This window comes from Pseudomonas sp. S4_EA_1b (assembly GCF_016307435.1).
Classification (GTDB): Bacteria; Pseudomonadota; Gammaproteobacteria; order Pseudomonadales; family Pseudomonadaceae; genus Aquipseudomonas; species Aquipseudomonas rhodesiae.
The window spans coordinates 1-42,775 of the sequence record NZ_JAEILC010000114.1; the positions used below are offsets into that span (position 1 = coordinate 1).

Here is a 42,775-nt window from a genome sequence, read left to right on the forward strand (position 1 = left end):
GACACCATGCCGCGCGGTGTTCTCGGCATGAACGCAGCGATGATGGAGGATTACCTCAAGTTCATCGCTAACCGTCGGCTCTCGCAGATTGGCTTGAAAGAAGAGTATCCGGGGACCACCAACCCGTTCCCATGGATGAGCGAGATCATGGACTTGAAGAAAGAGAAAAACTTCTTCGAAACCCGCGTGATCGAGTACCAGACCGGCGGTGCGCTGAGCTGGGATTGATTTACAAGTAAAAAAAAGAGCTGCTAATCGCAGCTCTTTTTTTTGACAAAAATTCAGGATCGGACCTACAGCATGCTAAGGGTTCGGATCGCATCACCAATGCTGTAGCCTTGTGCCCCAATTGCCATCAGCGTTGTCACCGATCAAGCGACCCGGATGCTTTCACCGAAGCGCTTTACGCCAAGATCGGAAGATTGGCACGGGAGTAGACTCCTGCTGTCACACCTGATGCACGCTTAAAAATACTAAATAGGACCGAGGCCAACCCGTGAACCCAGACATGCTCGAAGCCGGCCCCGTTGATGCCAAAGTACTCTCCGTCTTTGACTTCGACGGCACCCTCACCCACCACGACAGTTTCGTGCCCTTCCTCAAGTTTGCCTTCGGCAGCGGCGAGTTCTATGGCCGGATGGTCAAGCTGGCCGTGCCGGGGCTGCGCTTTTTGGTGCGGCAGATCAGCCGGGATGAGTTGAAAGCACAGTTGATCCGCACCTTTATGACCGGGGTGGAGAAGACGTGGGTGCAGCAGAAAGCCGAAGAGTACTGCCAGCGCAATTGGGCGCGGCTGATGCGCCCGGCGGGGGTGCTGTCGGTGGAGCAGGAGTTGGGCTCAGGGGCGGAGGTGACGCTGTGCTCGGCATCGCCGGCGTTGGTGCTGCAGCCATTTGCCGATCGGCTTGGGATCAAGTTGATTGGCACGGAGCTGGAGGTGGTCGACGGGGTGTTGACCGGCAAGCTCACCGGCAATAACTGCCGCTGTGAGAATAAAGTGCTGCGGCTTGAGGCAGTGTACGGGGATCTGGGGGAGTATCGACTGCGAGCCTGGGGCGATACGCGTGGGGATCGGGAGTTGTTGGCGGCGGCGCAGGATGCGCATTTTCGGCATTTTCATGCGAAGAAGAAAAAGCGCGCTCGGTTGCAGCGGTGATGCGGGTGGAGAAGTTCGACAGGGAAACCGAGTCGGTCCCATCGCAGCCTCGCTAAACCTCGGCACCTCCCACATTTGACGTTTTTCGAACCCGTCGATCTGTGTTCGGCGAAGGGTTTATGGGGTGGCTTTGAGATTTACGCCCAGGGCGGTGGCAAAGGCTTTTACCAGCGGACTTCTCGGCGCGTTGTGGCGCAGGATCAGGTTAAACGCCGTGCTCAGGTGAACCTGCTCCGGACACAGTGCGCGCAGGCGCCCTTCCCTTACCAACGGTGTGGCGTAGTGTTCGGGCAGGAAACCGATAAAGCGGCCGGTAAGGATCAGGATGGCGACGGCTTCGACCTGGGAGGCTGAGGCCGATTGGCTGTCGTAGTTGACGAAATGGCTCTTATCGCGATGGATCGCATACCGATGGTTGACCACTTCATATTGGCGCAGCACCTCAGGCGTGATGTCGTTCGCAGTGAACAGCGGATGTCCTACGGCGCAGTAGGCGTGGGCCCTTTCTTCGTAGAGCGGGAAGTAGTCGAATTCTTCGCGGCGCTGGTATACGGGAACAATACCGACGATCAAACGCCCTTCCACTACGCCGCGCTCAACCTCATCCAATTGCGAGGCATGTAGGCGCAATCTTATTTTTGGCGACTGGCTATGTAAGGCGCCCAGGGCTTTAATCAATGGTGAATTAACATCGGAGACGGTGTTATCAATAACTCCGACACTAAGGTCACCAATAAGCTCGTTTTGCGCCGAACTAAGCTTGTCTCTGAAACTGTCCACCGATGCAAATAACTCAATGCTGGCCTGATATACCAACTTGCCTTCTTCGGTCAGCCCGAAGCCTTCGCGGCCCCGCGTACACAGGCGCATGCCGATGCGGATTTCCAGGTCGGAAATCTGTTTGCTGATGGCCGCCAGGCCCACGTTCAGCTCGTTTTGAGCGGCGCTGAAGCCTCCCGCCTCGACCACGGCCATAAATACCCGGAGCAATTTGAAGTCCAGGCCGCTCAGTTGCAAAGGCGGTCGAGTGCCGGGTTTCGGCGCTATGTTTCCAGAATTGGAAAGTGGGGTTTCCATAATACGCGTTGACCTCTAGTGCCATATTCAAACAGGCTTTGACCCAATCCTTGAATACAGCCAGGCGGCGATAATGAACATAAACAACCGCCCTTGGCAACCTTGAATACGGTGCGTCAGACGCCGGTTCAACCCGATTGAAAACTTACTTTTACTGCCTCCGACTCTTCTAAAAACAAGCGTGAGGAACACCTATGTCTCAGCCTACCGACCGCCTCTGGGGCGCGCGTTTCAAGAGTGGCCCGTCCGCGGCATTGGCGGCGCTGTCCCGTTGCCCTGAGCGTTATTTCCGCCTGACGCCCTACGACCTGGCTGGCTCCCGCGCCCATGCCCGTGAGTTGCAGCGCGCCGGGCTGCTGGACGAATCGGAGACCCAGCGCACGCTGCAGGCACTGGACACTATCGGCGAGGACTTCGCCGCCGGCCGCCTGCATCCGACCCTGGATGACGAAGACGTCCACACCTTTATCGAACGCGTCCTGACCGAGCGCCTCGGCGCCCTGGGCGGCAAGCTGCGCGCCGGGCGTTCGCGCAACGATCAGACGGCCAATGATCTTCGCCTTTTCCTACGAGACCATGCGCGCACCATCGCCACCGAGGTGCTGGGGTTGCAGCAGGCATTGGTGACCCAAGCCGAACAGCATATCGAGAGTATCTGCCCGGGCTTTACCCACTTGCAGCAGGCCCAGCCGATTGTGTTCGCCCACCACTTGCTGGCTCACGCACAGTCGATGCTGCGTGACGTACAACGCCTGGTGGATTGGGATGCGCGCACGGCATTGTCGCCGTTGGGCGCGGCGGCGATGGCAGGTTCCGCGATTGCGCGTCAACCGCAGCAGTCGGCTGAGGAAATGGGCTACAGCGCACCCTGCGAAAACTCTATCGATGCCGTGGCCAGCCGCGATCATGTAGCGGAATTTTTGTTTGTGGCGGGCATGCTCGGGGTGAATATTTCGCGGCTGTCCGAAGAGTTTTGCCTGTGGTCGTCACGCCAGTTTCGCTGGGTCGTGTTGGACGATGCCTACGCCACCGGTAGCTCGATCATGCCGCAGAAAAAAAACCCGGACATTGCCGAATTGGCACGGGGCAAGGCCGGGCGCTTGATCGGCAACCTGACCGGGTTGATGTCGACGCTCAAGTCGTTGCCACTCTCCTACAACCGCGATTTGAGTGAAGACAAGCACAGCGTGCTGGACAGCGTCGACACTCTGCTGCTGGTGCTGCCGGCCATGGCCGGGATGGTCGCGACCATGAAGGTGCAGGTGGAAGAGCTGCGGCGCCAGGCCCCCATGGGTTTTACCTTGGCGACCGAAGTGGCCGATTGGTTGGCCACCCGTGGCGTGCCGTTCAAGGAGGCCCACGAGATTACCGGCGCTTTGGTGCAGGCATGTGAGAAGCATGAGATCGAATTGTGGGAAGCCTCGCCGGCGATGCTGGCCGAGGTGGATGCGCGGTTGACCCCTGAAGTGCGCGATTGCCTGACCCTGGAAGCGGCGATTGCTGCGCGCAGTGGCTGGGGTGGGACGGCGCCGGAGCGAGTGCGCGAGCAGATTGGGCGGTTGAAGGTGGCGTTGGCTGAGCAGCAGAAATGGGCTGAGAGTTACCTGGGGTTTCGGCTTTGAGCCACTGGAATAGGTGGTGCCAGCACGGACGTTTTCGCAGCCAAGCCAGTTCCGACATTTTGACCGCATTTCAACAGTTACACCGAGTACAGCGGTAATCGCTTTTTTGGAGAATCACCATGAACCCAACCCCTGCCGAGCGCTTGCAAGCCGAGCGCAAGCAGTCCGAGAACCAGTTCGATATCACCCAGTACGAACATGTGCCGCGGCGCTATTACGGGCGCATGTTCTTCGCCACGTTGATTGTGATCGTCCTGGCCGCACTATTGCGCGCATTCGCCAATGGCCAGATCGAATGGTCCTACATCGGTCAGTTCCTCACGTCTGAGGCCATTCTGTGGGGCCTGGTGAACACCATCGTCATGTCGATTCTGGCCATGGCGCTGGGCGTGGTGATCGGCGTGATCACCGCGATCATGCGCATGTCGGCCAACCCGATCCTGCGCTACGTGGCCATCACTTACACCTGGCTGTTCCGTGGTACGCCACTGATTCTGCAACTGCTGCTGTGGTTCAACCTGGCGTTGATCTTCCCGGTGATCGCGATTCCCGGCCTGTTCAGCATCGACACCGTCGACCTGATGACGCCATTCGTGGCCGCCCTGCTCGGCCTGAGCATCAACCAGGGTGCCTACACCGCGGAGGTGGTGCGCGCCGGTTTGCTCTCGGTGGATACCGGCCAGTACGAAGCGGCCAAATCCATCGGCATGCCGAGTCTGCAAGCGCTGCGTAGGATCATTCTGCCGCAGGCCATGCGCGTGATTATTCCGCCCGTAGGCAACGAGTTCATCAGCATGGTGAAAATGACCAGCCTGGCCAGTGTGATCCAGTACTCGGAGCTGCTGCACAACGCGCAAAACATCTACTACGCCAACGCGCGGGTCATGGAGCTGCTGATCGTCGCGGGCATCTGGTACCTGGCGGTGGTGACCGTTCTTTCATTTGGCCAAAGCCGCCTGGAGCGTCGCTTTGCCCGCGGCGCCGGCAAGCGTTCGTAAGTCTGGGTTGAGGAGATTTGCCCCATGAGAAGCATCGTCAAGGCCGTCAACCTGAACAAGTATTACGACCAGTATCACGCGCTGCGCGACATCAATATCGAGGTCGAACAAGGCGAGGTGATGTGCATCATCGGCCCGTCCGGCTCGGGTAAAAGCACCCTGCTGCGCTGCGTCAATCAACTGGAAAAAATCGACAAGGGCGGCCTATGGGTCGACGGCGAGCTGGTGGGTTACCGGGTGGTCGGCAACAAGCTGCACGAGATGAACGAAGTGCAGATCGCCCGCCAGCGCCTGGCCACTGGCATGGTGTTCCAGCGCTTCAATTTGTTCCCGCATATGACCGTGCTGCAGAACATCATCGAAGGCCCGTGCCAGGTGCTCAAACGCTCGCCCAAAGAGGCCATCGAAGATGCCATGGAGCTGCTGGCCCGCGTCGGCCTGGCGGACAAGCGCAATGCCTATCCGGTGGAATTGTCCGGCGGTCAGCAGCAGCGTGTGGCGATTGCCCGCGCCCTGGCGATGCGTCCCAAGTTGATGCTGTTTGACGAACCCACGTCGGCCCTCGACCCGGAGCTGGTAGGAGAAGTGCTGTCGGTGATGCGCGATTTAGCCACCACCGGCATGACCATGATCGTGGTCACCCATGAGTTGGGCTTCGCCCGTGAAGTGTCCAACCGCATGGTGTTTATGGACGCCGGCCAGATTGTGGAAGCCGGCAGCCCCGAAGAAATTCTAATAAGCCCACAAAACCCGCGTACCCAAAGCTTTATTTCTGCCGTTCGCACTTAACTAAATAACTAACGAGAACGTCCCCATGAAAAACCTGTTTATCCCTACCCTGCTCGCCGGCCTGATGGCCTCCACTGCTGTGTTCGCCTTGCCGGCGGCCATCAAGGACAAAGGCGAAATCAGCGCGGCCATCGTGCCGAACTACCCGCCGATGGATTTCAAAGACCCGGCCACCAACAAACTCACCGGTTTTGACTTTGACCTGGGCAATGCGTTGGCCGAGCGCCTGGGTGTAAAGATCAAATGGCAGGAAACCGGCTTCGAGCAGATGCTCAGCGGCCTGACCACCAAGCGCGTGGACATCGTGCTGTCAGGCATGACCGACACCGCCGAAAGGCAGAAATCGGTGACCTTTATCGACTACTTCACCAGCGGCCCACAGCTGTACACCCTGGCCAAGCGTGAAGAGATCAAGGAATTGACTGACTTGTGCGGTAAAAAAGTCGGCACCAGCCGCCGCACCACTTGGCCGTCGGAGATTACCGCATGGAGCAAGGAACACTGCGAAGCGGCGGGTAAGCCAGGCATCGTAGTGATCGGTACCGAAGGTTCGGCGGACGCGCGAGCGCAGTTGCAGCAGAACCGCCTGGATGCAGCGATGCAGGGCAGCGAAACCATTCCGTATCTGATGTCGTTGGACAAGGGCAAGTACAAGCCGGTGGGCTTGGCGATTTCCAAACAATTCACCGGGCTGGGCATCGAGAAGAGCAACACCGAGCTGGTCACGGCGATCAGTGAGACGTTGCAGGCCATGATCGATGACGGCACCTACGGCAAGATTCTGAAGAAGTGGGACCTGGAGCAAGGGGCGGTCGAGAAAATCACCATCAATGCCGGCCAGTAACAACACGGTCTGAAAATGTGCGAGGGGCTTGCCCCCGATAGCAGTGGTTCAGTTAACTGATGCTTGTCTGATACACCGCTATCGGGGGCAAGCCCCCTCCCACCTTTGATCTATGTTGTCGTTAAGTACTCTTTAGGACGCTCGCCTTCACCGTGGCCACCTACTCCCTGGTAATCCGCCGCTTGATGATCTGCTCGGTCACCATCGTGGTCAGCCGCGCCATGACCAGCCCGTTGCTGGCGCTGCTATTGAGCACCCGCCTGGGCCTCAACCAGCAGGACATCGGCCTGTTGATGGGCGTCGCGGTGTTTATCGCCACGCTGCTGGGCTTGTATGGCGGCTACATCATCGATCGTTTGGAAAAACGCAAGCTGTTGATCCTGGCGATGCTCTCCAGCTCCATCGGTTTTCTGTTGCTGACCTTTGCCAGCAACCTCTACCTCACCACCTTGACCCTGGTGATCACCGAAGCCGCCTCGGCACTGTTTTTGATCGGCTCCAAGGCAATCATCAGCGAAAACCTGCCGGTGGGGGAACGGGCCAAGGTGTTTTCCCTGCGTTACACCCTGACCAACGTCGGCTACGCCACCGCCCCCATGGTGGGCGTAGTGATCGCCGGGCATATGCCGTTGGCGCCGTTTTTGATCGCCAGCGCGATTGCCTTGGGCAGTGTGTTCCTGATGATCGGCATCCCGCCCACTCAACGCGACGAAAGCGTCAAGCCACTGAGTTTTCTCAGCACGCTGCGTACCTTGCGCAATGATCGCACGTTGATCCTGTTCACCAGCGGCAGCTTGTTCAGCACCATTGTCCACGGGCGCTATACGCTTTATCTGTCACAGTTTCTGCTGGTGGCCTACAAGCCGGAGCAGGCGCTGAAAATTCTGTCAGCGGTGCTGGCATGCAATGCCGTTACCGTGATCGCCATGCAATACCAGATCGGCCGCTTCCTCAAGCGTGAGCAATTACGCTACTGGATCGTGCTGGGCACCACGCTGTTCATCGCCGGGTTGGTTGGCTTCAGCCTCGCGGACGGTCTGCTGAGCTGGTGCGTGGCAATGTTCGTGTTCACCTTGGGCGAGATGATCATCTACCCATCGGAGTTCCTGTTTATCGACACCATCGCCCCGCAAGCGCTGCGTGGCAGTTACTACGGCGCACAGAACCTGGCGGCGTTCGGCGGCGCGATGAGCCCGGTGATCTGCGGCTATCTGTTGATCAACGCAGCGCCCACCAGCATGTTCTACGCCCTGGGTGCGTTGACCGCGCTGGGCGGCACCTTGTGTTTTCTGAGTGGACGGCGGGTTGCAGGTTCTTGCTGATATTTACCTAGGATCCGGCTATTAATAGCGAACTTTCTCACGGACCCGAGCCCCATGAAATTCGACACGGCCTACTGCCTGAGTCTCGACGAAAAGCTATCGATCTATGATGTGCGCGAGCTGAATTTCGACGAAACCGTCGCCTTCGATTCTGACAAGGACAGCTTTCTGTGCCCCAACGACGTGTGCCGCGCTGCGTTCCAAGCGAGCAACGTGCTGACCACCTTCAACGCGAAAAACGTCAACTACCTGCGCACGCCACATTTCAAAAACACCCCGGCCACCCAGCATATCGACGGTTGCCGTTACGCCAGCACGCACAAGGGCGCTGCCGGCGAAAGCGACGACGAGCGAGAGGACAATTTCCCATCGGAATTTGTACTGACGCGACGTACTTACCCACGCAACCCCGCACTGCCCGGTCACGAAGAGAAGATCCCACAAGATCCGACGAAGACGCCTTCAACACGCGTAGGCTCCCCCGCCAGCTCCCACGAAAGCGCACCGGACAAAACCAGCGTGTTCGCCCATCCGGTGGAGTGCTATGTATCGAACATCGACAATAAGGACAAGCTGAAAAGCATGCCGTTGAAGATCGGCGATCACACCGCGACCTACTGGACGTTTTTCAAGAAAATCGAATACTTGCAAGACAACAAGGGCCTGATTTACTGGGGCAAGATCAAAGAGATCAAGGACTACACCAACAGCTTTCGCATCGACTTCGAAAAGAAGGTATGGCTGGACAAGAAACCCTATTCGGTGAATGTCTATCTGAGCAAAAAACTCATCGAGAACTATCGCAAACGCAAGGCATTCCTGGAGCAGATCAAAGCGGCTGTCGACAGTGAACGCACGCTATATTGCTTCTTTTACGGCGTGACCCCGGAGTTGAAACAGGTGCCGAGCAAGAAAAACCCGGAACAGACGTTCGGGGTATTCAGCGCGGATATCGAGAACCTGGACCATCTGATCATTCGCGAGGCGCCAGGGGTGCAATAGCAGGTGGCTCAACGCCAAGAGACGGCACAAGTTGATGAGCGGTCAAAACAACTGTACAAAAACACAGTATAGTTTGCCTTCACTCGTCGAACCCTGGAGAAATTCCATGTCCTCTCTGGCAATCAGTTCTTTCGTAGACCAACAGATCCTGCTGCACCAATTCACCGCCAAGCACTGCGTGCAGGCCCGCGCCATGTTGGGCTGGAGCCGGGAAGAGCTGGCACGCCAGGCAGGTGTGACGGTCGACGCCGTGCAACGCTTTGAGCAGCACGTCGAGGCCGATGACGAAACCCGCCTGGCGTTGGCGTTTCGGCTGGAGGCTGAAGGGTTGGTATTCTTCCCGGGCTTCGCACCGGGATGGGGTATGACCGCTCGCAAGTGGGCCGCCAGCCCCACCGAACCTGCCCCCCAGAGCATGATTGCACGGCTGATGGGCACCACCGCAGCAGCCATGGACTCGACCACGCCTCACGCCAATGGAGCTTAGCCACTCAGCCTATTCCGTGCCTACGGCGGTTATGAAGATTTCAGCCGAGCGGCGTTGCGATAGGCCTGTGCCAGCGCCGCCAGAGAGTCCCTGGACCATCGCGCGCCGTAAAACCATAACGTGGCGCCATCTTCGAGGGGTTCGCCCACCTTGGGGTAACCAGCCCAGCAAGCCGCATGGAATGCCCCGCTGCGGCTGTCCGACACCAGGGCATCCAGACGGTATTGGTTTATCAGATCATCGATTTCATTGCGGGTATGCAGGTCGAATTGCAGGCTGGCGTCCAACCGCTGTGCCGACACTGGAAACAGCAACGCCCCTCCCCGGCGCAGCCTCTCCAGTGCGCGCATGAAGGATGCGGAGTGCTCGATGGAGGCGTGGGCATCGCCCTGCTGGTAGCGGTCGGCAAACCCTACACGCTTGCCAGCCAAAAATGAGGTAACCGTGCGGGTGGTGTCGTTTTGCACCAATGGCACTTCCACCATCACCGGCTCGGTAGGGTCCACGCCGCTTAACGCTATGAGTGACAGCGACGGATCCCGCATGGGTTTTGCAGGCAGGCTGGGCGCGCTGAAACCGGGAATCGGAATATGACTTTCCAGGTGAATACGAGCTTGGGGGGCTGTATCGAAAGCAATACCCTTTTTTGCGCCTCCAGCGTCAGTGGAGACCTGAGGCGGACCGCAGGCGGGTTTTGTCGATTCGCCCTGCACCAGCCCCAGTGACGACACTGGGCAAACGACTGTTTTTGAACACGGTTTCCTGTAATCCTTTTCCATCGGATGGCCCCCTGCGATAATTTTCCGGGGGATGATCGCACCCTTGACTGGCACCTGTCGCAGCCTTGAAACAGCTTGAAAACTCCTTTTTCGACGGCGCTTTCGTCAGCTCGCCAGATGTTCCCGAGCACCATGGGTTTCCACGTCCAGCCACCAGGCATGCCCACGCTCTGGCTGATTCAAACTGAATGCCCGTCCCATTGGTGGCGTTGCAATCGACACATTTCGCTCCCACGCTAATGCCATGATGCGATCAAAGGGTTCGTGCCAGGCATGGAACGCCAGATCGAAGGTGCCGTTGTGGATCGGCAGCAGCCAACGGCCTTTAAGGTCGATGTGGGCCTGCAGGGTTTGCTCGGGCTGCATGTGAACATGGGGCCAGTCGACGTTGTACGCACCGGTTTCCATCAGTGTCAGATCGAAGGGGCCGTAGTGTTCACCGATACGTTTGAAGCCGTCGAAGTAGCCTGTGTCGCCGCTGAAAAAAATTCGCCGTGAGCCGTCGATCATGACCCATGAACACCACAGGGTGTGGTTGGCATCGAACAGGCCGCGCCCGGAAAAATGTTGGGCGGGGGTGGCGACAAAACGAATGCCATCCACCTCGGTGCCCTGCCACCAGTCCAATTGACGCACTTTGCTGGCATCTACCCCCCACTTGACCAAAATGTCGCCCACGCCCAGCGGCGCGAGGAAATGCCGGGTTTTGTCGGCCAGTTGGATGACAGCATTGCGGTCCAGATGGTCGTAGTGGTTGTGGGAAAGAATCACCGCTTCAAGGTCAGGCAGTTCATCCAGACTAATCGGCGGTTGGTGGAAACGCTGGGGGCCGGCCCAACTGAATGGGGAAGCGCGTTCGGCGAAGACCGGGTCGGTCACCCAGAACTTGCCGCGCATTTTCAACAGCACGGTGGAATGTCCCAGGCGAAACACACTGTGGTCCGGCGCATTCCATAACTGGTCGCGGGTCAGCGGTTCGACGGGTATAGCCCCTACCGGCCGCGTTGTGCGGGGTTTGTTAAACAGCATGTTCCAGAAAATACGCAACGTTTTGCCGAAACCGCCATGCTGCACGGGGGCTTCGTTGCTGAAAGCGCCTTTACCCTGCTCGGCGGGTTTGGCTGAAGGGACGACACGGGATGAAATCATGGCCATGACAGAGTGACTCCTACAGTCCGCTCATAAACTACACTGCACAGTGTAGTTTCAAGATTGCAACAAAACCCGTAGCAAGTAAACTACCGAGTGTAATTTCCCTCCTGAGAGCCGACCGCCAACCATGACTGCCCCTCAACGTCTTACCGACCGCAAACGCGAAGCCATCGTGAGCGCGGCGATCAGCGAATTTCGCGAAAACGGTTTCGAGGTCACCAGCATGGACAAGATCGCCGCCACTGCCGGGGTCTCTAAACGCACGGTCTACAACCATTTCCCGAGCAAAGAAGAATTGTTCGCCGAGATACTTCATCAACTCTGGGCCAGCACGGTCGCGCAGTTAGACGTCTGCTACAGCAGCGACCGCCCGTTGCGCGAACAGTTGCGCGGGTTGTTGGAGGCGAAGATGAAGATGATGTCGGATAACAACTTTCTCGACCTGGCCCGAGTTGCCATTGCCGCCACGATCCATTCGCCAGAACGCGCGCAGAATATGGTCACGCGTTTGAGCCAACGGGAAGAAGGCTTTACCCAATGGGTCCGCGCGGCTCAAGAAGACGGGCGGCTATCCGGCAACGACCCGGCCTTTGCCGCTCACCAGATCCAGAGCCTGCTCAAGGCGTTTGCATTCTGGCCGCAGATTACGCTGGGCCAACCCACCCTCGACGCGGCCACCCAGGCCCGCGTGATTGAGTCCGCCATCGACCTGTTTCTGGCCGGCTACGAAATCAAGCCCAGCACACAGCCATAACGACTGTTGCAACAGCGACATTCCTGGTCGCTTTTGACGCATCTGCCATCCTTTTTGCGCAAATGGCCTGGAAGGACACTGATTATTCCTACCTGAATAATTGACAATATTCACGGGAGTTATCCGATCAACGGTAATTCCCCAGAATGCGTGCCTTTATATCTACAAAAAAATCAGCTAACCCAGGTATCTATGGAAAACCGACAAGGCAAAGGGATCTCGTTTGCCAGGCGTATTTACAAGCCAAGAATCATCGGCGCGGCCATGTGCTGCCTCAGTGTGACCGCCGCGCTCTACCCGCTGGGGATGCCTGCGTGGGTCTGGGCGGCGCTGCTGGTCAATGGTTTTGTCTGGCCTCATGTGGCGTATCAACTGGCTATCCGGGCCAAGTTTCCCTACAACGCTGAACGGCGCAACCTGCTGTTTGATGCCCTGTTCAGCGGGTTTTGGACCGCAACGCTGCAATTTACGCCGTTGACCAGCGTCACCCTGCTGTCGATGGTAGCCATGAACAACGTGGCCGCCGGCGGCCAGCGTTTGTTGCTAGGCGGGCTGCTGGCCCAATTGTTCGGAGCAGGATTGGCCTGGGTGTTGTTTGGCGTGCAACTGAACCTCAATGTCAGGCTGATAGAGGTGTATGCCTGCCTGCCGATGCTGACGCTCTACCCCATGGCTATCGGCATGGTCTGCTATCAGTTGGCGATAAAACTGTCGGACCACAAACGCACGCTCAGCGCCCTGAGCCGTATCGACAGCCTCACGGAGCTGCTCAATCACGGTTCCTGGAAAGACTTGCTGAACCTCAAGTTCCACAAGTGCCAGCATCAGAAAAGCCACGCCACCATCGCGCTGATCGATATCGATCACTTCAAGCAAATCAACGACACCCACGGCCATATCGTCGGCGACACGGTGCTGCGGCAATTGAGCCTGGAGCTACGGCGCAACCTGCGGGATAACGACCTGGCCGGGCGTTATGGAGGCGATGAGTTCTGTGTGATCCTTCCGCAAATGTCACTGGAAAAGGCAGCGCAGCGCATGGAACGCCTGCGGGAAACCTTCTGCAACTATCGCATCCCTCACCTTCCGGAGCTTAAGGTCAGCCTGAGCATCGGCCTGGCGGATTTCCAGCCGGTCTACGACGATGCAGCCAGTTGGCTGAATGCGGCAGACCGTGCCCTGTATGCCGCCAAACACACCGGCCGCAACCGGGTCTGCACCAACACCGACAGGCTAGCGCGCTCGGCCTGATAGTGGCGCAATGACATCTCGTCCGAAATATCCGCGCTTTCCCGCAGAGATACCATAATGCCATTACTGGTCGGCCGCCTAACAAAGGTCCTGTCCTTGGAACGAACTTCTGGTCGGGCTGATCACTCTGAACCGGTTGTTCCACCCACACTGCCAGCACACGGAGGCTGGCAATGAGCACGTCAGCCGTAGGGCCTATGCCTTACGGGGGCAGGCGCATAACCACGGATAACCTCAGACGCTTGCTTGCTCGAGCACACCATCATGTTTTTCAATACTCATAAGAAAACGATCGACACCCTGCAATACACCCTCAATCAACAGAACAGCCTGCTGAACGCCATGGAACGCTCCATGGCAGTGATCGAGTTCGACCCGCAAGGCCAAGTGCTGCGGGCCAACGACAACTTTCTCAAAACCTTGCGCTACCGAGCCGACCAAGTGCTGGGCCAACCCCATCGAATGTTTTGCACCACCGCATTCGCCCGCAGCGCCGAATACGCCCAGTTGTGGACGAACCTACGCAGCGGCCAGTTCCAGTCCGGCACGTTCGAACGGGTGGCTGGCGACGGCCAGTCGGTGTGGCTGGAGGCCAGCTACAACCCAGTATGCGATGACACCGGCCGCCTGATCAAAGTGGTCAAGTACGCCATGGACGTCACCCCGCGCCTGCAAAGCGAAAGCGAATCCAACGGCAAACTCGAAGCCATCGGTCGGGCCATGGCAGTGATCGAGTTCAACCTGGACGGCACGGTAATCACAGCCAATACAAACTTCCTGCAACGCATGGGTTATAGCCTGGCGCAGATCCAGGGCCAGCATCACCGTATTTTCTGCGCCCCGAACACCGCCGGCACCCAGGCTTACAGCGATTTCTGGCGGCGCCTGAACCAGGGCGAACTGTTCAGCGGGCAGTTCGAACGCGTGGATAAACACGGCAACACCGTATGGCTCGAAGCCAGTTACAACCCGGTCTACGACGCAGGCGGGCGCCTGTGCAAAATCGTCAAATTCGCCTCGGACGTAACGGCCAGAGTGCAGCAGCACGCCGCCGATGCCGCCAGCGCGGCCCAGGCCTATCACATCTCCATGACCACACGGGACATTGCCGAAAAAGGCGCCGAGGTGATTCAGCAAAGTGCCAGCGGGATGCGCGACATTGCCGTCGATATCGACGGTTCTTCGCACTTGATCGCCAAATTGGGCGAGCGCTCCGAACAGATCACCGCCATCGTCAACACCATTCGCGCGATCGCCGACCAGACCAACTTGCTCGCGCTCAATGCCGCCATCGAGGCGGCCCGGGCCGGTGAGCAAGGACGCGGGTTCGCTGTGGTCGCCGATGAAGTTCGGCAATTGGCGGCGCGCACCAGTGGCTCGACATCCGAGATATCCAGCATGATCGCGATGATCCAGAACGAAACCCGCCAGGCCATCACCAGCATGGACGGCACCCGTGACCGTGCGGCGCTGGGGGTAGACCTGGCCAACCGCGCCGGCGCGGTGATCGTGCAGATCCGTGAGGGCACCAGCGAGGCGGTGCAGGCAGTGAGTGCGTTTGCCAACGTGCGGGGGGCTCACTGAGCCGGGGCTCGGATCATTCATGCAGTAGACAGTCGGCCAGAGCTATAGTGAACCACTGTCTCACCGTTGATGATCCGAGCCTGCCATGACCCCAGATGCCCCTCAAAAAAAACCTGTCGACCACCTGCGTTTCCACCGAGGCCACGCCCACCTGGCGCCGACGTTCGGTAACGACGCCTTCGCACTCAAAGCCGAAGCGTTTGCGCGGTTCTTCGGCACCCCCGCGTTTCTCGGTGCACAAACCCTGATCGTGATCCTGTGGGTGGCCCTCAACGTAAGTGGTATCACCCACTTCGACGTCTACCCATTTATCCTGCTCAACCTGGCTTTCAGCCTGCAGTCAGCTTATGCCGCACCGTTGATCCTGCTGGCCCAGACGCGCCAGGCCGCACGGGACAAGGCCCAGTCCGATGCCGACGCCCAACACCGCGAAGCCTTGGCCATTGCCAACAGCGAGCGCCAGGCCCAAGCCGAGCAAACCACCAAGCAGCTACTGGAATTGCTGGAGCAGAACACCCGGCTGACGGAAATCACCAAGCAGCTCTCGGAGCACATCGACAGCCTGACGTGCGAAATGCATGAGCACTTTGTGCGCAAGACTTAGGCTTGCGGCAAGCGCACCTGTTTTCCCAACTCATCGAACAGCGTCACCACTGAGCGCAAGGCCCTGCAATCGGGGCGCGTGAGCAGCCACAGAGCGGTGTCATGCCCGGTCAGCACCGGGCCAAGCGCTTGCAGGCCGCTACCCAGCAGAAAGTCCGGCAGTGCCGCCACCCCAAGCCCCGCCCGCACCAGTTCGGTGACCGACAACATGCTGTTGCAACGATAGCTGGGGCGTACACCCGGCAAGTGCTGGCGGCGCCAGACGACGGTGGGGTGATCGGGCAGAAAATCATCCGGTGCGACCCAGGCCAGTTCCGCCAACTCACAGCCTGCGTGGCGGGCTGCATAGTCGGTGCTGGCGCAGACTTGGTAGGACACACGCCCCAGACAACGGCCGACAAGATGCTCCGGCGGCGTGCGCGTCAGGCGCAGGGCAATGTCGGCATCGCGGCGGCTGAGGTTGGCGAAGTCATTGGAGGTAGTCAGTTCCAGGCTCAGCGCCGGGTAGTCCGGCATGAACTGCGCCAGCGCCGGTAGCAGCAAACCTTGCAGCACGGAGTCGGTGCACGTCAGGCGCACCGTGCCGCTGATCACTTCACCGCCCTGCTCCACGCCGATTCGCGCCGCTTCCAACGCTTGCTCCGCCCGTTCGGCCTGTTGCGCCAAGTTGCTGGCCAGGCCGGTGGGCAGGTAGCCGGCGCGGCTCTTTTCAAACAGCGTCTGGCCCAGCGCCGCCTCCAGTCGCCGCACGGCGCGGAATACCGTGGACACATCCACCCGCAGCAGCGCCGCCGCCCGCGCCAGGGTGCCGCCGCGCACCAGCGCGAGGATCAGAGAGAGATCGGCATAGTCGAGCTGATAGTGCATAGCTGCATTGAGCATGTGTTCAAACGCCAATATTGATTGCGTGGGCGCCAATCTATAGTGCACGCCAGGACACCACAAGCCATGGGACGCCCACGATGAAAGCCAAGCACTTGCACCTCGCCTTGATCGGCGACTACAACCCCGATGTGATTGCGCACCAGGCGATTCCCGTCGCGCTGCAACAGGCTGCCGACCGCCTCGGCGTGCAGGTCCATCCGCAGTGGCTCGACACCGACACCCTCACAGCCGGTTCGCAGTTGCACCGCTTCGACGGTTTCTGGTGCGTGCCCGCCAGCCCCTACCGTGATACCGAAGGCGCCTTGCATGCCATCCGCTTTGCCCGCGAACAGCGGCGTCCTTTCCTCGGCACCTGCGGCGGCTTTCAACATGCCGTGCTCGAATATGCCCGCAATGTACTGGGCTGGGTCGATGCCGAACACGGCGAGCTGGCGCCCCACGCCGCCCGCGTGGTGATCACTCCGTTAAGTTGCTCGTTGGTGGAGGCCACCGATACCGTACGGTTAGCGTCCTACACCCGTATCGCCGACGCCTACGGCCAATTGGAGATCGAAGAAGGCTATCGCTGCCGCTACGGCGTGAACCCGGACTTCGCCCAGGCCCTATTCGAAGGCGACCTGATCCCTACCGGGCACGATTCGGCCGGCGACCTGCGCGCGGTGGAGCTACTGGATCATCCGTTCTTTGTCGCAACCCTGTTCCAGCCCGAACGTGCAGCGCTCAAAGGCACCCCACCGCCGCTGGCGCTAGCACTGCTCAAGGCCTGCCAGGCGGTGTCGGCATGATCGCTGACACACCGGCGGCGCCCTACTACGCGGTGATTTTCACCTCGCTGCGCACCGAAGGCGATCAAGGCTACAGCCAGGCCGCCATGCGCATGCTCGAACTGGCTCGTGAACAACCGGGGTTTCTCGGGGTGGAGTCAGCGCGAGAGGACGGCCTGGGGATCACCGTGTCGTATTGGGCCAGCGAAGCGGCGATCCTGGCCTGGAAACATCACGCCGAACACCGGGCGGTGCGTGAGCAAGGGCGTAGCACCTGGTACTCGGCGTTTCACACGCGGGTGTGCAAGGTAGAACGGGACTACACCTTTTAGGCGCGAGCCTGGGCCTGCACCAGACTGCGCATGGCGCTGATCTGCGGAATTTCCACCCGGCGCATATACACCCGCAGCGGTTCGGTGATGTTGATGCGATCGTCGATGTTCTGATCGAGCAGCAACTGAATGCGCTCGCGGGACAGGGTCATGGTTTGCCCCGGAGCCGGCAGCCAGACAAATTCGGCGCAGGGGATAATGCCGTCATCGGCCACGTCCATGCCGAACGAGTCTTCGCTGAAACGCACGATGTACTGGCCGGTTTTGCGGTTAAGGCCGACGAAACCGTTGAGTTGGTCGGCGGCCTGGCAGATAAGCTCGGAAGTGATGCGCATGCTAAACCTCACTGAAAAGTCCCACAGGGACTGGAAAGATGGTTTACACGCGTGGCAGAAGTTGCTGTCCTCTGACGGGGCAGCTGCGGGCAAGAGTACTGCAATGCAGGGTAAAAATGCGCAGAAAATTGGCGCGAGCGCACGTTAATGTCGGTTTGGTGATAGCGCCGTTCGCAATCAATTGTTAAAAAGGAGCCCTTCTCAAAGCTACCTCCAAGAAAGGACTTCGCCTATGCCTGCCACGTTCACCAAGAGCGCCTTGCTGCTCGCCCTGATGCTCGGCCTGGGCCACGCACAGGCCGCCGAACCGATCAGCCCGGCTGAATTGGCAACCAACGAAGGCATTCCATACCCCGCCGTGATCGCGCACCGTGGCGCGTCCTACGATGCTCCCGAATCCACTGCCGCCGCTTACAAAGTCGCACGCGACCTGGGCGCCGATTACCTGGAACTGGACCTGCAACGCAGCAAGGACGGCGTACTGTTCGCCCTGCACGACAACAACCTGCAACGCACCACCGATGTGGCCACCAAGTTCCCCGAGCGCAAAGACGCGCCGGCCAATGAATTCACTTGGAAAGAACTGCAAACCCTCGATGCCGGCAGTTGGTTCAACGCTGCCTACCCGGACCGCGCGCGGCCGGGGTTCGTCGGCCTGAAAATCCTCAGCCTGGACGACATCATCAAGATCGCCGAGGGCAACCCGCAGCACAAACCCGGGCTGTACATCGAAACCAAAGAGCCCCAGCAATTCCCTGGCATCGAAGCCGACCTGAAAAACAAGCTGCTGGATAAAGGCTGGTTGAGTTCCGCCGGTTCCAAGCTGGGCAAGAGCAACACCGGCGTGGGTCAGGGCAAGGGCCGCGTAGTGCTGCAAACCTTTGAAACCGCCAGCCTCAAAGAACTGCAAAAGGAAATGCCGAACACGCCGAAGATCCTGCTGCTGTGGGTAGGCGAAGGCAGCATCGAGCCGAAGTCCAAGCAGACCTTTGCCGAATCCGGCGAGCCAACCAAGGCCGCGTATTACGCCAAGCAAGAACCCAAGGACGCCGCCGAATTTGAAAAATGGGTGGACCAGGCCAAGAGCCTTGGCGCCATCGGCACCGGCCCATCGGCTCAGCTGACCAACCTGGGCGACCAGAGCTACACCGACCTGGTCAAGCCGGAAATGAACAAGCTGACCCACGATAAGGGCCTGCTGGTCCACGTCTACACGGTGGATGAGCCCGTGGACTTCGACAAAGTGATGAAGGCCGGCGTCGACGGTATCTTCACCAACCGCGCCGCCGAACTGCTGAAGTTCTACAAGCGCTGGCCGTCGTCGAGCGTGCAGGATCTGCTCAACGACTATAAGTACTGAGTGCGCCTTTAAGGATGAGTTAAGTTGCGCCGGTTAATCTGGCGCCACTTAAACAGCTCAACCGAGAAGGAAGCCCACCATGAAAACCCTGACTGCCCTGTTCGCTGCCACTGCCCTGACGTTGACCGCCGGCCTGGCCCAGGCGGACGTTCGCCCGGACCAGATTGAAGGCCTGCTCAAGTCCGGCGAAGTGATGCCATTCGAAAAACTCAACGCCGCCGCCGTGGCCAAACATGCCGGCGCCAGCATCACCGATACCGAGCTGGACCACAAAAACGGCGTACTGGTCTACGAGGTCGAAATGACCGACACCGCCGGTAAAAAGTGGGACGTGACCCTCAACGCCAAAACCGGCGCGGTGCTGGAAGACAAGCAAGACAATTGATCTACCCCTTTAAAAACGCGCTACCTTCGGGTGGCGCTTCTTTATGGGCGCCTTCAAACCGTAATGTCCGCGTCATACAGCCTTGCAATGATTCGCCCACGCGAACCTGTGAAACGTCCTACAGGTGCTTTCTCTGCGAGCCCCCATGAACCACAGCATCGACCACAGCCACCAGGATTCCGATCTGTTTGGCTTGCTCTACGGTTTTCGTTTTCGCCCAGGTGAAAAAGGCGAACAGATCGATTCAGCCACGGCCTTGCAAGCGTTGCAGCAACCGGCCGATCCGGATGAGTTCCTATGGCTGCACCTGAACCTGGCGCACGCCGCCTGCGAGCGCTGGATGAAAGCGCATCTGCAATTGCCCGAGGAGTTTTTTGAGGCGTTGCACGAAGGCTCCCGTTCCACACGGATCGAACATGTCGACTCGGCGTTGCTGGCCGTGGTCAACGACGTGGTGTTCAACTTCAGCAGCATGGTGTCGTCGGATATTTCCACGCTGTGGGTATGCGCGCGCAGCCGCCTGTTGATCAGTGCGCGCCTGCAACCGCTGCACTCGGTGGACAAGTTGCGTTCGTCGGTCAAAGGCGGCGAGCGCTTTCGTTCGCCCCTGGAATTGCTGGTGCATCTGCTGCGCGATCAAGGCGAGGTGCTGACGCAGATCGTGCGCAAAACCAGCATCAGCGTCGACCATATCGAAGACCAGTTGCTCTCCTCGCGCCTGTCTACCAACCGCGCCGAACTGGGCGCCATGCGCCGGGTGCTGGTGCGCCTGCAACGCCTGCTGGCGCTGGAGCCGGGCTCGCTGCTGCGCCTGCTTAATCGCCCGCCGCAGTGGTTGCAGAAGGAAGACGTGAAAGAGCTGCGTAAATCCACCGAGGAGTTCGCGCTGATCATCAACGACCTGACGGCCCTGGGTGAGCGCATCAAGTTGCTACAGGAAGAAATCGCCGCCAACCTCAACGAGCAGAGCAACCGCACGTTGTTCACCCTCACCGTGGTGACGGTGCTGGCGCTGCCGATCAATATCATCGCCGGCTTCTTCGGCATGAACGTGGGCGGCGTGCCGCTTTCCCAAGACCCGGAGGGCTTCTGGATCCTGGTGGCGCTGGTGGCGACGTTCACCCTGATTGCCGGGCGCTGGGCATTCCGCAAGCGTAAAGACTACTGAGACGAGTAATCCCGCCGTAGGAACAGACCGACGGTGGCCTCAATTGCTTAAACCATGACTTGACGCAGCATCTCTGTAACATTCTGCAATGATCATGGGCGACATCCTCCTTAATCTGGATGCTCCGGCATGGCCACCCCTTCCCTGACTGCCTCGCTGTCCACCGCAACGGCAGACCCCAAACCTCGGCTGGACAAGAAACCCAGCCTGTTGACCGTGATCATCTTTTTCGCCGTGCTCGCCATGGGCTTGCTGTTCACCGCCTATAGCCTGATGCACGACATGCATGAAATGGGCGCACAGCTCACCACCTGGACGCCTTTCCTCCTGCTGGGCGTGGCACTGCTGATTGCCCTGGGTTTCGAATTCGTCAACGGTTTCCACGACACCGCCAACGCCGTGGCCACGGTGATCTACACCAATTCGCTGCCGCCGCATTTCGCGGTGGTGTGGTCAGGCTTTTTCAACTTTCTCGGCGTGTTGCTTTCCAGCGGCGCGGTGGCGTTCGGCATCATCGCCCTGCTGCCGGTGGAGCTGATCCTGCAGGTGGGCTCCAAGGCCGGTTTCGCCATGATCTTCGCCCTGCTGATCGCGGCGATCCTGTGGAACCTGGGCACCTGGTGGCTGGGTTTACCGGCGTCGTCGTCCCATACCCTGATCGGTTCGATCATCGGCGTGGGCGTGGCAAACGCCTTGATGCACGGGCGTGACGGCACCAGCGGGGTGGACTGGAGCCAGGCGATCAAGATCGGTTACGCCTTGCTGCTCTCGCCGCTGATCGGCTTTGTGTTTGCCGCGTTGCTGTTGCTGGCCCTGCGCGCCTTCGTGAAGAACCGCGCGCTGTACAAGGCGCCCAAAGGCGACACTCCGCCGCCGTGGTGGATCCGCGGCATGCTGATCGCCACCTGCACCGGGGTGTCGTTCGCCCACGGCTCCAACGATGGCCAGAAAGGTATGGGCCTGATCATGCTGATCCTGGTCGGCACCCTGCCGATGGCCTATGCCCTGAACCGCGCCATGCCCGCCGAGCAATCGTTGCAGTTTGCGGCGGTGGCCGAAGTGACCCAGGCCGCACTGGTCAAATCCGCCCCACAGCCGCTGACCGGCGACCCGCGTGGAGTGCTCTCGGTGTACGTGCGCACCAAGGAAGCCACCCCGGAACTGGTGCCCGCCCTCGCCGCCCTGACCGGTCATATCGGCGATGAAGTCAAAGGTTACGGCTCCCTGGCCAAAGTCCCCGCCGAAGCGGTCGGCAACGTACGCAATGACATGTATTTGGCGAGCGAAACCATCCGCTTGATGGAAAAGGGCAAAGTCGGTCACTTCGATGCCGACACCCAAGACAAGCTGCAACTGTTCAAACAGCAGATCGACAACTCCACGCGTTTTATTCCGCTGTGGGTGAAGATCGCCGTGGCCATCGCCCTGGGCCTCGGCACCATGGTCGGCTGGAAGCGCATCGTGGTGACGGTGGGTGAAAAGATCGGCAAGACCCATATGACCTACGCCCAGGGCGCCGCGGCGGAAACCGTGGCAATGCTGACCATCGGCGCGGCAGACATGTATGGCTTGCCGGTGTCGACCACCCATGTGTTGTCCTCCGGCGTGGCGGGCACCATGGTCGCCAATGGCGGCGGCTTGCAGATGAAGACCATCCGCAATTTGCTGATGGCCTGGGTACTGACACTGCCGGCGGCGATTGTGTTGTCCGGCAGCCTGTACTGGCTGTTTACCAACCTGTTCTGACGTACCTTGAGCAAACCTGTGGGTGGTACTGCTGTGGGAAGCAGGCTCGCTGTGGTGAGCGGGCTCGCTGTGGTGGTGGGCTTGCTGTGGTGAGCGGGCTTGCCCCGCGCTGGGCTGCGAAGCAGCCCCAAATCCAGGCACCTCGGTGTCTCAGCTAAACCATATCGTCTGGAATGGGGCCGCTTCGCAGCCCAGCGCGGGGCAAGCCTGCTCACCACAAAGCCCCCCTCACCCAAACAGGCTTGCTCACCACAGCAACCCCCTTCCCACCAGGATGGAGCCGGGATTAAACGTGGGTCTGCACCATGGCGGCCAACCAGTCCATAAACACCCGAACACGCAACGGCAAATGCCGTTGCCCGGCGTACAGCAGGGCCACCTCCAACGGCGGTGGCGAGTAGTCCGGCAAGATCGCTACCAGTTCACCGCGCGCCAATTCGTCGAGCATGCCCAGGGTCGGCACTTGAATAATCCCGAAACCACCCAGGCAGGCCGACTTGTACGCATCGGTGCTGTTGACCGTCACCCGCCCCGCCATGGGAATCCGTTGCACCTTGTTGCCTTGCAGATACTCGAAACCCGCCGAACGTGACCCCAGCGGGCGTACGTAATGCACCAGGTGATGGTCGGCCAAATCGGCCAAGGTCTGCGGCACGCCGAAGCGTTGCAGGTAGGTGGCGCTGGCGCAGTTGATCATCGGCAGGCTGCACAGCGCGCGGGCCACCACGGTTTGATCCGGCTGCGCGCCGATGCGCAATACGCAATCGAACCCTTCGGCGAGCAGGTCGACCTGACGGTCGGTAGCGCTGATTTCCAACTCGATCAGCGGGTGGGCGTCCATGAACGAGGGCAGCCGCGGCAGGATCACTTCCCGTGCCAGGGCGTTGGGCATGTCCACGCGGATACGCCCGGCCAGTTGGGCTTCGTCCTGGCGAAACAAGCCTTCGAGTTCCTCCATATGCGCCAGTAAATCCTTGCTGCGTTCGTAGAGCACGCGACCGTCCTGGGTCGCTTGGACCTTGCGCGTGGTGCGTTGCAACAAGCGCGCGCCGAGCAGCTCCTCCAGCGCCTGCACATGCTCGGACACCGTGGAACGCGGCAGGCCCAGGCTCTCGCCGGCGCCGGTGAAACTCGACAGTTCGGTGACGCGCACAAAGGTGCGCAGCAGCTCAAGTTTGTTCATGGGATTGTTCGCCTTATCCGGCCAGTGTTTCCGATATAGCGCTGTTTATCACGTTATTACCGGACAAATACACTTCTTCCCACGATCACATCAGAGGACTGCACCATGACCCGTAAAATCGCATTGATCACCGGCGCCAGCCGAGGTCTGGGTAAAAACGCAGCATTGCACCTGGCCGCCCAGGGCGTCGACATCATCGGCACTTACCACAGCAAGGCCGACGAAGCCCAGGCACTGGTGGCGCAGATCGAACAATTGGGCGGGCGCGCGGCGATGCTGAAGCTGGATGTGAGCCAGAGTGCCACGTTCGGTGATTTTGTCGGCGATGTGGCTGGCGTGCTGAAAGAGGTTTTCGCACAGGATCGCTTTGATTTTCTGATCAATAACGCCGGCATCGGCATCCACGCCAGCTTCGCCGAAACCACCGAAGCACAGTTCGACCAACTGCTGGCGATCCAATTCAAGGGCCCGTTTTTCCTGACTCAGAAGCTACTGCCATTGATCCGCGACGGCGGCCGCATCCTCAACGTGTCCAGCGGCCTGGCGCGCTTCAGCCTGCCCGGTTATGCGGCTTACGCGGCCATGAAAGGCGCCATGGAAGTGCTGACCCGTTATCAGGCCAAGGAGCTGGGCAGCCGTGGCATCAGCGTCAACATCCTCGCCCCTGGCGCCATTGAAACCGACTTCGGCGGCGGTGCCGTGCGCGATAACGCTGACCTCAACGCAATGGTCGCCAGCAACACCGCCCTGGGCCGCGCGGGCTTACCGGACGATATCGGCGGGGCCATTGCCAGCCTGCTTGCCGACGGTAGTCATTGGATCACCGGTCAGCGGATCGAGGCGTCGGGCGGCATGTTTCTGTAAGAAACGCTCGCGCAGCACGTCATAGCCCCAGTGATACACATAGGTGTACGGCAAAAAAAACAGCAGTACACCTATGTCCAGCATCAACGCCTGCATCAGGCTGATATTCAGCCACGCCGCAATCAACGGCACCGCGACGACAATCAGCCCGCCTTCGAACAGCAGCGCATGCAGCACCCGCGTCCAAGCGCCGCCCGACAGTTGCAGGCGCGCTTTGAGGCGGTCGAACAGGCTGTTGAACACAATGTTCCAGCTCAGCGCCAGCAGGCTGAGGCCCAAGGTCACCGTGCCCATTTCCAAGGCCGGTCGCCCAGTGATCCAGACCAGCAGCGGCGTGCAGATCAACAAGGCCAACCCTTCAAAGCCCAAGGCTTGGCCAACACGTTCAGTCATCGATTTGGTGGGGTGCATAACCCGGCTCCGTGCGTAACGAGAGTTGCCATGGTTACTCAGCGGATCGATACTTCATAACCAATAACCATCGATCAAGGCGATAGTCATGGCTTCACATGAAGTGCTGCAGGCATTTGTCCAGGCGGCGACCCAAGGCTCGTTTTCGGCAGCGGCGCGCAAGCTCGGCAAGAGCCAGTCCACCGTCAGCGCAGCGGTGGCGAGCTTGGAGATCGACCTGGATGTGGAGCTGTTCGACCGCAGCAGTCGCAAACCCACACTGACCCCGGCGGGCCATGTGTTGCTGCAACGCGCCGAGCAGGTGTTGGAAGCCAATAGCCGGCTGGCCCTGACGGCGAGTCAGTTGGCCCAGGGGTTGGAGCCGAAGCTGAGTATCGCCATGTCGGACACCTACCAGTCCGACCGTTTCGAGGCCGCCCTCAGCGCGTTCGAACGACGCTACCCCGACCTTGAGCTGGAATGCCTGATCGCCGAATGCGAAGACCTGATCGCCTTGGTGCAGAGCGGCCGTGCGCAGATCGCATTTATTGAACACCAGGACCTGTACCCGCCGGACCTGACCTGCGCGCCCGTGGAGGAACGCACGGAAATCGCCCTGTTCGTATCCCCCAAGCATCCGTTGGCCAGCCTCGACACCCTCACCGCGCACGCCCTGCAACAGCATCGCGAACTGCGCCTGGCAAGCATCATCAATCCGAATGAAACCCGCGCCAGCGGACGTGTCTGGTCGGCCCCCAGCTACCTGATGCTGCTGGAAATGGCTCAGTTGGGTTTCGGCTGGGCACCGATTCCGCGCTGGTTGGTGGAGCGGTTTGGCGGCGGGCAATTGGTGGAACTGAAGGCACGCGGCTGGCCGCGCTCAGTGGCGGTGGATGCGTTGTGGTCGCGGCACCATCCGCCAGGGCCGGCGGGGAGTTGGTTGTTGGGCAAGATGCTCGAATGATATTTCTAGGGCATTGAAGCGCTGACAAGTTGAGCCAGGCGTTGTTCGAGGAAAGCCTTTTCGGGGGCCTGTTGGGTCAGTGACAGGGCTTTTTCATACGCAGACCGCGCTTCTTTCAACCTTCCCAGTTGCCGGCAGAACTCGCCCCGGGTCGCGTGCGCCAAGTGATAATCCTGCAACTCCCCGCGCGCCAGGATCCCATCGACCTGCTGTAACCCCGCCAGCGGCCCGTCGCGCATGGCCACCGCCACCGCCCGATTCAGCGCAATCACCGGCGACGGCAGCAGGCCCAGCAACACGTCGTACAGCCCGACGACCTGCGGCCAATCCGTCTGAGCCGCGTGAGGCGCTTCGGCATGTACGGCAGCGATCGCCGCTTGCAGGCAATACGGGCCAAACCCTCGGGTGCTCAGCGCTCGCTGCACCAGCGCGCAGCCTTCGGTGATTAACGACGCGTCCCAAAGCGTGCGGTCCTGCTCATCCAGCAACACCAGCTCCCCACTCGCCGAGGTGCGCGCAGCACGGCGGGACTCGTGCAGCAGCATCAACGCCAGCAAGCCCATCACTTCCGGCTCCGGCAGCAACGCCAGTAATAGCCGCCCGAGGCGAATGGCTTCGCCGCTCAATTCGTCGCGGGTGAGGTTTGCGCCGATGGACGCCGAATAGCCCTCGTTGAACACCAGGTAAACCACGCGCAGCACGCTGTCGAGGCGCTCCGGCAGTTCCGCCAGGGATGGCACCTGATAAGGAATGTTCGCCTCGCGGATCTTGGCCTTGGCCCGCACGATGCGCTGGGCGATGGTGGTGGGCGTGCTCAGGAAGGCCCGGGCAATTTCTTCGGTGGTGAGGTCGCAGATCTCGCGCAAGGTCAATGCAGCCTGGGCATCCGGCGCCAGCGCCGGGTGGCAGCAGGTGAAGATCAGGCGCAGGCGGTCGTCTTCCACGTCTTCGACACTCCACTCAGCCGCTTCCAGCGCGTCGGCCTGCGCCTGCGATAACGGCGTAAAACGCGCCTGGCGGCGTAAGCGATCGATTGCTTTGAAACGGCCGGTGGAGATCAGCCAGGCCCGTGGGTTGTCGGGCAGACCGTCCTGGGGCCAACGTTCGAGCGCGACGGAAAACGCCTCGTGCAGGGCTTCTTCGGCAAGGTCGAAATCCCCCAGCAGGCGAATCAACGTCGCCAGGACGCGTCGCGATTCGCTGCGATAGAGGGCCTCGATAGAGTGGCTGTTCAGAGCGCCAACTCGCGTACGGGCCGCACCTCGACGCTACCGACCCGTGCCGCCGGAATGCCACCGGCCACCTGCAGCGCTTCGTTCAAATCCCGCGCTTCGATCAGGTAGAAACCGGCGAGCTGCTCCTTGGTTTCGGCGAATGGCCCGTCGGTGATCGATAAGTGGCCATTGCGCTTACGCACGGTGGTGGCGCTGGCCACAGGTTGCAGCGGCTCGGCGGCCAGCATGCGACCACTGGCCTGAATGGCCTGGGCGTAGGCAAGGCACTCCGGATCTTTTGGGCTGTCGGGTGAGCTATGCAGCAACGTTTCGTCGCTGTAGATCAGGCAGAGGTATTTCATGGATATCTCCGTTGTCGGAATGCTGACTATAGTTCGCGCAGCTCAAGGTTTCAGGTCGAACAGTGCGGTGCCTTTCTCCATATCGAAGGGGGCCGACCAATGCTCATGCACCACTTTCCACTGGCCCGCGATGCGCTGATAACCGGCGGTGACGCGCATCCAGCAGGCCTTCAACTCACCGTCCGGGCCGGTCCCGCCGCAGTGGGCCAGCCAGTGGGCAAAGGCGCTGTCGGCCGCCTCGACGATGCGCAATTGATGAAACTCGAAAATCCCCGGGCCTGGGCAGTGCTTCATGCATTCTTCCCAATGGGCGCGGTAGGCGGCTTTACCCTTGAATTGCAGAGCATTAACGGCGTCGAATGAGACGATATCGTCGGCGTAATAGCTGACAATTTTGTCGATATCGCGGCTTAGGACGGCATTTTTCCATTCTTCGATCAGGCTGTTGATTGCGGTGCTCATGGCGATAACTCCTTGGGGTGGAAAATCCGAAAGTCACCCTTAGTCGAACGCGTATTAGGCAAATCGACAGCCTGCTGAAAAATAATTTCGCCCCCATCAAACCCGATAGACTGCGGCCCTACTTGCAGCCCTTCGGATACCCTCGATGCATACCCGCCTGGTCGCCTATGGGGCACTGACTGACCTGCAACAACAGCAGCTCAATGCCATCGAAGTTCATCCTGAGCAACTGCCGTTTTGCGGCGATATGTATTGCGCACTCAATAACCTGTTGGCTAAACCCAGCCCCGGCGTGAAAGGCTTTGCACTGTTGGCCGACGACGTCCCGGTGGCCTTCCTGTTGCTTAAACGCCCTCCCTGTCTGCCCCACTGGGCCGACGCACACAGCGCCACCCTGCATGCCTTGCAGGTGGACCGTCGGCAACAGGGCCGTGGGTTCGGCAAGGCGTGCCTGCTGGCACTGCCGGCGGCGGCGCTTGAAGCATGGCCGCAGATCAAGGGGTTGGAGTTGTCGGTGGACACGGACAACGTGGCGGCGATGGGCTTGTATTTGGGGCTCGGCTGGGTAGACAGCGGTGAGGCGTACAAGGGGCGGGTTGGCTATGAGCGCAGATTGAGCCTTGCACTTTAATCCGCAGTAATGGATGTCACGTAAACATGCCGTTCAGACGCGTGTGTCATGTTTACGCGACAGGGGCGCTCAACTCAGCCGCGCTTTTCGACCGGCACCCAGACCTCCACCGTGCCCGTACCTTTTTTCACATCGAAATCGGCGCTGTAGCGCTCGAAATCCGCGCCGGCCAATTTGAACCCGGAATGTGGCAGCCATTCGAACATGATGCGTTCGTAGGTTTGCGCCAGCGCCTGAACCGCGCCGTAATGCGGGAACACCGCGTAGCGGCGGGCCGGAATTTCGACGTACTTGAAGTTGCTCGGCACGTCATCCTTGCTCGGCACTTGCACCCCGGCCAGGTAATCGAACTCATCGTGGTGGGGGTTGTGACACACCCCATAAGTCACGCCACCGGTACGTCGCTTGATCTCTTTGATGCAGCTGTCGAATAACTCCCACAAGCGTGGAATATCGCCCACGGTTGCCTTGGAATACCGCCCTTGCACCCCTGCGATCACCATGGCATTGCCTTCTTCCATGCGCGGTTCCAACGGTTGTTTTGTCTGCTGATCCATACGAACAGTCTCCTTCTTATGAGGGAACAAACCCGCATCGAGTATAGGGGCATACCCGGACTGTACTCCATGCAGAAAATTTTCCTACGGATCTGGACAACTTGCCATCACCGACCGTATTGTCTGCCCCGCAGGCCACCGCAGTGGCCAACGTCGCTCGGACGGTTCCGGGCGCTTACGTACTCTCGAGGCAACAATGGCCGAACAAGGTTCGCCGCGCCGCTTTGCGCGCATCGATCGACTCCCCCCTTACGTGTTCAATATCACTGCCGAGCTGAAGATGGCTGCGCGTCGGCGCGGCGAAGACATCATCGACTTGAGCATGGGTAACCCCGACGGCGCCACGCCGCCGCACATCGTTGAAAAACTCGTGCAAGTGGCCCAGCGTGAAGACACCCATGGTTACTCCACCTCCAAAGGCATTCCGCGCCTGCGTCGAGCGATTTCGCACTGGTACAAAGACCGTTATGAAGTGGACATCGACCCCGAGTCCGAAGCCATCGTCACCATTGGTTCCAAGGAAGGCCTGGCGCACTTGATGCTGGCCACCCTGGATCAAGGCGACACCGTGCTGGTGCCCAACCCCAGCTACCCGATTCATATCTACGGTGCCGTGATTGCCGGCGCCCAGGTGCGCTCGGTGCCGCTGGTGCCTGGCGTGGATTTCTTCGCCGAGCTGGAACGGGCGATCCGCGGTTCGATCCCCAAGCCGAAAATGATGATCCTCGGTTTCCCGTCCAACCCCACCGCGCAGTGCGTGGAGCTGGATTTTTTCGAGCGGGTCATCGCCCTGGCCAAGCAGTATGACGTGCTGGTGATCCATGACCTGGCCTACGCCGATATCGTCTATGACGGCTGGAAAGCTCCGTCGATCATGCAGGTACCGGGCGCCAAGGACATTGCGGTGGAGTTTTTCACCCTGTCCAAGAGCTACAACATGGCCGGCTGGCGCATCGGCTTTATGGTGGGCAACCCGGAACTGGTCAACGCCCTGGCGCGGATCAAGAGTTACCACGACTACGGCACCTTCACCCCGCTGCAAGTGGCGGCGATTGCGGCATTGGAAGGCGACCAACAGTGTGTGAAAGACATCGCCGAGCAATACCGTCAGCGCCGCAACGTACTGGTCAAGGGCCTGCATGAGCTGGGCTGGATGGTAGAGAATCCGAAGGCGTCGATGTACGTGTGGGCCAAGATTCCCGAGCAGTATGCCGCCATGGGCTCGTTGGAATTTGCCAAGAAGCTGCTGCTGGAAGCCAAGGTGTGCGTGTCACCGGGGATCGGCTTTGGCGAGTATGGGGATGATCATGTGCGCTTCGCGCTGATCGAGAACCAGGACCGCATTCGCCAAGCGGTGCGTGGGATTCGCGGGATGTTCCGGGCGGATGGGTTGATCCAGAAAGCCTGAGCCATTCTGTTGCAGAAATGAGTTAAACATGTGGGAGGGGGCTTGCTCCCGATAGCTGAGTGTCAGTCACTGCATCAAGTGACCGATCCACCGCTATCGGGGGCAAGCCCCCTCCCACATTTGATTGGGTTTTCACCCTTGCCTTGTGGTGTGCCTGTTAGACCACCAACGACAGCAACATAATGAAGATCAACGCCACTACGGACAGGATGGTTTCCATCGCGGTCCAGGTCTTGAACGTCTCGGCCACGGTCATGTTGAAGTACTGCTTGACCAGCCAGAACCCCGCATCGTTGACGTGAGACAGGATCAACGAACCCGCCCCCGTCGCCAGCACCAGCAACTCGCGGTTAACCCCCGGAATCATGCCCACCACCGGCACCACAATGCCGGCGCCAGTAATGGTGGCCACGGTGGCCGAACCGGTTGCCACGCGAATCACCGCCGCCACCAGCCACGCCAGCAGGATCGGGTTGATCTGCGCGGTGACGGCCATATGCCCGATAACATCGCCCACGCCGCTGGTCACCAGCATCTGCTTGAAGCCCCCACCGGCACCGATGATCAGGATGATCGCGGCGGTCGGCGCAAGGCTGGCGTCGAGCAGTTTGAGGATCTGCTTGGAGTGGATGCCCTGACGCGCACCGAAGGTATACAACGACAGCAACAGTGCCAGCAGCAACGCGGTGATCGGGTGACCGATCATGTCCATCCAGTTACGCACGACGTGGCCTTCGGCGAAGGCGATGTCGGCAAAAGTTTTGAGCAGCATCAGGAACACCGGCAGCAGCACGGTAACCAGCGTGATGCCAAAGCTCGGCAGGTCTTTGCTTTCCGGCTCGCGGGCCAGTTGATCCACCAGTTCCTGGGACGGGTTGCCCGGGATGTACTTGGCGATAAACGTACCGAAGATCGGGCCGGCGATGATGGCGGTCGGCAGTGCGACGATCAGGCCGTACAGGATGGTCTTGCCGATGTCCGCGCCAAACACGCCGATGGCCAGCAGCGGGCCCGGGTGCGGCGGCACCAGGCCGTGCACCGCCGATAGGCCGGCGAGCAGCGGGATGCCGATTTTAATCAGCGACACACCGGTGCGGCGCGCGACGATAAACACCAGCGGGATCAGCAGTACAAAGCCGATCTCGAAGAACAACGGAATGCCCACCAGGAACGCGGCGAACATCATGGCCCACTGGACTTTTTCCTTACCGAAGGCGCGGATCAAGGTCTGGGCGATCTGATCGGCACCGCCGGACTCGGCCATCATTTTGCCGAGCATCGTGCCCAAGGCGAGGATGATGCCGACAAAGCCGAGCACCCCGCCGAAACCGTCCTGGAACGCCTTGATGATCTTGTCCACGGGCATGCCCGAGGTCAGGCCAAGAAAGCCCGCCGCGATGATCAACGCAATAAAGGGGTGAACCTTGAACCGGGTGATCAATACGATCAACCCGATAATAGTGACTACTGCATCAAGCAGTAGGTAGGACTCGTGGGACATGCCAAACATGGGGGTCTCTCCTGTTTGTTGTTGTTATTAAAGCGGGTGTTGAATTCGCTGCCGGGGATAGCGCTATCTTGTCCGGCAAAAAATTATTTGGATGGTTCAAAACCGTGCTCACGCCACCAGGCATCGGTCTGCTCGGCCAGTTGCTCGACGCTGTCTTCGCTGGCGTTGAGGGCCAGGGTCAGTGGCTCGCCTATGGGCGATTCGAGGGTGGCGAACTGGCTGTCGATCAGACTGGCGGGCATGAAATGGCCGGGGCGGTGGGACACGCGGTCGGCGGCCACTTCACGGGTCAGTTCCAGAAACACGAAACCCAGGCCCGGCGCGGCTTCGCGCAGGTGGTCGCGGTATTTTTTCTTAAGGGCCGAGCAGGTCAGTACCGGGTGTTGACCGGCCTTGAGCGAGCGGCGCAGCTCATCGCAGAGGATATCGAGCCAGCCGGCGCGGTCGTCGTCGTTGAGGGGGTGGCCGGCACTCATCTTTTCGATGTTCGCGGCAGGGTGAAAGCTGTCGCCTTCAATGGCGGTGGCGCCGTTGAGGCGGCACACGGCCTCGCTGACACTGGTCTTGCCGCAGCCGGCAACACCCATGATGACCAGGGCGGTAACAGGTTGACTCATGAAACACCTCAGGACGCAGATAGCGCTACCTTTGCACGCTGTAAGGCTAGTGCAAAAACAGGCTTTTCCCGCGCCGTCTTGTCTTTTTTTATGGAGTGACGCGTGCATCCGCTCCAACGGTTTGAACAGGATCAGGCAACCCAACGTTCAAGTATTTGCAGCCTTTTGGAGACAGCGCTACCTTAGTGCCTCGATTTTTGTTTGGCAAGCCGCCTGATGACCTCTAAGAACGATAAAAAACTACGCACCACAGGGCGCCCCACCCTCAACGAAGTCGCCCGCCTGGCCGGCGTCAGCCCCATTACCGCCTCACGCGCCTTGCGCGGCATCAGCACCGTAGCGACGGAGTTGGTGGAGAAAGTCCAACAGGCCGCTGCTGAATTGAACTACGTGGTCAACCCCGCTGCCCGCGCACTGGCCTCGGCCCAGAGCCATTCGGTGGTGGTGCTGGTGCCCTCGCTGTCCAACCTGCTGTTTATCGAAACCCTCGAAGCCATCCACCAGGTGCTGCGGCCCAAAGGCTTCGAAGTGTTGATCGGCAACTCCCACTACTCGCGCGACGAAGAAGAAAACCTGCTGCGCAATTACATGGCTTACCAGCCCCGTGGCTTGCTGCTGACCGGCTTCGACCGCACCGAAAGCGCCCGACGGATGGTCGAGGCCAGCAACGTGCCCTGCGTCTACATGATGGACCTGGACCCGAATGCCGGCGTGAACTGCGTGGGTTTCTCGCAACTGGCCGCCGGCGAAACGGCGGCGGCGCACTTGATCGCCCGTGGGCGCAAGCGCCTGGCCTACATCGGCGCGCAGCTGGACCAACGCACCCTGCTGCGCGGCGAAGGCTTTCGCCGTGCGCTGCAACAGGCCGGCCTGTACGACCCCGCCTTGGAACTGCTGACTCCGCGCCCCTCCTCTGTGGGCCTGGGCGGCGAATTGTTCCTGCAGTTGCTGGCCAGCCATCCGGAGGTGGACGCGATTTTCTTCGGCAACGACGACCTGGCCCAGGGCGCCTTGCTCGAAGCCCTGCGCCATAACATCAAAGTGCCGGAACGCGTGGCAGTGCTGGGCTTCAACGACTTGCCCTCCTCGTCCTTCATGGTGCCGCGCCTGAGCAGCATCAGCACCCCGCGCGAAGCGATTGGCCGGCGTGCGGCGGAGCATTTATTGACGATCATGGCGGGCAACAAGATCGCCAAGCCGGTGGTGGATATGGGGTTTGAGTTGCGGGTGCGGGAGAGTACGTAGGACGGGTGTAGGAAGCGGCTGACATTGCGTTAAGCGTCTTGCCCGGTTGCCTACGCTTACGCCAGAATCCGCCGGCTTGTGCGCCTGGAGGGCGGTCTTTAAGGTTTGCCGGTCGCTGAATTTCTCGGTGATCGGGTTTAGTAGCCCGCGCTTCCCAACACAAGATGCATGAGCCAATCGATGCTTGATGGTGGCTGTGCGCAGGGCGCCTTCGGGTGCGCCGGGTTGTGTGGGATACCGGTCTACTAACCTGCGTACAGCTGCCACCCTCGTTTAGTAGCGATGAGGTATCAGCCCATATCAGGTTCTTCAACATGCCAAGCCCACATCCCGCGCATACGCTTTTCACCGTCACCCCCGATGCCCCCACCGAAACCCTGCTGATCAACAGTTACGAAACCGTCTGTTCCGTCAGCACCTTGCTGCTCAACCTGTCCGATGACCTCACCGGCAAACACCGCGATATCGCCTTGGCCATTTATCAATTGAGTGAGCTGAGCGTATTGCTGGTCGGCAAAGCCATGGATCAGCATACCCCGCGCTGTTGAGCGCTTAACCGTTCAGCCGGTGGGAAGGGGCTTGCTCCTCTCACCCTTTCAACCGTGTCCGCGTGGAAATATCGCCGTAACCTGCCGCCCCTGCTAGATTGTCCTTCTCTCCATCGCCAGGAAAGCACCATGGGACACTCACTGAAAATCTTGGGCCGCACGTCCTCCATCAACGTGCGAAAAGTGCTCTGGACCTGCCAGGAACTGGGCATCGACTACGTGCGTGAAGACTGGGGCATCGGCTACACACCCACCCAATCCGCTGAGTTCATGGCCCTGAACCCCAACGCCCAGGTGCCGGTGCTGATCGATGACCACGGCGTGTTGTGGGAATCCAACACCATTTGCCGTTACCTGGTCGGCCTTTACCAACGGCATGATCTGCTGCCCGCCGAGCCCGCGCCCCGGGCCCGGGTGGAGCAGTGGATGGACTGGCAGGCCACCGAGCTGAACCCGTCATGGGGCTACGCGTTCCACGCCTTGGTGCGCAAAAACCCGGACTATCAGGACCCGCAACGTATCCAGGCCGGCGTGCAGGGCTGGAACGACAAGATGGCCATCCTCGAACAGCAGCTGGCCAAGACGCAGGCCTACGTCGCCGGCGATGAGTTCACCCTGGCCGACATCCTTATCGGCCTGTCGGTGCACCGCTGGCGCATGACGCCGATGGAGCATCCGCATTTTCCGGCGGTGGCGGCCTATTACGAAAGGCTCAGCCAGCATGCGGGCTTCAAGGCGTTCGCCCTGGACGGGCATAATTGATTGTTGCGCCATAAAATCTTGAGCCATAAGCGGTAAACGCAATAAATCGCCAAATATGCCCGGCGTGCCCTGCCATTTAACAAGCAGCGATTTCCGTTAGCCAGCTAAGATTCCAGGTCCTGCACCTGGAATCGCTCACCATGTCCACACTCGCCGCTTCAACCACAGACGGTATCGACCCGCTGCGTGCCGCCCATATCAGCGCACGCATCGACCGCCTGCCCGCCGTCGCTACCGTCTGGCGCTTGGTGGCGCTGCTGTCCATCAGTGGTTTTTTTGAGCTGTATGACCTGTTCCAGACCGCCTATATCAGCCCCGGCCTAATCAGCGATGGGATTTTTCACACCGGCAGTGAAGGCGTGTTCGGTTTCTCCGACCAGGCCGCATTCGCCTCGGCGACCTTTCTGGGCCTGTTCCTTGGCGCCAGCCTGCTCAGCCCGATTGCCGACCGCTTCGGGCGTCGTGCGATCTTCACCTTTGCGCTGATCTGGTACACGGTGGCCACGGTGTTGATGGGTATCCAAACATCCGCCCTGGGCATTATCGGCATGCGTTTTCTGGTGGGGATCGGCCTGGGCATCGAACTGGTGACCATCGACGCTTATCTTTCGGAACTGGTGCCCAAGCGCATGCGCAGTTCGGCGTTTGCCTTCGCATTTTTTATCCAGTTTCTGTCGGTCCCGGCGGTGGCGTTGATGTCGTGGTGGCTGGTGCCCCAGGCGCCGTTCGGCATCGCCGGTTGGCGCTGGGTGGTGCTTAGCAGCGCGGTGTTTGCGTTATTTATCTGGCAACTGCGCAAGCGCTTGCCGGAGTCACCGCGCTGGCTCGCGCAACAAGGCCGCTTCGACGAGGCCGGACAGATCATGGACAGCCTGGAGGCGCGCTGCCGCAAGGATCACGGTAAACCGCTGGACGAGCCCGAGCCAGAGGCCGTCAGCGTGCAGGGCAGCGGGCGCTTTGCCGATATCTGGCAACCGCCGTATCGGCGCCGGGCGTTGATGCTGATCGTGTTCCATGTGTTCCAGGCCATCGGCTTTTTCGGCTTTGGCAATTGGTTGCCGGCGCTCTTGTCGGGTCAGGGCGTGAGTGTGACCCACAGCCTGCTGTACGCCTTTATCATCACCCTCGCCTACCCGCTGGGGCCATTGCTGTTCGTGAAGGTGGCCAACCGCTTTGAAAACAAGTGGCAGATCGTCGGCTCGGCCATGGGCGCCGTGATCTTCGGCAGCCTGTTCGCACTACAGACCACGGCGGTAGGGCTGGTGTTCTGCGGCGTGATGATTACCTTCTGCAATGCCTGGCTGAGCTTCAGTTATCACTCGTACCAGAGCGAACTGTTCCCCACCAATATCCGTGCGCGGGCGGTGGGGTTCTGTTACTCGTTCAGCCGCTTGTCGACGGTGTTCAGCAGCCTGCTGATCGGGTTCATCCTCGAACACCTGGGCACACCTGGGGTGCTGGCATTTATCGCCAGCAGCATGCTGATTGTGATGATCACCATCAGTTGGTTCGGGCCACGTACGCGCAACCTGGCCCTGGAACATATCGCCCATTGACGGCAACGATTGGCCGTTGGCGGGATAAGTGTTGCCGCCGACGGCGCGCCGCCCCAGCAAAACCGGGGGTCTGGCACTCGGCATGTTATTTGCTCCGGCTGTGGCACCGAACATTACACAGGTGACCGATCATGCTGGTAAACAACAACACCCAAGCCGTGTCGACCGTTCAACAGATCAAGCGACCCGACATGGACCCCGCCAACGCCGCCGCCAGCGCGCTGTACAGCTGCGCCCTGCAAGCGGCGCAGCAAAACGTGACCGTACCGGCCGCGCAGAAGGAATTGGACAAAGCCGCCGACCGTATCGACGAAGCCTTCGCCAAGACCCGCGTGCAATTGCAGACAGCCAGTACCGCCAGTGAAGTACCGGCAACCAGCTCGACCTCCGGGGCTCGCGCGGAATTCACTGACTATATGAGCAAATCCCCTGCCGAACGCATCCGCGAGCAATTGCTCAAGGAACAAGGGCTGACCGAGGCGGATGTGCAGAATATGTCCCAGGAAAAGCAGGACGCGATTTCCAAGCAAGTGGCTGAACGCTTGAAGCAGCAACAGGAACAACAAGTAGCGGCAAAGACAGCTGAGCCTCAGGCGCGAACGTTGAAAGAAACCCTGGCGGCCATCTGACGTCACTGGCCGCGAGTTTTTTGCTCGCGAAGCCTCCAAGAACGCTGCGTTCATCCAGCATGATCGTGTCGTCGTCGAATGGCTTCGCAAGCCTGCTCGCACCTGAGCGAGCAGGCGTTTGCGGATCAGTGCCCGAACAGACCTGTTTCGGATTTCTTGGCTTTCTTGTCTGCGCGTTTTTCATCGGCGGTCTTTGCCGGTTTTTTCTTCGCGGCTTTCTTTGAATCCATGCCTTTAGCCATGCTGCGTACTCCACTGTGAAGGGATGCAGCATTGGGTATACCACCTATTGCCCGGCAGAAGGCGCTTATAATCTTGGCCCCCATCACGACGCCTGCTTGAATACCATGCCCGAGTTGCCCATTGATCCACTGCCAGAGCCCCTATGGCCGCTGCTGAACAAGTTTTACCGCCGCCACGATTCATCGATGAAGGCGCTCAAGGGCGGGCGTTTATGGGTGGCGCGCGATGGCGACATTGTCGCCGGGTTGTGCCTGACACCCGTGGTGGGCGGGCAGTGGCTGACCGGCGTGTTTGTGGCGCCGGATTATCGCAGCCAGGGTTTGGCGACGCGGTTGATCCTTGAGGCAGTGGCGTCAGCCGAGGGCACGGTATGGTTGTTGTGCCATCCTGACTTGGTGCGGTTGTATCAGCGGATAGGCTTTACCCAGGACACGCGATTGCCGCAGTCCCTCGGCGAGCGGCTGGTGCGTTACAAGCGCAACAAACCGATGATCGCGATGGGCTTGGAATCGGGAGTGAGGTCGCCCTCGGATAGCAGGTGACCGAGAGGGAATGGGCCCATGCTTTTTGTCTGGCACACCGCGGTGTCTGAAGAGAGGGCCGCTTCGCGGCCCGGCGCGGGGCAAGCCCGCTCACCACAACCACTTTATGGGCCGATCCCCTGTGGTGCGCAGGCTTGGATTTTGTGTAGCTAACTAAGGCTATTGGGCAAGCCCCTTTTTACACATGCTGATCGGCATTTCTTTGTTTAATCCGCCGTGGCGGGATCCAACTCCGGGAACATCACGTCGATGAAGCCGAACTTGCTGAAGTCGGTGATGCGCGATGGGTATAACCGGCCGATCAGATGGTCGCATTCGTGTTGCACCACCCGCGCATGGAAGCCATCGGCAAAGCGCACGATAGGCTCGCCCTTGGGATCGAAACCTTCATAACGGATCTGCTGGTAGCGGTTCACCGCACCGCGCAGGCCAGGCACCGACAGGCAACCTTCGAAGCCCTCTTCCAGCACCGGGCTGAGTGGCGTGATCAGTGGGTTGATCAGGATGGTCTGGGGCACGGCCGGCGCGTCCGGGTAGCGCTCGCTGCTCTCAAAACCGAAGATCACCAATTGCAGATCCACGCCGATCTGCGGCGCGGCAAGGCCTACACCGCCCACATGCTCCATGGTCTGGAACATGTCATCGATCAGTTGCCACAGTTCGGGGCTGTCGAACATTTCCGGCGGAACCGGAGGGGCGACGCGTAGCAAGCGTTCATCGCCCATTTTCAGGATTTCACGGATCATTAATCAAGCTTCGTCAGTAGTGGGCTTAATGGAATGGTCACGGCCAAGGCCGGAAACATGTTGTTTCTCATGGACCGGCGGCTCATCGAAATCCTTGGCCCCCGGTTCCTTGCCTTCGGCTGACATGTGTTCAATCACCGCATTCATCTCCGCGCCCAGCAACAGCACGGCGGATGATATGTAAAAGTATAGGAGCAGCACGATGATCGCACCGATGCTGCCGTACATGGCGTTGTAATCGGCGAAGGTCTTGACGTAGTAGCCAAACCCCAGCGAGGCAATGATCCACACCACCACCGCCAGTACGGAGCCGGGGGTGATAAAGCGAAATTTCTGTTCAACATCGGGCATCACGTAGTACATCAGCGCCACGGCGAACATCAGCAGAATCACGATCAGCGGCCAACGCACGATGGTCCACAGGGTGACCACGAATTCCTGCATGCCGATCTGCCCGGCCAGCCACTCCATCACCTGTGGGCCGAGCACCATCAGCGCGGCGGCGGCGAGTAACATCCCGGCGATGCCTACGGTGTAGAAGATCGACAGCGGAAAACGCTTCCAGATCGGCCGACCTTCGACCACATCGTAGGCGGCGTTCATGGCGCTCATCATCAGGCGCACGCCGGCCGAGGCCGTCCACAGCGCGATCACGATACCCACCGACAGCAGGCCACCCTTGGATTGCTGCAACTGGTCGATCACCGGATTGACCTGCTCCAACGCCTGGGGCGGCAGCACCAGCTCCGATTGCAGGCGTAGCCAACTGAAGAAGTCCGGCAGGTGCAGAAAACCAATCAGCGCAATCAAAAACAGTAGGAACGGAAACAGCGAGAACAGCATCTGGTAAGCCAGCGCCGAGGCATAGGTGGGCATTTCGTCGTCGACGAATTCCTTGACGGTGCGCAACAGCACTTTGTGCAGCTTGAGACCATCAAGTACTGGAAAAATCATAGCGTCTCCTTTCGCCGCAAAGAGGATAAGGTCATGGGCGACTCAAGGGCCGTTTTCTACATCAAAGTAGCCCATCTGGCGACTTTGAAACAATTTCCAAACTTTAGTTGCAGCAGGCGACACAAAAACGGCCATCCGTGGATGGCCGCAGGACGGCGAGTTCACACCCGCCAAAGCCAGCGTTACTTGGTGGCTTTTTTAACGGCATCTTTGGTTTTGCCGACCGCCTGCTGAGCTTCGCCCTTCTTCTCTTGGACGACGCCTTCAGCGCGCATTTTGTCGTTATCGGTGGCTTTACCGACACCTTGCTTAATGTTGCCGACCGCTTCGTTGGCCAAGCCTTTTGCCTTATCCGCTGTGCTGCCCATGGTATTTCTCCGAAAGAACAATCAAGGGTTATTGGTCGTTACATGAAGATTGACCGGAGCGGATTCGGCAGAGTTTCAATTATTTTCAGGGTGCATTTGATCGGTGCGCACAGGTTGGGCTTTATGTTTTGCGGCCAACCCATGAGAATGCGCGGCACATTCAGGCTATAAGGCTGAATAACAGATCCCGTAGGAAGGTTATGAAACTCAATAAAGCACAGGCCATTGCTCGCAGAAACCAGGAACTGGGCGGAGCCGTACTCGGCGTCAACAACTGCCATTTCACCGACCTGGACCGCAAACGCAACATCTGGTGGTTCGATCTGCCGGTGGCACGGATTGCGGTGGGCCAGTACGAGTGGATTCACCTGCTGATGCACAACGCCGAGACCGACCAGTTGTTGCATCTGAAGGTGCCGACGGTGTTTCTGCGCGAGAAACTCGAAGGGCTGGTGGTGCGTAATGCGGGCAAGCGCAAACCGGAGATCACTCTGGAGCTGAGCGCGGATAAGGATTCGTTCTTGAAAGATGTGCGCCCGGCGGGTGCGGGTGTGAACTTCGCCCAGTTTGCCCTGTAAGAGCCGCGGTCAGAAAAAATGTGGGAGGTGGCTTTGCCCCCTCCCACATTTGAATTGCGTTACTTTTTAAGACCGAGCTTCTTGAGCTCTTCATCGCGCAGCTCGCGACGCAGGATCTTGCCGACGTTGGTCGTCGGCAAGGCGTCGCGGAATTCCACCGCCTTGGGCACCTTGTAGCCAGTGACGTTGGCGCGCATGTGCTCCATCACCTGCTCCTTGGTCAGGGTCGCACCCGGCTTGACCACAATAAACAGCTTGATGTGTTCCCCGGACTTCTCGTCCGGCACGCCGATGGCTGCACACTGCAACACGCCCGGCAGGCCCGCCAGTACGTCTTCCAGCTCGTTGGGGTACACGTTGAAGCCGGAGACCAGGATCATGTCTTTCTTGCGATCAACGATGCGCATATAGCCATCGGGCTGGATGATCGCGATGTCGCCGGTCTTGAGCCAACCGTCGCTGTCGAGCATCTCGTCGGTGGCATCCTGGCGCTGCCAGTAGCCCTTCATCACTTGTGGGCCCTTGACGCACAGCTCGCCGGTTTCACCCAACGGCAGCTCGGTGCCATCGTCGGCGATGACCTTGCACACCGTCGAAGGCACCGGAATGCCGATGGTGCCGATCTGGATATGCTGGATCGGGTTCACGGTGGCCACCGGGCTGGTCTCGGTCATGCCGTAACCTTCGCAGATACCGCAACCGGTCACGGCTTTCCAACGCTCGGCCGCTGCCAGTTGCAGGGCCATACCGCCGGAGAGCGTGACTTTCAGCGCGGAGAAGTCCAGCTTGCGGAAGGCTTCGTTGTTGCACAACGCTACGAACAGCGTGTTCAGGCCGACGAAGCCGCTGAACTTCCACTTCGACAGTTCCTTGACCATCGCCGGCAGGTCGCGCGGGTTGCTGATCAGGATGTTGTGGTTGCCGATCAGCATCATCGCCATGCAATGAAAGGTGAACGCATAGATGTGGTAGAGCGGCAGCGGTGTGATCAGGATCTCGCAACCTTCATTGAGGTTGGAGCCCATCAGCGCCTTGCACTGCAGCATGTTGGCCACGAGGTTGCGGTGGGTCAGCATTGCGCCCTTGGCGACGCCGGTGGTGCCGCCGGTGTATTGCAGCACGGCCACGTCGCTGCTGACCGGGTTAGCGTCGCTGACCGGTTGACCGCGTCCCTTGGCGAGCACGTCATTGAATTTGATCGCCTGGGGCAAGTGATACGCCGGGACCATTTTCTTCACGTACTTGATGACGCTGTTGATCAGCAGGCGCTTGAGCGGCGGCAGCAGGTCCGCGACTTCGGTGACGATCACATGCTTGACGGCGGTCTTGGGCACGACCTTTTCCGCCAAGTGAGCCATGTTGGCCAGGCAGACCAGCGCCTTGGCGCCGGAATCGTTGAACTGGTGTTCCATTTCCCGCGCGGTGTACAGCGGGTTGGTGTTGACCACAATCAGGCCGGCGCGGATGGCACCGAACACAGCGACTGGGTATTGCAGAACGTTGGGTAGTTGCACGGCGATTCGATCGCCAGGCTTCAAGTCGGTATGCTGTTGCAGGTAGGCGGCGAAGGCGCCGGACAATTCGTACAACTCACCGTAGGTGATTGTCTTGCCCAGGTTGCTGAACGCCGGTTTGTTAGCGAAGCGCTGGCAGGACTGTTTAAGTACCGCCTGAATATTTGGATACTCGTCTGGATTGATGTCTGCAGCAATCCCGGCGGGGTACTTATCCTTCCAAAAGTCTTCGTTCATGGAAGCCCACTCCTCAGCGACGCGAATTCATCATCGCATTTGATGCGATTATTATTGGTGTATGTTTTTTAAGTTTTAAGGTGAGTCTGGCGCGTTCAAGCAGGCCGAGAGGTCACAAAGCGCGCCGAGAGTAGCAGCTTTGCCGAGGGCCGACTAGAGCCAAAAGAGGGCCCTACAGTCATAAACATGACTCATAAATATCCAATGGTCATTTTTAGAGCAAAGATTCTATATCCGCAAAAAAGGCTCTAGAACAAGGTTTAACAGATTAAACACAGACAAATGTGGGAGGGGGC

Annotated in this window: 46 protein-coding genes and 3 pseudogenes; 32 read left to right on the forward strand and 17 right to left on the reverse strand. The window is 59.6% G+C overall.

Features of this window, described 5'->3' with window-relative positions; all coding sequences use genetic code 11:
* The 3 genes and pseudogenes from YA0848_RS29645 to YA0848_RS29655 all read left to right on the forward strand — a co-directional run.
* On the forward strand, positions 1-228 hold a 228-nt coding region (locus YA0848_RS29645; protein WP_332874102.1), incomplete at its 5' end, for a ribonucleotide-diphosphate reductase subunit beta.
* A 77-nt stretch (positions 229-305) separates the two neighbouring features.
* Positions 306-437: pseudogene (locus YA0848_RS29650) on the forward strand (HNH endonuclease); the annotation flags it as partial.
* 71 nt (positions 438-508) lie between these two features.
* Positions 509-1,156, forward strand: a complete 648-nt coding sequence (locus tag YA0848_RS29655; RefSeq protein ID WP_034099970.1) for an HAD-IB family hydrolase — start codon at positions 509-511, stop codon at positions 1,154-1,156.
* Between the two features lie 117 nt (positions 1,157-1,273).
* On the opposite strand, the gene YA0848_RS29660 is transcribed toward YA0848_RS29655, so the two are convergent.
* On the reverse strand, positions 1,274-2,233 hold the full coding sequence (locus YA0848_RS29660) for a LysR family transcriptional regulator (protein ID WP_034139060.1): 960 nt from the start codon (positions 2,231-2,233) through the stop codon (positions 1,274-1,276).
* A 194-nt stretch (positions 2,234-2,427) separates the two neighbouring features.
* Here YA0848_RS29660 and argH point away from each other — a divergent pair, with 194 nt between their 5' ends.
* The 7 genes from argH (at position 2,428) to YA0848_RS29695 (ending at position 9,297) form a co-directional block, all read left to right on the forward strand.
* Entirely contained in the window at positions 2,428-3,855 is a 1,428-nt protein-coding gene (argH, locus tag YA0848_RS29665; RefSeq protein WP_034099972.1) for an argininosuccinate lyase, read from the forward strand.
* A gap of 119 nt (positions 3,856-3,974) precedes the next feature.
* A complete protein-coding gene (locus YA0848_RS29670; protein WP_034114941.1) occupies positions 3,975-4,853 on the forward strand; it encodes an amino acid ABC transporter permease in 879 nt (292 codons plus the stop codon).
* A 24-nt stretch (positions 4,854-4,877) separates the two neighbouring features.
* Complete coding sequence (locus YA0848_RS29675; RefSeq protein ID WP_034099976.1) at positions 4,878-5,642, forward strand: amino acid ABC transporter ATP-binding protein; 765 nt, start codon at positions 4,878-4,880, stop codon at positions 5,640-5,642.
* 25 nt (positions 5,643-5,667) lie between these two features.
* Entirely contained in the window at positions 5,668-6,486 is an 819-nt protein-coding gene (locus YA0848_RS29680) for an ABC transporter substrate-binding protein (RefSeq protein ID WP_034099978.1), read from the forward strand.
* A gap of 152 nt (positions 6,487-6,638) precedes the next feature.
* On the forward strand, positions 6,639-7,808 hold the full coding sequence (locus YA0848_RS29685; RefSeq protein ID WP_169903367.1) for an MFS transporter: 1,170 nt from the start codon (positions 6,639-6,641) through the stop codon (positions 7,806-7,808).
* Positions 7,809-7,862: 54 nt separating this feature from the next.
* Positions 7,863-8,810: a hypothetical protein gene (locus YA0848_RS29690; RefSeq protein WP_169903366.1), complete on the forward strand. Its 948-nt coding sequence runs from the start codon at positions 7,863-7,865 to the stop codon at positions 8,808-8,810.
* Positions 8,811-8,916: 106 nt separating this feature from the next.
* Positions 8,917-9,297, forward strand: coding sequence for a helix-turn-helix domain-containing protein (locus YA0848_RS29695; RefSeq protein WP_047882006.1), 381 nt, complete (start codon positions 8,917-8,919; stop codon positions 9,295-9,297).
* 29 nt (positions 9,298-9,326) lie between these two features.
* Here the strand turns inward: YA0848_RS29695 and YA0848_RS29700 are convergent, their stop codons facing one another.
* On the reverse strand, positions 9,327-10,076 hold the full coding sequence (locus tag YA0848_RS29700) for a hypothetical protein (RefSeq protein ID WP_232925209.1): 750 nt from the start codon (positions 10,074-10,076) through the stop codon (positions 9,327-9,329).
* Positions 10,077-10,181: 105 nt separating this feature from the next.
* Positions 10,182-11,231 carry an MBL fold metallo-hydrolase gene (locus tag YA0848_RS29705; protein WP_034099986.1) on the reverse strand — a complete coding sequence of 350 codons (1,050 nt, stop codon included), beginning with the start codon at positions 11,229-11,231 and terminating at the stop codon, positions 10,182-10,184.
* 124 nt (positions 11,232-11,355) lie between these two features.
* Between YA0848_RS29705 and YA0848_RS29710 the strand changes: the two genes are divergently transcribed.
* The 5 genes and pseudogenes from YA0848_RS29710 (at position 11,356) to YA0848_RS29725 (ending at position 15,421) form a co-directional block, all read left to right on the forward strand.
* Entirely contained in the window at positions 11,356-11,982 is a 627-nt protein-coding gene (locus YA0848_RS29710) for a TetR/AcrR family transcriptional regulator (RefSeq protein ID WP_034099988.1), read from the forward strand.
* Between the two features lie 192 nt (positions 11,983-12,174).
* Positions 12,175-13,233, forward strand: a complete 1,059-nt coding sequence (locus YA0848_RS29715) for a diguanylate cyclase (RefSeq protein WP_169903365.1) — start codon at positions 12,175-12,177, stop codon at positions 13,231-13,233.
* A 342-nt stretch (positions 13,234-13,575) separates the two neighbouring features.
* A pseudogene (locus tag YA0848_RS36810) lies at positions 13,576-14,268 on the forward strand (PAS domain-containing protein); the annotation flags it as partial.
* 111 nt (positions 14,269-14,379) lie between these two features.
* Positions 14,380-14,817: pseudogene (locus tag YA0848_RS36815) on the forward strand (methyl-accepting chemotaxis protein); the annotation flags it as partial.
* A gap of 85 nt (positions 14,818-14,902) precedes the next feature.
* A complete protein-coding gene (locus tag YA0848_RS29725; RefSeq protein WP_034099993.1) occupies positions 14,903-15,421 on the forward strand; it encodes a DUF1003 domain-containing protein in 519 nt (172 codons plus the stop codon).
* On the opposite strand, the gene YA0848_RS29730 is transcribed toward YA0848_RS29725, so the two are convergent.
* Positions 15,418-16,302 carry a LysR family transcriptional regulator gene (locus YA0848_RS29730; RefSeq protein ID WP_169903363.1) on the reverse strand — a complete coding sequence of 295 codons (885 nt, stop codon included), beginning with the start codon at positions 16,300-16,302 and terminating at the stop codon, positions 15,418-15,420. The two genes, YA0848_RS29725 and YA0848_RS29730, sit on opposite strands and share 4 nt — an antisense overlap.
* Before the next feature lie 80 nt (positions 16,303-16,382).
* On the opposite strand from YA0848_RS29730, the gene YA0848_RS29735 reads away from it, so the two are divergent.
* Complete coding sequence (locus YA0848_RS29735) at positions 16,383-17,090, forward strand: CTP synthase C-terminal region-related (seleno)protein (RefSeq protein ID WP_034114947.1); 708 nt, start codon at positions 16,383-16,385, stop codon at positions 17,088-17,090.
* A complete protein-coding gene (locus tag YA0848_RS29740; protein ID WP_034099998.1) occupies positions 17,087-17,401 on the forward strand; it encodes an antibiotic biosynthesis monooxygenase family protein in 315 nt (104 codons plus the stop codon). The genes YA0848_RS29735 and YA0848_RS29740 overlap by 4 nt, the downstream gene beginning before the upstream one ends.
* Here the strand turns inward: YA0848_RS29740 and YA0848_RS29745 are convergent.
* Complete coding sequence (locus YA0848_RS29745; protein WP_034100001.1) at positions 17,398-17,736, reverse strand: DUF2025 family protein; 339 nt, start codon at positions 17,734-17,736, stop codon at positions 17,398-17,400. The two genes, YA0848_RS29740 and YA0848_RS29745, sit on opposite strands and share 4 nt — an antisense overlap.
* Positions 17,737-17,968: 232 nt before the next feature.
* On the opposite strand from YA0848_RS29745, the gene YA0848_RS29750 reads away from it, so the two are divergent.
* The 4 genes from YA0848_RS29750 (at position 17,969) to YA0848_RS29765 (ending at position 22,395) form a co-directional block, all read left to right on the forward strand.
* Positions 17,969-19,096 carry a glycerophosphodiester phosphodiesterase gene (locus tag YA0848_RS29750; RefSeq protein ID WP_034114948.1) on the forward strand — a complete coding sequence of 376 codons (1,128 nt, stop codon included), beginning with the start codon at positions 17,969-17,971 and terminating at the stop codon, positions 19,094-19,096.
* 79 nt (positions 19,097-19,175) lie between these two features.
* Positions 19,176-19,481 (forward strand): PepSY domain-containing protein, encoded by a 306-nt coding sequence (locus YA0848_RS29755; RefSeq protein WP_034100004.1) that lies wholly within the window; start codon positions 19,176-19,178, stop codon positions 19,479-19,481.
* Positions 19,482-19,626: 145 nt separating this feature from the next.
* The gene (locus YA0848_RS29760; protein ID WP_034100005.1) at positions 19,627-20,649 is read left to right on the forward strand and encodes a transporter; all 1,023 of its coding nucleotides are present in this window, start codon (positions 19,627-19,629) and stop codon (positions 20,647-20,649) included.
* Positions 20,650-20,778: 129 nt separating this feature from the next.
* Positions 20,779-22,395, forward strand: coding sequence for an inorganic phosphate transporter (locus YA0848_RS29765; RefSeq protein WP_169903362.1), 1,617 nt, complete (start codon positions 20,779-20,781; stop codon positions 22,393-22,395).
* 286 nt (positions 22,396-22,681) lie between these two features.
* Here the strand turns inward: YA0848_RS29765 and YA0848_RS29770 are convergent, their stop codons facing one another.
* A complete protein-coding gene (locus YA0848_RS29770; protein WP_034100007.1) occupies positions 22,682-23,578 on the reverse strand; it encodes a LysR family transcriptional regulator in 897 nt (298 codons plus the stop codon).
* A 105-nt stretch (positions 23,579-23,683) separates the two neighbouring features.
* On the opposite strand from YA0848_RS29770, the gene YA0848_RS29775 reads away from it, so the two are divergent.
* A complete protein-coding gene (locus YA0848_RS29775; RefSeq protein WP_034100009.1) occupies positions 23,684-24,442 on the forward strand; it encodes an SDR family NAD(P)-dependent oxidoreductase in 759 nt (252 codons plus the stop codon).
* On the opposite strand, the gene YA0848_RS29780 is transcribed toward YA0848_RS29775, so the two are convergent.
* Complete coding sequence (locus tag YA0848_RS29780) at positions 24,341-24,853, reverse strand: multidrug/biocide efflux PACE transporter (protein ID WP_034100011.1); 513 nt, start codon at positions 24,851-24,853, stop codon at positions 24,341-24,343. The genes YA0848_RS29775 and YA0848_RS29780 overlap by 102 nt on opposite strands.
* Positions 24,854-24,941: 88 nt before the next feature.
* Here YA0848_RS29780 and YA0848_RS29785 point away from each other — a divergent pair, with 88 nt between their 5' ends.
* Positions 24,942-25,796, forward strand: coding sequence for a LysR family transcriptional regulator (locus tag YA0848_RS29785; protein WP_034100013.1), 855 nt, complete (start codon positions 24,942-24,944; stop codon positions 25,794-25,796).
* Between the two features lie 5 nt (positions 25,797-25,801).
* On the opposite strand, the gene YA0848_RS29790 is transcribed toward YA0848_RS29785, so the two are convergent.
* From YA0848_RS29790 to YA0848_RS29800, 3 genes are read right to left on the reverse strand one after another with little or no spacing between them, the layout of a single operon-like run.
* Positions 25,802-27,031, reverse strand: coding sequence for an RNA polymerase sigma factor (locus tag YA0848_RS29790; RefSeq protein WP_169903370.1), 1,230 nt, complete (start codon positions 27,029-27,031; stop codon positions 25,802-25,804).
* A complete protein-coding gene (locus YA0848_RS29795; protein WP_034100016.1) occupies positions 27,028-27,372 on the reverse strand; it encodes a YciI family protein in 345 nt (114 codons plus the stop codon). Before YA0848_RS29795 ends, YA0848_RS29790 begins: the two co-directional genes overlap by 4 nt.
* A gap of 42 nt (positions 27,373-27,414) precedes the next feature.
* Entirely contained in the window at positions 27,415-27,834 is a 420-nt protein-coding gene (locus tag YA0848_RS29800; protein ID WP_034100018.1) for a YybH family protein, read from the reverse strand.
* A 145-nt stretch (positions 27,835-27,979) separates the two neighbouring features.
* Here YA0848_RS29800 and YA0848_RS29805 point away from each other — a divergent pair, with 145 nt between their 5' ends.
* The gene (locus tag YA0848_RS29805; protein WP_034114952.1) at positions 27,980-28,465 is read left to right on the forward strand and encodes a GNAT family N-acetyltransferase; all 486 of its coding nucleotides are present in this window, start codon (positions 27,980-27,982) and stop codon (positions 28,463-28,465) included.
* 74 nt (positions 28,466-28,539) lie between these two features.
* Here YA0848_RS29805 and YA0848_RS29810 read toward each other — a convergent pair whose 3' ends face one another.
* Positions 28,540-29,022 (reverse strand): GyrI-like domain-containing protein, encoded by a 483-nt coding sequence (locus tag YA0848_RS29810; RefSeq protein ID WP_034100022.1) that lies wholly within the window; start codon positions 29,020-29,022, stop codon positions 28,540-28,542.
* A gap of 196 nt (positions 29,023-29,218) precedes the next feature.
* Here YA0848_RS29810 and alaC point away from each other — a divergent pair, with 196 nt between their 5' ends.
* On the forward strand, positions 29,219-30,430 hold the full coding sequence (gene alaC, locus YA0848_RS29815) for an alanine transaminase (protein ID WP_047881998.1): 1,212 nt from the start codon (positions 29,219-29,221) through the stop codon (positions 30,428-30,430).
* Positions 30,431-30,587: 157 nt separating this feature from the next.
* Here the strand turns inward: alaC and YA0848_RS29820 are convergent, their stop codons facing one another.
* Positions 30,588-31,940, reverse strand: coding sequence for a GntP family permease (locus YA0848_RS29820; protein ID WP_034100026.1), 1,353 nt, complete (start codon positions 31,938-31,940; stop codon positions 30,588-30,590).
* An 83-nt stretch (positions 31,941-32,023) separates the two neighbouring features.
* The gene (locus YA0848_RS29825; protein ID WP_034114954.1) at positions 32,024-32,557 is read right to left on the reverse strand and encodes a gluconokinase; all 534 of its coding nucleotides are present in this window, start codon (positions 32,555-32,557) and stop codon (positions 32,024-32,026) included.
* Between the two features lie 213 nt (positions 32,558-32,770).
* Between YA0848_RS29825 and YA0848_RS29830 the strand changes: the two genes are divergently transcribed.
* From YA0848_RS29830 to YA0848_RS29855, 6 genes are all read left to right on the forward strand, one after another.
* Positions 32,771-33,802 (forward strand): LacI family DNA-binding transcriptional regulator, encoded by a 1,032-nt coding sequence (locus YA0848_RS29830; protein ID WP_169868277.1) that lies wholly within the window; start codon positions 32,771-32,773, stop codon positions 33,800-33,802.
* Positions 33,803-34,116: 314 nt separating this feature from the next.
* Complete coding sequence (locus YA0848_RS29835; protein ID WP_034100032.1) at positions 34,117-34,350, forward strand: DUF6124 family protein; 234 nt, start codon at positions 34,117-34,119, stop codon at positions 34,348-34,350.
* A 129-nt stretch (positions 34,351-34,479) separates the two neighbouring features.
* Positions 34,480-35,112, forward strand: coding sequence for a glutathione S-transferase family protein (locus tag YA0848_RS29840; protein WP_034100034.1), 633 nt, complete (start codon positions 34,480-34,482; stop codon positions 35,110-35,112).
* 140 nt (positions 35,113-35,252) lie between these two features.
* Positions 35,253-36,668: an MFS transporter gene (locus YA0848_RS29845; RefSeq protein WP_169903360.1), complete on the forward strand. Its 1,416-nt coding sequence runs from the start codon at positions 35,253-35,255 to the stop codon at positions 36,666-36,668.
* A gap of 131 nt (positions 36,669-36,799) precedes the next feature.
* Positions 36,800-37,297 (forward strand): hypothetical protein, encoded by a 498-nt coding sequence (locus YA0848_RS29850; protein WP_169903359.1) that lies wholly within the window; start codon positions 36,800-36,802, stop codon positions 37,295-37,297.
* 347 nt (positions 37,298-37,644) lie between these two features.
* The gene (locus YA0848_RS29855) at positions 37,645-38,082 is read left to right on the forward strand and encodes a GNAT family N-acetyltransferase (protein WP_169903369.1); all 438 of its coding nucleotides are present in this window, start codon (positions 37,645-37,647) and stop codon (positions 38,080-38,082) included.
* A gap of 206 nt (positions 38,083-38,288) precedes the next feature.
* Here YA0848_RS29855 and def read toward each other — a convergent pair whose 3' ends face one another.
* From def to YA0848_RS29870, 3 genes are all read right to left on the reverse strand, one after another.
* Positions 38,289-38,828 (reverse strand): peptide deformylase, encoded by a 540-nt coding sequence (gene def, locus YA0848_RS29860; protein WP_169903358.1) that lies wholly within the window; start codon positions 38,826-38,828, stop codon positions 38,289-38,291.
* A gap of 3 nt (positions 38,829-38,831) precedes the next feature.
* On the reverse strand, positions 38,832-39,782 hold the full coding sequence (locus tag YA0848_RS29865; protein ID WP_034100041.1) for a YihY/virulence factor BrkB family protein: 951 nt from the start codon (positions 39,780-39,782) through the stop codon (positions 38,832-38,834).
* A gap of 182 nt (positions 39,783-39,964) precedes the next feature.
* On the reverse strand, positions 39,965-40,150 hold the full coding sequence (locus YA0848_RS29870; protein WP_034100043.1) for a CsbD family protein: 186 nt from the start codon (positions 40,148-40,150) through the stop codon (positions 39,965-39,967).
* A 200-nt stretch (positions 40,151-40,350) separates the two neighbouring features.
* On the opposite strand from YA0848_RS29870, the gene YA0848_RS29875 reads away from it, so the two are divergent.
* Positions 40,351-40,728 (forward strand): hypothetical protein, encoded by a 378-nt coding sequence (locus tag YA0848_RS29875; RefSeq protein WP_024077075.1) that lies wholly within the window; start codon positions 40,351-40,353, stop codon positions 40,726-40,728.
* 59 nt (positions 40,729-40,787) lie between these two features.
* Here YA0848_RS29875 and fadD1 read toward each other — a convergent pair whose 3' ends face one another.
* Positions 40,788-42,479: a long-chain-fatty-acid--CoA ligase FadD1 gene (gene fadD1 / locus YA0848_RS29880; RefSeq protein WP_034100045.1), complete on the reverse strand. Its 1,692-nt coding sequence runs from the start codon at positions 42,477-42,479 to the stop codon at positions 40,788-40,790.
* Between the last annotated feature and the right edge of the window lie 296 nt (positions 42,480-42,775).

Excerpts from the sequence above, each read along its gene's own strand:
- YA0848_RS29690 (WP_169903366.1), top strand. The coding sequence starts at position 7,863 with ATGAAATTCGACACGGCCTACTGCCTGAGTCTCGACGAAAAGCTATCG.
- fadD1 (WP_034100045.1), bottom strand. The coding sequence starts at position 42,479 with ATGAACGAAGACTTTTGGAAGGATAAGTACCCCGCCGGGATTGCTGCA.
- YA0848_RS29670 (WP_034114941.1), top strand. The coding sequence starts at position 3,975 with ATGAACCCAACCCCTGCCGAGCGCTTGCAAGCCGAGCGCAAGCAGTCC.
- YA0848_RS29795 (WP_034100016.1), bottom strand. The coding sequence starts at position 27,372 with ATGAAATACCTCTGCCTGATCTACAGCGACGAAACGTTGCTGCATAGC.
- YA0848_RS29710 (WP_034099988.1), top strand. The coding sequence starts at position 11,356 with ATGACTGCCCCTCAACGTCTTACCGACCGCAAACGCGAAGCCATCGTG.
- YA0848_RS29805 (WP_034114952.1), top strand. The coding sequence starts at position 27,980 with ATGCATACCCGCCTGGTCGCCTATGGGGCACTGACTGACCTGCAACAA.
- YA0848_RS29800 (WP_034100018.1), bottom strand. The coding sequence starts at position 27,834 with ATGAGCACCGCAATCAACAGCCTGATCGAAGAATGGAAAAATGCCGTC.
- YA0848_RS29770 (WP_034100007.1), bottom strand. The coding sequence starts at position 23,578 with ATGAACAAACTTGAGCTGCTGCGCACCTTTGTGCGCGTCACCGAACTG.
- YA0848_RS29845 (WP_169903360.1), top strand. The coding sequence starts at position 35,253 with ATGTCCACACTCGCCGCTTCAACCACAGACGGTATCGACCCGCTGCGT.
- YA0848_RS29725 (WP_034099993.1), top strand. The coding sequence starts at position 14,903 with ATGACCCCAGATGCCCCTCAAAAAAAACCTGTCGACCACCTGCGTTTC.
- YA0848_RS29745 (WP_034100001.1), bottom strand. The coding sequence starts at position 17,736 with ATGCGCATCACTTCCGAGCTTATCTGCCAGGCCGCCGACCAACTCAAC.
- YA0848_RS29675 (WP_034099976.1), top strand. The coding sequence starts at position 4,878 with ATGAGAAGCATCGTCAAGGCCGTCAACCTGAACAAGTATTACGACCAG.
- YA0848_RS29755 (WP_034100004.1), top strand. The coding sequence starts at position 19,176 with ATGAAAACCCTGACTGCCCTGTTCGCTGCCACTGCCCTGACGTTGACC.
- YA0848_RS29825 (WP_034114954.1), bottom strand. The coding sequence starts at position 32,557 with ATGAGTCAACCTGTTACCGCCCTGGTCATCATGGGTGTTGCCGGCTGC.
- YA0848_RS29785 (WP_034100013.1), top strand. The coding sequence starts at position 24,942 with ATGGCTTCACATGAAGTGCTGCAGGCATTTGTCCAGGCGGCGACCCAA.
- YA0848_RS29875 (WP_024077075.1), top strand. The coding sequence starts at position 40,351 with ATGAAACTCAATAAAGCACAGGCCATTGCTCGCAGAAACCAGGAACTG.
- def (WP_169903358.1), bottom strand. The coding sequence starts at position 38,828 with ATGATCCGTGAAATCCTGAAAATGGGCGATGAACGCTTGCTACGCGTC.
- YA0848_RS29750 (WP_034114948.1), top strand. The coding sequence starts at position 17,969 with ATGCCTGCCACGTTCACCAAGAGCGCCTTGCTGCTCGCCCTGATGCTC.
- YA0848_RS29780 (WP_034100011.1), bottom strand. The coding sequence starts at position 24,853 with ATGCACCCCACCAAATCGATGACTGAACGTGTTGGCCAAGCCTTGGGC.
- YA0848_RS29695 (WP_047882006.1), top strand. The coding sequence starts at position 8,917 with ATGTCCTCTCTGGCAATCAGTTCTTTCGTAGACCAACAGATCCTGCTG.
- YA0848_RS29870 (WP_034100043.1), bottom strand. The coding sequence starts at position 40,150 with ATGGGCAGCACAGCGGATAAGGCAAAAGGCTTGGCCAACGAAGCGGTC.
- YA0848_RS29660 (WP_034139060.1), bottom strand. The coding sequence starts at position 2,233 with ATGGAAACCCCACTTTCCAATTCTGGAAACATAGCGCCGAAACCCGGC.
- YA0848_RS29865 (WP_034100041.1), bottom strand. The coding sequence starts at position 39,782 with ATGATTTTTCCAGTACTTGATGGTCTCAAGCTGCACAAAGTGCTGTTG.
- YA0848_RS29835 (WP_034100032.1), top strand. The coding sequence starts at position 34,117 with ATGCCAAGCCCACATCCCGCGCATACGCTTTTCACCGTCACCCCCGAT.
- argH (WP_034099972.1), top strand. The coding sequence starts at position 2,428 with ATGTCTCAGCCTACCGACCGCCTCTGGGGCGCGCGTTTCAAGAGTGGC.
- YA0848_RS29655 (WP_034099970.1), top strand. The coding sequence starts at position 509 with ATGCTCGAAGCCGGCCCCGTTGATGCCAAAGTACTCTCCGTCTTTGAC.
- YA0848_RS29700 (WP_232925209.1), bottom strand. The coding sequence starts at position 10,076 with ATGGAAAAGGATTACAGGAAACCGTGTTCAAAAACAGTCGTTTGCCCA.
- YA0848_RS29765 (WP_169903362.1), top strand. The coding sequence starts at position 20,779 with ATGGCCACCCCTTCCCTGACTGCCTCGCTGTCCACCGCAACGGCAGAC.
- YA0848_RS29730 (WP_169903363.1), bottom strand. The coding sequence starts at position 16,302 with ATGCTCAATGCAGCTATGCACTATCAGCTCGACTATGCCGATCTCTCT.
- YA0848_RS29840 (WP_034100034.1), top strand. The coding sequence starts at position 34,480 with ATGGGACACTCACTGAAAATCTTGGGCCGCACGTCCTCCATCAACGTG.
- YA0848_RS29775 (WP_034100009.1), top strand. The coding sequence starts at position 23,684 with ATGACCCGTAAAATCGCATTGATCACCGGCGCCAGCCGAGGTCTGGGT.
- YA0848_RS29810 (WP_034100022.1), bottom strand. The coding sequence starts at position 29,022 with ATGGATCAGCAGACAAAACAACCGTTGGAACCGCGCATGGAAGAAGGC.
- YA0848_RS29855 (WP_169903369.1), top strand. The coding sequence starts at position 37,645 with ATGCCCGAGTTGCCCATTGATCCACTGCCAGAGCCCCTATGGCCGCTG.
- YA0848_RS29740 (WP_034099998.1), top strand. The coding sequence starts at position 17,087 with ATGATCGCTGACACACCGGCGGCGCCCTACTACGCGGTGATTTTCACC.
- YA0848_RS29850 (WP_169903359.1), top strand. The coding sequence starts at position 36,800 with ATGCTGGTAAACAACAACACCCAAGCCGTGTCGACCGTTCAACAGATC.
- YA0848_RS29680 (WP_034099978.1), top strand. The coding sequence starts at position 5,668 with ATGAAAAACCTGTTTATCCCTACCCTGCTCGCCGGCCTGATGGCCTCC.
- YA0848_RS29705 (WP_034099986.1), bottom strand. The coding sequence starts at position 11,231 with ATGGCCATGATTTCATCCCGTGTCGTCCCTTCAGCCAAACCCGCCGAG.
- alaC (WP_047881998.1), top strand. The coding sequence starts at position 29,219 with ATGGCCGAACAAGGTTCGCCGCGCCGCTTTGCGCGCATCGATCGACTC.
- YA0848_RS29760 (WP_034100005.1), top strand. The coding sequence starts at position 19,627 with ATGAACCACAGCATCGACCACAGCCACCAGGATTCCGATCTGTTTGGC.
- YA0848_RS29735 (WP_034114947.1), top strand. The coding sequence starts at position 16,383 with ATGAAAGCCAAGCACTTGCACCTCGCCTTGATCGGCGACTACAACCCC.
- YA0848_RS29715 (WP_169903365.1), top strand. The coding sequence starts at position 12,175 with ATGGAAAACCGACAAGGCAAAGGGATCTCGTTTGCCAGGCGTATTTAC.
- YA0848_RS29820 (WP_034100026.1), bottom strand. The coding sequence starts at position 31,940 with ATGTTTGGCATGTCCCACGAGTCCTACCTACTGCTTGATGCAGTAGTC.